Genomic DNA, 57,671 nt, shown 5'->3' on the forward strand with positions numbered 1-57,671 from the left:
AACGACGTGCTTTAATTCGATCAACGCCATTAGTTTGCTACCTCTACCGGGGAGCCAAAATAGGCCTCAACAATGGCAGGGTTTGCGCGAATTTCGCTCATCGGCCCCTCGGCGATCTTTTCGCCCTGTGCCATGACGATCACCGGATTACACATGCGCCCGATGAGGTCCATGTCATGCTCGATGACAAAGAAGGTGTAGCCAAGCTCGCGGTTCATGCGCTCGATATTGTCCGCCAGATCATTGAGCAACGTCTTGTTGACGCCAGCAGCAACCTCGTCCAGCAGGACGACTTTGGCATCCACCATCATCGTACGACCAAGCTCTAGGAGCTTTTTCTGCCCCCCGGAGAGATTGCCAGCCAATTCGTCGCGGACATGTCCGAGCTTGAGGAAGTCGATGACTTCCAACGCCTTTTTGCGCACTTCGGTTTCTCGGCTACGCACCAATCTGGGCCGCAGCCAATTGTCGAGCAAGCTTTCACCCGGCTGGTCGCCCGGAACCATCATCAGGTTCTCTAGAGCGCTCATCTGGCTGAATTCATGCGCAATCTGAAACGTGCGCAACATGCCAATACGGAAAAGGGCATGTGGCTTCATCCCTGTAACGTCCTGATCATCAAATATGACCTGTCCGCTATCAGGAACAATGTTCCCGGCGACTATATTGAAGAGTGTCGATTTCCCGGCACCGTTAGGCCCGATCAGCCCAGTGATAGAGCCGCGCCTGACGGAGAGTGAGCAGTTATTGACGGCCTTGAGGCCGCCAAAACTCTTGCTGACGTTTTGAACGTCAATAACTAAGTCGGAGGACAAGTTCCCGAGAGCCCCGATGTTCCTGAACAAACTATTGCGCCCGGTTATTCCGAGCTGTCTTCAGGCATCTGTTCATACGATTGCGAACCGGTCAACCGGGGCCACTTAGTCAAAGTGCAGCCAATACCGCGTCAGCTGTCGATTTATTATTGGCAAAGGGCACGTCGTATAACGTCGCTAGGCGGTTTAGCGCTTTGATATCAACATCATGAGGTTGCGCTGACAGGGGATCAATAAAGAAGATCAACATGTCCAAGCGCCCTTCGCAGATCATTGCACCAAGCTGTTGATCGCCGCCGAGAGGCCCAGATTTAAGCAGTTTAACGTCTAGACCGGTTGCGGCCATAATACGGCTACCGGTTGTCCCGGTGCCCCAGAGCTCGTGTTGAGCCAGCTTATCCTTATGAACCTCCGCCCACCGGCAGAGGTCATCTTTTTTGTCGTCGTGGGCCACAAGGCCAATATGCGCCATAAGAAGTCTCCGTTGCTCTCTTTTAGCCCTTAAAAGGGGACAGCGAGCAACGGATATTCGTTGAGCAGGGGTTAGAATTCATCCCAGTTATTGGCGAGCGCGGTATTACCACTCGTTTGGAGTGGAGCACCCCCACGTCTGCGGCGCTGTTCGCTCATCGGCGCACGCCCGGCACGATCATTGAGACGGAACACATCCACGATCACGTCAAGCTCGCTCGCCTGAGCTTCTGTCTGCTCAATGGCAGCATTGGTTTCTTCAACCAGTGCTGCATTGTGTTGGGTCATCTCGTCCATCTGGCGGACAGCCGTGGTCACTTCGCGAAGAGCGGTCGATTGCTCACGATTAGCCAGCGCGATCGAGTCAATTAGGCTAGCGCTCTCTTCAGCACCGCCCTGTATCGCCTCAAGGGTTTCGGCCGCCTTAGACACCAGCAAATTGCCGCCGCGAACTTCGTTCGCACTCGCTTCAATAAGCGTCTTCACTTCGGCGGAAGCATTGGCTGTGCTCTGCGCCAAGCGACGAACTTCAACCGCAACCACGGCGAAACCCTTACCCGCTTCACCAGCACGCGCGGCTTCGACAGAGGCGTTCAATGCCAACAAATTGGTTTGGAACGCGATGTCATCGATCATGCCGATGATGTTGGAGATTTTCGCAGACGACTGACGAATTGCGTCCATTGCCTTGGTCGCGTCGGCCATCACATTGCCGCCTTCAATGGCGTCCTGAGCGACAGAACGCGCCTTCCCGCTGGCGTCATTTGCGCGGGTAGCATTTTCCAAGACTGCTGCCGACAACTGCTCAACGGAGGCAGATGTTTGTTCAATCGCAGCTGCCTGGCGTGTCGTGCGATCGGCCAGATCGTTGGTGCCAGCCAAGATTTCACTCGTAGCCGTCTTCAAAGAGCGCGATGTGTGCTGGAGCTGACCAACAATGTCGTCAAGCTTGTCCACCACCGCATTGGTATCCTGCTTGAGTTGATCAAACTGCGGGTCCAGATCTTCAGTAACACGCTGGGTCAAATCGCCGGTTGCAACGCCGCGCAAAACCTTACCCGTAGCGTCCATCGCCTGATGAATTTTCTCACGGGACGCCGCTTCAGCTTCCTGCGCATCCGAGGTGAGCTTATCGAAATAGGCCGTCACACCAATGTCGATGTCGATCAGCATCGACTTCATCATCGCGACAACCTTGTCGGAAACGTCGGCCGCGCCTGCCATGACCTGATCGCAGCTCGGTGGCACCATACGGCCAAAGCGCCCCTTCTTGGGCTGCATGACCTCGGTCATCAAATCCTGGACGACATTCTTGAGCAAGGTTTCAAAAATAACGCCATAACCACCAATGTGCCAGCGCGGCTCCAACCCGATCAGGGCGTGCCGCAAGCCAACCTTGGCGCTGTTTTCCATATATTCGGCGTCAAGCTGACCAGCGGCAATCGCGCTCCAATGGCCAATTTGACGTGACTTGGCGCGATCCATGTGCGGGCGACCACCACCGAAGAAACGGGCCACTTCAGGTTCTTTAGCGACCTTGTCATAAAAATGATCCAGCGCTGGACCGACATGCTTTTCAATGGTTGGCTGAATACTGGCCAGCTGCGCACGCGCATCTTTGTTCAGGTCAATAAAGTCCAGGCGAGTTTGCAGCGCGGCAGGAATGTTCGAAGGCAAGTCAGACACCATAGTTTAGATCCGCTGGATCAGTTCACCATTCCAGATGCGAACATCTTGATCTGGATCAACCAACCCACAGCGCTAAACGACGAGGGTAAACACGGAGTTATTTACCGCTCGTGAAATGGGACAAATCAAAGATTTAGGTGCAGAACCGCGCAGTCGCCGCCCACTGCTGCGACAACACCTGTGCTTTACTCTGCAGCACGCAGGCTTTGCTGAAACGCGTGCTCTGCTGTGCCCGCCCCGTCGCTTTTAAATACGGCAACCAGATCATCCAGGGCTGCCGCTTGTGTTTCAGTTTGCTCAATAGCAGCGTTGGTCTCTTCGACGAGCGCGGCATTGTGCTGGGTCATCTCATCCATCTGCCGCACGGCGACAGATACCTCGACCAAGGAGGCAGATTGCTCCCGGTTCGCAGTGGCAATTTCGTCGATGAGTGTTGCGCTCTCTTCGGCGCCTTTGACAATGTCCGCGAGACGATCAGCCGCCTTTGATACCAATTGCGATCCGCCGCGCACCTCGCCCTCGCTGGCCTCGATCAAAACTTTAACATCTGACGACGCTTGCGCAGCCGACTGAGCGAGCCGCCGCACTTCAATAGCAACAACGGCAAACCCCTTGCCGGCTTCGCCAGCCCGTGCTGCCTCAACCGAGGCGTTGAGTGCCAGAAGGTTGGTCTGGAAAGCAATGTCATCAATGAGACCGATGATTTTCGAGATTTTGGTCGACGATGCCTCGATCGCGGTCATGGCCTCGGTTGCCCGACCCATCACTGTCCCACCATCGATTGCCACAGAGACCACGTGACGCGCTTTTTCGTTGGCACTGGCGGCACGCTTAGCGTTTTCAGTGACAGCTCCTGTGAGTTGCTCCACCGAGGCCGATGTTTCTTCAATGGTGGCCGCTTGCCGGGTCGTGCGTTCTGAGAGGTCGTTGGCCCCCGAGAGGATTTCACCCGTGGCAATTTTTAACGAGCGCGAGGTGGTACGCATTCCCTCAACGATCTCCTGCAACCGCCCAAGCGATGAGTTGAACGCGTGACGCAAGGCCTCATACTGGCCTGTATAAACGTGATCGATATGGCCAGATAAATCGCCCTGCGCCATCATTCGTAGGCTTTTTGTGAGTTCGTTTATGACGCCCTCGGCACGCTTGCGCTCGCTAATGTCGGTGGCAAACTTGACAATTTTCGAGACGCGACCAGCGGCATCGAGCACAGGGTTATAGCTCGCCTGGATCCACACTTCTTTCCCGCCCTTACCGAACCGCTGGAACTCGGCTGCCACATATTCGCCGGACCGCAAGCGCTGCCAGAACTGAGCGTATTCGTTCGTCCTTGTGTAAGCGGGATCACAAAACATGGAATGATGTTTTCCCGCGATCTCGGCCAAACTGTAGCCGAGCGTCGTGAGAAAATTGGCGTTGGCAGTGATGACAGTGCCGTCAAGGTTAAACGATATCACGGCCTGCACGCGTGAGATCGCTTCGATTTGAGCTGCATGGTCAGCCGCCATCTGTCGCTGCTCGGTAATATCGGTGGCGAACTTAATCACCTTTACTGGCCGACCGTTCGCATCGAATACCGGACTGTAGCTGGCTTGTATCCAAACCTCCCGCCCACCCTTACCAAAGCGTTGGAAGGCGTCGGATTTGAACTCACCTTTGCCGAGGTCAGCCCAGAAGTTTTTGTATGCTGGACTTTTTACGTATTCGGGGGCGCAAAACATGGAGTGGTGCTTGCCCCGCACTTCATCGAGCCCATACCCCAAGGCCTTTAGGAAGTTCTCGTTTGCGGTGATGATCGTGCCATCGAGTTCAAACTCGATAACTGCCTGACTTCTCAGCAGAGCCGCAAGTTTGGCTGCGTCGTCCTTGCTACTGTTCTGCCCAAAAGAAAACCGTCTCATGCCCATGCCCCTTTGGACCGGCGGCACACCGGCCGTGCACGAAAAGACTGGAGGAGGATGGTTAACTAAGACTTTTGTGGCGCTGGTCCGCCCAGCGCCACTTCCAGGTGAGTGCGGCGTTAGCCACTCAAGTTCTGTTAGCTAACAGCGATCTTTTTTGTTCAAGGGCAGTCAGTAAGTTCGCCGTTAACTAGGCATTAACCATAAATACAAAAAGAGGGCGCCGTGGCGCCCTCAATGGGAAATCTTGGATTCAACGATGCTTAGAACTCGCTCCAGTCGGCGTTCAGCGCTGTGCCGCCCTGGCTGAGGTAAGAGCGTGCCGCACTCTTAACGCGGTCACGCTGAACCGGAGCCGAACCCGCCGCTTCACGTTTCGCGGGTGCAGCCCGCTTTTGCTCAGACTGTTGGATTGTAAACACATCCACAACACGGTCGAGTTCGCTAGCCTGTGCTTCGGTCTGCTCGATGGCAGCATTCGTCTCTTCCACAAGAGCCGCGTTATGCTGAGTCATTTGATCGAGCGTTCGCACTGCGACACCGACTTCGTCAATTGCAGCGGCCTGGGCCTTGCTGGCCTTGGCAATCGACTGCATCAGGACGGCATTCTCGGTCACCGCGCCCAGCATTGCCTTAAGCTGCTTGGCTGCACTCGACACGAGATCCGAGCCTGATTTGACTTCCTTTGCACTGGTTTCGATCAGTGCCTTCACTTCGGCCGAAGCCTCAGCTGCAGACTGCGCTAGACGACGCACTTCGACAGCGACCACCGCAAAGCCCTTGCCCGCTTCGCCCGCACGCGCCGCTTCAACCGAAGCATTCAGTGCCAGCAAATTGGTCTGGAAGGCAATGTCATCTATCATGCCCACAATGTTGGAAATCTTGGCGGAAGACTGAGCAATGCGATCCATCGCGTCATTTGCCGTTTCCATCATCTTTCCGTTGCGCTCCGCATCGGCGGACACAGCATTGGCCGAAGCGTTGGCGTCGTCAGCCATGCGGGCGTTATCCTGCACGGTGCTTGCCAGCTGTTCCATCGCAGCAGAGGTTTGCTCGATCGTCGCCGCCTGTTTGGTGGTGCGTTCGGACAAATCATTGGTGCCGGAGAGCAGTTCGCCAGTTGCTGTCTTGAGCGTACGCGAGGTTTCGCGCAGCTGCCCGATAACATCCGAGAGGCTCTCTGCCACGGCGTTGGTGTCTTCTTTGAGCTTGGCAAACGAACCCTGGTACTGACCGTTCATACGGCGGGTGAAGTCGGCCTTGGCCATCGCCGCCAGCACATCGCCGGTCTCGCCGATACCACGGTCGACAGTCTCAACCAGCGAGTTGACACTAGCGGCCAGAGCATTGAGCTCACGATCAGGGAATTCGGCATGAACGCGCTTGGTGAAGTCGCCAGCAATAGCGGCGTCCACCACTTCGCCAAAAGCCGCCTGCAACTCGACCATCATGTCGGTGCGCTCGATACGGCGGCGCTCCGAAGCAGCGCGTTCTTCTTCCGTCATAGCGTTCACACGCAGACCATTTTCGCGGAAAACCTCGACCGCACGCGCCATATCACCAACTTCATTGGTGTACTGAACATAGGGTACATCGGTTTCGTACGCGCCCTTGGCGATCGCGTTCATGGTCGTTGCCAGCTTGGGAATGGTCGACATGATCAGCGACGAAACCAGATAGCCGAGCACACCCAGAACAACCAAGGTGACCGCGCCAACAATCAGCAAAATCCACAATGTCTGCTGAATGCCAGCTTCGATTTGATCCTTATCGAGGCCGACAAAGATGACGCCGATGACGTCGTTCTGGTGATTTGTGATCGCCTGATAGCCGATATAGTAGCCAACGTCGCCATAGGAACCCTCGCCCCGATAGGAACCGCTGGTCACAACCGGGTTATAGGCAGGGTCGGCTTCCGCAAATGTCGATCCTAGGCTACGTTCTCCGCTTTCCTCTACAAAGCTCGATGTCAGAACGTTCAGTGGCTGGCCCGCTTGTTCCGCGCCGTAAATCATCGCTGTGCCACCGGTAAGACGGACAACAGAGTCGATGATGTTGTGGTTGATGAAAACACGCGGCATCGAAAATGCTGTCACGCGGCTCACGCTGCCATCTTCATTCCACTCGACCTTGGTCGAGGCCATCTCGCTGCTGATCAGAGAAACAGCGGTGCGCATATGGTTCTCGAGCGTGACCATTGCGTCAGCGCGAGATTGATTGCTCAGCGTAATATATGTGGCCGTACAGACAGCTGCCGTCGATAAAAGAATGCCCGAAATCACCAATGTGGCGATGAGAGCGGTCATGCGGATTTTGCCGAAAATTTGCATAGCTATAGACCAGTCCCCAATATGTTCCCGCCCTCCGACCCCACGTTCCAAAGGCGGTTGAGCTGTTTAACCCCAAACTAGGATAAAGGGGCTTAACCAACTGTTATTACGGAAAAAATAACGCGAGCCATCGCTGACCCGCGTTAAAGATTAAACACTCATAGACACTGACGTTAGAAGTCGTTCCAATCTTGCGAGACCGCAAGATTTCCTTGAGAACTTGGGCCACGAGAGGAATATTGACGCGACGGGCGCTCAGTCGCCGTAGGCCTCATTACGCTCGCTTCACTACGATGATGCGCAGGTGCAACTACAGCATCGACAGCGAAGACTTCGACAATCAAGTCAAGTTCATTCGCCTGCGATTCAGCCTGAGCAATAGCGGCGTTAGTCTCTTCGACCAAGGCAGCGTTATGCTGGGTCATTTCATCGAGCTGACGCACCGCGGAACTGACTTCCTCAATGGAATTTGCCTGCTCCGAACTCTGCTGAGCTATGGTCTCCAGCGCCTTGGTATTTTCGCGGATCGCGTCCAGCACGCTCGCAAGCTTGCTTGCCGCGTCATTGACGAGCTTGGAGCCAGTTGCGACTTCAGAGCTGGACTGATCGATCAATACCTTGACCTCGGACGAGGCTTGCGCCGCCGACTGAGCCAAACGGCGCACTTCTACCGCAACCACGGCAAACCCCTTGCCAGCCTCGCCAGCACGTGCGGCTTCCACCGAAGCGTTCAGCGCCAACAAATTGGTTTGGAAGGCGATATCGTCGATCAAACCGATGATGTTGGAAATCTTGGACGAAGACTGAGTGATCCGGTCCATCGCCTCATTGGCCGATTCCATTACGCGGCCGCCCTCTTCTGCGGTCTTGGTGACCTTGGAGGCATTCTGGCTCGCAATGCTCGCCCGCTCCGCATTTGAAAGCACTGTGGAGGCGAACTGCTCCATAGCCGCGGATGTTTCCTCAATCGTCGCAGCCTGACGTGTGGTGCGCTCCGACAGGTCATTCGCCCCTGAGAGGAGTTCGCCGGTTGCATTCTTGATAGAGCCGGACGTGTGGCGAAGCTGGCTAACGACCTCGCCGAGCTTGTCAGCAACGGCATCTGTATCTTCACGCAGCTTGGCGAAAGCGCCTTCGAATTCACCTTCCATGCGAAGGGTAAAATCAGCCTCGGCCATGGCAGAGAGCACTGTGCCAATTTCACTGACACCGTGATCAAAGGCACCAACGAGCTTGTTTACGCCTCCAGCCAGAGCATTGAGCTCTGCGTCTGGGAACTCTGTCTTAACGCGACGCGAGAAGTCTCCAGCAATAGCGGCATCCACGACCTGCCCGAAGGCATCTTGCAAATTGGCCATCATCGCGCGACGAGCATCCTCATCAGCCACGATACGCGCAGCTTCCGCTTCAGTCATTTGGCTAACGCGCAGACCATTTTCGCGGAAGACTTCGACCGCGCGGGCCATTGCCCCCACTTCGTTCTTGAAGCCGGTATAGGGCACCTCGATGTCGTAATTGCCCTCGGCAATCACATCCATAGTCTTTGCCAAACGCGGTATGGGTCGAGAAATGAGGCGCGATGAGACAAAACCCAACAGAGCAAAGACGATGGTGACGGGAATACCGACCATGCCAATAACGCCGAGAACCTCGCCTGCAGCAGCATTGACGTTTGCCATTGGCGTGCCAACCAAGATAGCACCCATCATGTCACCCTTGGTGCCAACAATAGGCTGAATGGCGACAAGGTAAGGCACGCCCTGCAAAGTCATCTGCGAGCGAATGGTTTCACCTTGCCCGAGCAAGGCAAGAGTTGGATCGCCACTGGTAATCTTCGCATCTATAGCGCGAGACCCATCGGCCGCCAGGAGTGTCGTGGTCTTAGCGACCAGATCGCCGGTCTCCTTTTCCAAAACATAGATAGCGGCGTCTTGCTTGGTGACGCGGCTCACGCTGTCGATGACATCGTTGTCGTAAAAAGGCGGCACAGCCCAGCTTTGGAAAGAAACAATGCTTCCATCCTCTGCCATGGTCAAAATGGAGCCCGATATTCGGCGCTCTAAAATGGTCGCTGCAACAGCAAGATTGGTGTCTTGCTGTATTTCGCTCTCGTCGATCGAGCGCTGATGCATGGTCAGGTAAAGTGTATGAGATATAGCACCAACCGAGCCAATGATTGAGACCATGACGAGGAGCAAAATGCTCGTAGTCATGCGCACACTGCCAAGCAGTTGAGAGATTTTTTTCATTTCTGTCCCCCACGGCCAAGCGCGGACATATCGCTCATTGGCCCATTGCGGCAAACCTTAAGTCAAACACCTTACTGAATAGTTCTAAACTACTCTCATCGGCTATTTTTATCAGATTTGCCTATTTTTGTTATTGCGATCCGGCCCCCGCATCGCAATCAAAACTCCCGCCACTCCTCTTCGAAAGCAGCATTGCTAGGCCGCAGATAGCTCCGAGCCTTGCGAGACAGATTGGCTTGCAATCCGCGCACGCCCGCCGTTGTCGCGAGGCTTGCAGTGGGCTCCTGGCGCTGACGATTGCTGATCGCAAATATATCAACAATACGATCCAGTTCGCTGGCTTGGTTTTCCGTTCTCTCGATCGAAGCATTCATTTGCTCAACCAGTGCAGCGTTACTCTGGGTCATCTCGTCCATCGTGCGGACCGCAGAATTGACCTCCTCAATGGACGAGGCCTGTTCACGGCTTTGCACCGCAATGCCATTCATCAACGCGCTGGATGATCGAGCGGCGGTAAGAATATTCTGAAGATGATGTGCCGCGTCAGCCACCAGGCGCGAGCCACCCTTCACCTCTTGCGCACTCTGTTCGACCAATTGTTTGACGTCGGAAGACGCCTGAGCCGCAGACTGAGCCAAACGGCGAACCTCGACGGCAACGACGGCAAAACCCTTACCAGCCTCGCCCGCGCGGGCCGCCTCGACCGAGGCATTGAGTGCAAGCAGATTGGTTTGGAACGCAATATCGTCGATCAACCCGATGATATTTGAAATCTTGGACGAAGACTGAGTAATGCGCTCCATGGCCTCCGTCGCCTTGCCCATTACCTGACCGCCTTGTTCAGCGGTTTGAGTAACTGAGCTCGCTACATCACTCGCTTCGCTCGCGCGATTGGCATTCATCAACACCGTGGACGCCAACTGATCCATTGTAGCCGACGTTTCTTCGATAGTTGCTGCCTGGCGCGTGGTGCGCTCGGAAAGGTCATTCGCGCCAGAGAGTATCTCGCCTGTTGCCGTTTTCAGCGTGCCAGATGTCGAACGCAACTGCCCAACGATGTCAGTCAGTTTATCAGCGACTGCGTTGGTGTCATTCTGCAGGCGCGCGAACGCTCCTTCGTAGTCGCCCTCCATCCGAAGGGTCAGATCGGTCTGCGCCAGTGCCGAAAGCACTTTCCCAGTTTCAGCTATGCCGCGATCGACGGTTTCGACCAGTTCGTTGACAGCATGTGCGAGTGCATTGAGCTCGTCATCAGGAAATTCTGCCCCGACACGCTGCCCAAAGTCACCTGAAGTTGCTGCCGACACCACTCGTCCAAACGCCCGTTGCAGCTGCTGCATCATTTGTGCACGTTCTGCCTGGCTTGAAATAATACGTGCGGCCTCTGCCTCGGTCATTTCGCTGACACGCATAGCATTGGCTCGGAAAACTTCGACGGAACGCGCCATTGCGCCAATTTCATCGCCGCGATCCGCTCCTTCGACCTCAGAATCGAGACGTCCGCCCGCGAGTTCGTCCATCGTCCTCGTGAGTTTACTGATGGGTTGGCTGATGCTGCGGGCGAACACCAAGCCGAGCACCGCCGCAATGCCCAACAAGGCACCACCGATTAAAAGCGTCGAGTTGCGCATCTCGTCGACCGCTGCGTAGGCTTCCTTCTCGGGCTGCACAGCTACAACAGCCCAATCCACGCCGTTGACGGATATGGCTTGCGCCCGCACGACCATGGCCGCATTGCGGTAACTATTGGAAATGCCTTCGGCGCTACTGCCCGCAAAGGCAGCTGCGATCAGAGGGGTGTCGAGCGCAGTGTTGAGCACATCAAGCTCTTCTGTGTGGACACTTTCGCTGCGCAAAAGTCCGTCCTTGCCAACAACCACAACCTCCCCGCTTTCCCCCAATCCGGAAAGGGCACCAACGCGTGCGCTCATCGCATCGGGAGCGATCGACAAGACCATGACACCGACGTTCTGGTCACGCTCAAACACAGGCATCGCCATAAAACTCTGCGGCGTACCGGTCGGCGAATAGAGCGAAAAATCGACAAAGCTGGCTTGACCATCCTTAAGCTCTCGTGCGCTGGCAAAGGCCTTCCCTAGGCCAGACTCCTGAGAAGCGCGATCTGTCAGCACATTGTTGGCAAAATCGTCGTTCTTGGCGACCGAGTAAACCACATCGCCGGACGCGCTGATCAACAAAACGTCTGAGTAGCCGCGCTCTTGCTGCAGTGTTCGGAAGCCGGGATGATACCGCTTGTGGGGCGCGTCGTAAGTTGCCCCTTTGGGGGTACTGTCGGTCGCCGCGCGATTTTCGGGCGTCGGATTTTCGGTAATATAGGCGACCTTGAGTTGGGCAGCGGCTTTCTCTGCCAAGCCCATCCGCAGCTCATCGAGCGCCCGAGTTAGGTTTTTGGTGGCTGTGACCGTATCGGACCGCTGCACGAACAGGCGCAAATCCACTTCAGCTGCAGTGAAATAGTCGCTGACTTGCGTCGCGGCCGTGCTGAGAGAGGCCTGCATGGACAGGTCCCGCTGCGACTGCACGGTGTTCAAACCAATAAAATAGCTCGCAAAACCAACGCCAGCGCTAACTACCAATGCTGAACCAACGACAGCAAGCGGCAGCTTCTGCGCAACTTTAAGTTGCGGAAACAATCCCATAACGCCCCCCATACCTGCCCGAGCCCAATCGATAAGCGCAAACCTCCAGCGCTTATCTCAGACCCCGCAGTATATTTTGCTCATCATCCCCATGAGCATGGTAACGATATAAGTCTCACCTTAAGCACTTCTTACAATCGCGACGAAAGTGTGAATTTTTGTCGCAGCAAGCTCATGACAGTCAAAGAAAAACACCCGACCTTGGTAAGGCCGGGTGTGTACAAATCTTTGATTTAAAACCGCGTTTACGTCAGCGCGCCAATTACGGCTTCGATGCGCTTTTTCATCGTCGAAGCATCGAATGGCTTGATGATGTAATTGTTTACACCAAACGAAATGGCTTCCTTGACCTGTTCTTTGTCAGAACGGCCGGTTGCCATAATGAACGGCATAGCCGCTGTACGCGGATGCTTGCGAATGACCTTCAACAAGGTCAACCCGTCGATATCTTCCATGTTCCAGTCGGAAATGATCAGATCGACATTGGCCTTTTCGAGCTTGGTCAGAGCGTCGCGACCTGACTTGGCTTCAATAATGTCTTTGAAGCCAAGCTGAGTAAGAATGTACTTACAGATGCCGCGCATGGACTGCTGGTCATCGACGATCAGAACACTGACAGCGCTTGCCTTGGGCATGGACTTTAAACCTTCTACACGCCTTGGGGTGGAGCCCCAGAGTTTCCTTGGACCTTAGAGAACAAGGGTTACAATTATCTCAATCTTGACCGAAGCTACGCTGCTGATTTGAGCTTTGCCAGAGCGTTGGCGAGCTTTGTCGCGATCAGGTTAATACTAGCCTGCTCAACCACAGCGCCCTCTTCAAAGGCAACACGTGGCATGCCGTAGACCAGCGACGACGCCTGGTTTTGCCCAACAGTATAGGCACCCGCGTCACGCATCATTTTCAGGCCGCGAGCCCCATCGCGTCCCATGCCGGTCAGAATTGCCCCAACCGCCATATGACCGACGCTCTTCGCTACAGATTCAAACAGCACGTCCACACTTGGACGGTGTCCACTCGTCTGTGCTTCCTGCCCAAGGCGGCATTTCAGCTGCCCAGATGTCCGCTCGACACGCAGGTGATAGTCCCCTTTGGCAACGTAAGCGTGGCCCGGCTCAAGAACCATTCGGTCTTCAGCCTCCAGAACTTTTAACGCACAAAGCTCATCCAGTCGGGCGGCGAAACGTCCGGTAAAACCGGGCGGCATGTGTTGGGCAATGACAACCGGTGGACAATCAATTGGCAGATCAGACAAAACCGTCCGGATCGCCTCAACCCCACCCGTCGACGCGCCGATAGCGATCAACGCCCCCTTAGGGGCCGCAGCGGTGCGTAGGGCTTCTTTGCGCACCGGTTCTCCACGCGCAGCAGTTCGCCCACGAACGTCGGACTTGGCAGCTGCGCGGATTTTTTCGCGCAGACCGGCGCCGAAGGCCTCGAGCCCACCCGAGAACTCAGCGCTCGGCTTGGCGACGAAATCCACCGCGCCGAGTTCAAGCGCGAGAAGCGTTTCACTCGCCCCTTTTTTGGTCAAGGTTGAGACCATGACCACAGGCGTGGGGCGCAAGCGCATGAGTTTTTCGAGAAATGCCAACCCGTTCATGTTTGGCATTTCAATATCAAGCGTGACCACGTCGGGATTGAGTTGCTTGATCTTATCGCGCGCTTCCAGAGGATCCACTGCTGTGCCAACGACTTCGATATCACCCTCGCGGGTTAGCATCCGGCCGAGCACTTCGCGGATGAGCGCCGAGTCGTCGACGACCAAAACCTTGATGCTCATTTATGCAGCTCTTCTATTCAGTTTCTCGCGGGACTGGTAAATCGTCTTACCAACCAGCCGGAAAGCCTCACCACTCGTTCCCAGATTTTCTGAGTGCCCGATGTAGAGAAATCCCTCTGGCGCCAGCATTTTACCTAAGCGCGAGAACACCTCGCCTTGCGTCGGCTTGTCAAAGTAAATCGCGACGTTTCGGCAAAAAATCGCATCAAACGGGCCCTTCATCGGCCACTGGCCAATGAGGTTCAACTGCTTGAAGGAAATGAGTTCGCGGACCGCTTGCGGAACGCGGATCATGCCGTTGGATTTTTCGAAATGACGTGAGCGTTCGGCGCTCAACCCGGCCAATTCACTCTCTGGGTAGACACCCATCGACGCCTTCTGAATCACGGACGTGTCGATGTCTGTTGCCAGAATTTTAAAATCCCAACGCTTCAACTCAGGAAACGCCACCAAGAGGTCGAGGCCGATCGTGTAAGGCTCTTGACCTGTTGAGCAACCCGCCGACCATATGCGCAGACGCTGGCCGCGTGGACGCTCATTGATCAGATTGCCCACAAATTGGCGCAGATGATCAAAGTGATGGTCTTCGCGATAAAAGCGCGTCAAATTGGTCGTCAACGCATTGACGAACTCCTGACTATCCTCGGCCGAGCCCCCTTTTTCAAGGAAATCGACATAGGCGTCAAAACTGGGCAAACCATGAGCACGCAGGATCTTGGACAGGCGGGAAATAACCAGCGTCCGCTTCGCATCACTTAGAGAAATGCCAGCGACGGTGTAGACCCGCGCCTTGATCCGCGCGAACTCGCGTTCGCTCAGGGAATATTCTCCCTGCTCCATTTTTACCCTCTCCAGCCGGACTTCTATCCGGCGGCCCGCATCGGGGTGATCCCAAGGCGGCCATTAGCGGTCGTCCGGGCCAATTCTGCCCGGGTGGGCATGTCTGTGACGCTACCCTCTGTGTGCATAGTCGCCGACTCATTGCTTAGATTGCGTAAATTATCTTGCAGTGCCTTGGTGATATTTTGCAGCGCATCAGCCTCCTCAAGGCCCGCACGTGCCTGCGTCCGGCCCTGATCCGCGACAACACGTATGTCTTTGGCTGAACGATTGGTAAGCTTACTAAGCTGACGGACCTCGTCTGCCACAACGGCAAAACCCGCGCCTTTTTCACCGGCTCGCGCCGCTTCTACGGCCGCGTTGAGTGCGAGAAGATTGGTACGGAAAGAAACATCCTCAATCCCTGCCGTCATGCGATCAATCTCGGCAGTTAGACGGTCCAGCTCGGCGACAAATTCATGTGTCCGCTGTGCAGATTTGTCGGCTTGGCTGGCAAGGGAGCGCGCATCTCCTGCCTTGCGCGCGGCGTCTTGAACCCGCGCTTCCATTGCCTTGAGCTTTGTTACCCCCTCAGCCAAAGCTTGGCGTCCCAGATCAGCTTTCGCCTCAAACTCTCGCGCGCGCTCTTCAAACTGGCCAAGCAGTTGCTTGACTGTCGACAGCTTGGTCTCGAGCGCTTCGCGCGTGTTGATCTGATCATCATGGAAGTCGTCAAAGGCGGAAAGTAGATCTAGAACCTGTTGGCTCTGCTCGGCAAAAGGCAGATTTGGATTGCGGAGCTTTTCGCTCTTACCAGCTATGGTGCTTTGGAGCTGAGCTAAGCCTTCGCCCATCATGCCCAACGCCTCATTAATTGCCGACAGCCCGGGAGCGTGTTTGATAGACGAGACATCAAACCGGAAGCCGGTCTGCCCACTCGCCAAAGCGCCAGCTAACGCGTCCAAATCATCATGCTGGACCAACTGCCCGGTCGGTTTTATTTCGAGGGCGTAGCCACCACCTGGCAAGGAATAACGATTGGTATTCATACGAATACCACCGAGCATGAGGAAATCCCGTGTCGATGCGCCGGGCCCCAATACGGTCTCGATACTGTCTCCAACCTTAGCCGCGGGCACCAGCTCCCGTAGTCCGCGACTAAGGGCGGTCACCTTGCCGAAACTATCAACGATCGAAATCGCACTGTCCAAATGCACGAGTGCTTGCTGATAGCTGTGCGCAACCTCAACGCGCTGCGCTAGTCGCGCGCTCATCGCGGCGATTGTGTCGAGCTCATCAGCACGTTCGCTCAGACCAACGGTTTGTCCCAGTCTTGCGAGATCTCGTCGGCTGGTTTGCGCTAATCTATTGGCCAGAAACACGGACCCGGCGACACAAAAAGCGGCAGTTCCACCAACCGTGCTCAGCCAGAGAGAACCGGGTCCCATTGCAACATAAAGACCTGCGCTAAGCGCTCCACCGACCAACCACATTGCAGATGTAGAGACGGCCAGTCGCTGGAAGCAACCGGGTGATAATGAAGCGGGGGGCTGCACACTCTTGACCGTCATAGCGTTAACCATACGTCAAAAATGGTTAACCAATCCTATAGCCCCATGGTGGGCCGTAATTTCTGGGTAACAGCGGTTAAAAAAGTTCGATATCCACCGCTGGCGCAGGAACAACCACCCGACGACGTGCAATCGCCAATTCTTCTCTTGCAACGTTCGCACCGACATCGGCGTCAAGACGCTTTACAAAAGCTCTCCCAGAATGGGGCTTGAACAACACGCGGCGGGCATAGGACCCGCCCAGATCTTCACTCGTCGTTATATAACCTTCGTCATGGAGAAACGAACGGATGAACTCGATGTTCTTGGCGCCAACATCGTCCAATGTCGTCGCAATTTTGCCACCGCCGAAGACCTTGATCTCGAGGTTTGGCTTATACCCCGTGCCAGCAGACAAAACCTTGTTGATAAGCTGCTCCATGGCGAAGGCGCCATAGCGGGCAGAAGCACCAAACCGGTCTCGCGAAGACCCTGACTGCTCGGCGAGCAAAAAGTGGTTCATACCGCCAATATTAGCTACGCGATCCCGAACACAGGCGGAAATGCACGATCCCAACACGGTCGAAAAGGTCACATTCGGATCAGATGAGACATGGCAATCTCCCTGATGCACGGAGGTTACCACGCCACGATCAAATTCTGGCGGCAAGGAACTGGGGAGGACCATGAAAGTGGTATTACTCTTGAGGCTATTCCGTCATGATGATAGCGGACTAATGTTAGCCAAACGCTAACCACCCCTTACGAGCCTCCCCAAGTGTGCATCGGTGAAACGTGAGATTCAGAATTTCACGTTAGGGTGTGCTATCGGTGCCAGGAAGACTTTCAATGTCGCTGCAAAAACTCGCTAGAGAACTCGACGAGACCGGACGCCAGACGTCCGAAATGCTCGAAGGTATTTCGCAGGCGTTGACCCTACTCGCACAAAAGCCGCTTGGAGATGACCCTAAGGTGAAACAAGCCGTTCACCTGATCATCACCGCGCTGCAAGGACAGGACCGGATCGAGCAGCGGTGCCGCAATATCGCTCTTGCCGCTCGCCAGTTTGCTTTGCTGCCGCCCACTGCACCAGAAAGTGTCTATGTGGAGATATGGGAAAGCCTCACCCTGGATGAACTGCGCGTTCCAGAGCTTTCCGGAGTCGCTAGAAACCATTCGAGCGGCGACGCCGATTTGTTTTAAGGCTTTTCGGACGGCGCCCAACGGCGCCTTTCGCTCGCCTGACATCGACAACAAAAAAGGCGCCGGTCAGGGCGCCTAATTTTCCACAAAACTATATGTCGACGCTATTTATGCGTCTAGACGCGCACCGCTAACCACGGCGTGTAGATCGATGAGCCCAACCATACGGCTATCGTGGGTCACAATCCCATTGAGCAGCTCGGTATCGATCGCATTGCCTTCTGGCACATTGTGAATGTCGGCACGGTTGACGGTGAGAATATCACTCACAGCGTCAACGAGAATTCCGACCCACTTATCGCCAACACTCATCACCACCACGACATGGTTTTTGGTCGGCGAAGTTTGACCATCGCCAAAGCGTGCGCGCAGGTCAAAAATTGGAACAATGGTGCCACGCAGGTTGATCACGCCACGTACGAATTCACGGGTGTTTGGCAGCGGGGTTGCACCGTTCCAGGCGCGAATTTCGCGCACCGTGGTAATCTCCACACCATAGGTCTGATCGCCAATAGAAAATGCGATCAGCTGAAGGGTGTTTTGACCGGCAACAGCGGTGTTGTCGCCCATATCATCTCGAAGGCTCAATGATTCCATTGTTCTGGCCCTTTGCTGCCCTTCTGGGCACCTAACTGAGGTTGAATTCTACACCCGAAGGTGACGACAATTTCTTAACGTGCTGACTACGCGGCATTCTGATGAAGTTGCGTCGTGCGCAGACCTTGCACATCAACAATCAAAGCGACATTGCCGTCACCCAGAATAGTGCCACCAGCGATGCCTTCGACGCGCTCGAAGTTCTCTTCAAGCGATTTGATAACAACTTGCTGCTGACCGATAATGTCGTCCACAACCAGCGCCAGCTTTTGACTGCCTTCGGTCTCGCACAAGACAACAAACTGATCGTCCGGCTTTACTTCAGACGGAAGTCCAAAACGCTGGCAAAGATCGGCCACCTGCACATATTCGCCACGCACCTGCAGCACGCGACCACCAGAAGGAACGCGGTCAAAACTTGCACGCGAGCACTGGATTGTTTCAACAATCGAAGAGAGTGGGACCACGTAAGGGCTACCGCCCAGTCGAACCAACATCACATCGAGTACCGCCAGTGTCAGCGGCAGACGCAAGGTCATACGCGTGCCCTTGCCAGTGCGGCTGCGGACGTGGACCGAACCACCAATCTTTTTGATGTTGGAGAGCACCACGTCCATGCCCACACCGCGACCAGAAATGTCGCTCACCGCATCCGCTGTCGAGAACCCAGGGGCAAAGATCAATTGATCAATCTGCTCATCAGTCGGCGTGAAGTCTGGCGCAACAATGCCCTTGTCGCGAGCCAGCTGCAACACGCGGTCACGGTTGATGCCAGCACCATCATCTTCGACGATAATCAGAATATTGCCGCCTGCCTGTTCGGCCGAGAGACGAACGGTACCAAATTCGTTCTTACCAACGGCAAGACGCTTTTCTGGCGACTCGATACCATGGTCCGCAGAATTTCGGATCATGTGGGTCAGCGGGTCCGAAAGCTGCTCAATAACCGTCTTATCGATTTCGGTGTTTTCACCGATGGTTTCGAGCTTGATCTTCTTACCGGTTTTGATCGCCAGCTCGCGTACGAGCCGCGGCATACGAGAAAAGACCGATTTGACGGGTTGCGCACGGATCGCCATGACCGAGTCCTGAAGACCACGAGTGGTCTGCGCCAGAACTTCAAGACCACGGACCAGCTCGGTATAGCGGGCGCGCAGGGTCTCATCCATTTGCTGGGTCAGCATGGATTGCGTTATCACCAGCTCGCCCACCATGTTCACAACACGATCAACCTTATCAAGGTCGACGCGGATCGACTGAACACCAGAAGGTCGGTGGCTCTCTTCTTGTTCATTTGCCGCTGTCGGCGCTGCAGCCGCAGGAGGCTTCGGCGCAGTTGGAGCAACGGGCCGCGCTGCAACCACAGGCGCTGCCGGCTTAATTTCAGCAGCGAGATCAAGGAAGCTTAGGCCCGCGTCTTCAGCGGCAGCAGGAACTTCAGCCTTCGCAGCGGATGGAACAACCACAGCCTTCTTGCTGGCCATTTCTTCTTCGGTCAGCGCCAAAAGACTGGCAAAGTCTGCGTCTTCTTCTTCGTCGGCCACGATGGCTTTGACCGGAGCCGCAGGTGCAGCACCGCCACGCGAGATGATAATTTCACAATCACCGTCGACGAATTCGAACACTTCGCGAATGGAGATTTCGCTGACGTCAGGCCCGCTCAGCGTAATCGTCCACGAGCAGTAGACAGCAAAAGGATCGAAATCCGCTAATTGCGAGATCTCAGCCAGATGCGCAGTGACGCTTATCTCGCCTAGTGCAGCAAGTTCGCGGAAGAGCAACAGCGGATCATTGGCACGCGCGTAGAGGGCGCGATGCGGCGTAAAGCGGATAGACCAACTTCCGTCGACGTCCTCCATCGGTGGGGCGTCAAACGTATCGTCGCTGGCGTCGTCTGTGCCGATGGAGACCATGACTGGCACAAACTCAAGGTCGAATTCTTCGACAATCTCGCCGCTGAGATCGTCTTCATCGTCGCTGGTAGAGGTGTCACCGCGCGCCAAAGCGTCAAAGCGGGACTTTTCTTCTGACCCGTAATCGAGAGGAAGTTCTTCCCCCAATTGCGCCGCCTTCACATAATCCGCGACGATATCATTGGCACGGATACAGAGGGCTGCAACTTCGTCGGTGAGCTCTACTCTGCCATCACGAACGTAATCGAGCAGGGTTTCATAGGCGTGCGCGAAGCCCACCAATGCAGAGAAGCCGAAAGCTCCTGCCCCGCCCTTGATCGAGTGAATTGCCCGGAAGACAGCATTGAGGCGATCGGAACCACGCTCGCCTTCTTCAATGGCAGCAAACTGTTCTTCAAGCTCGGTTAGAAGCTCGGAACATTCGTCAAAATAGGTTGCCTTGAAATCGTCGAGATCACTCATACGCGCTCTTCGCCCCTTCTGGGCTCATCTGGCATTTGGTAGTCAAATGCCCGCTGAACGGCGTGTTCGGCGGACATATAGGGTGTTAGTGGACAACGCGGTTGATAACGGAGATCAGTTTTTCCGGGTCGAAAGGCTTAACGATCCAGCCGGTACCGCCGGCCGCCTTACCCTGATCGCGCTTATCCTGGCTCGTCTCAGTGGTAAGAATGAGAATTGGAAGGCTATTGTGCTGGCCTGTGGCGCGCACGTTCTTGATAAACTCAATGCCGTCCATGACGGGCATATTGATGTCGGTGATGACAACATCGACGCTCTCATTCTTGAGAACATCAAGTCCCTGCTGGCCGTCTTCGGCTTGCAAGACCTCAAAGCCCGCATTGCTCAACGTGTGATGCAACATGGCCAAAATCGTTCGCGAGTCGTCGACGGTGAGTACACGCAGCGTCATTGTTCTATCATCCCCGAAAACCGGGCATTCAATCCCAGTCTCTCAATCGCAACACTCATGGCTGCGCTTACATTTTGAATGGCAAACCCAGTCTGCTGGACCTGTGCAGTCTCAGCTGCGCTCACCAAGAGAAACAGTGCATTGGTGGAGACACGTTCCACCGCTGATGCATCGACAACAACAGCGCCCAGACCAATCGCGTCGATGAGGCGATCGCGTATGGTATCTAGCGCATCGAGGTCGATAATGGGTGGTAAGGCGACCGAAATGCTATTTGAAATGGCCATAGGCGAGACAAGCCCCCGAAGTCTTCACTTGCCATAATCGCCCGCACAGGTTGAGGAATTGCTAATCGTGTCAGTCAGTCAGCCCTATCCACAGCATAGAACGCCACTTATGGCCCGCCCGGCCTGCCAAATTGGTCGAAAAGGTTTCGAGCGAAAACCTTGCTCCGCTCCCATCTGCGCGCTATCGGCATAGGGAACGTAGATTGGAATAGTCATATGGCCCCCAAAATAGCGCTCACCGGCATTGCCCGTGATCTCGCGGCTCGCGCTGAGCAAGGTAAAACCATCCGGGTGGGGGTTATTGGCTCGGGTGAAATGGGCACCGACCTCGTTACCCAGATGAGCCTGATGCAGGGCGTCGAGATGGCCGCCATTGCCACGCGTCGTCCGCACACCGCGCTCGACGCCATGAAAATCGCCTATGGCGATGATAGTCGCGGCAAGGAAGCTGAAACGCCAGCTCAGGCCACAGCCGCCATTGAGCAGGGCAAGATCGCCATCACCAACGCCGAGACGCTGGTTACGACCCCCAACATCGACGTGATTATTGATGCGACGGGCAAGCCGGGCGTCGCGGCCGACTATGACCTTATGGCCATGGAGCACGGCAAGCATGTAGTGATGATGAACGTCGAAGCCGACGTCACCATTGGACCTTACTTAAAGGCTCAGGCCGATCGCCTTGGCGTTGTTTATTCGGTGGGCGCGGGCGATGAACCAAGCTCATGCATGGAGTTGATCGAGTTCGTTTCAGCACTTGGCCTCGACATTGTTGCTGCTGGTAAGGGCAAGAACAATCCTCTTAAGCACGATGCTGTCCCCGACGATTATCGCGAAGAAGCCCTGCGCCGGAACATGAACCCGCGCATGTTGGTGGAATTTGTCGACGGTTCAAAAACCGCCGTGGAAATGACCGCTATCGCCAACGCCACCGGCCTAGTACCTGACGTTCCGGGCATGCATGGCCCCGCAACGCACCGTGATGACATGGCCAAGGTTCTGATCCCCAAAGAAGACGGGGGCATCCTCAACAAGATGGGCGTGGTTGATTTCACCATCGGCAAGGGCGTCGCACCCGGCGTATTTGTGATCGTGAAAGCAGACCACCCGCGCATTATCGAGCGCATGGATGATCTGCATATCGGGCACGGGCCATACTATGCCTTCTTCCGCCCATATCATCTGACCAGCTTAGAAGTGCCGCTCACCTGTGCACGAATTATGATGTACGGCAGGCCAGACATGGTGCCTCTGCCACGACCAGTGGCTGAAGTCTGTGCCGTCGCCAAGCGCGATCTCCTGCCCGGCGAGAGCCTCGATGCGATTGGTGAGACCTGCTACCGCTCTTATGCAATGACCGTTACTGACGCGCAGGCGGCCAAGGCCATCCCTGTTGGTCTTTTGGAAGGCGGACGAGTGACCGCTCCTATCGCTAAGGGCAGCCTGATCACCACCGCCAACGCGCAACCCGACACCTCGACGCGACTATTTTCGCTGCGCCAAGAGCAGGACCGCATGCTGGGCTACCTTTAAGGCGATCACCAGAAGCTCCCTCGCGGGAGCTTCTTTCATTTTCAGTCGATGTTTTGCGATAGAGGCAAAGGATAGCGCTTCCGGTGGGGTGGCAGGCGGTGCATGACCATGCCAACCACTACCAAAACAATGCAGGACGCGAGCAACGCCCCAAACAAGTTTAAGGCTGGTACAGGGCCAGTATACACCATCAACGGAACGGCCGCCGCCGGGGGATGGGACACCCGAAAGACCAGCATGGTCAACATTGTTAGTCCCACCGCCAGCCCAACGAGCCACCAAGGCTCGGGGACAACCACCATGCTCAGCGCCGCAAAAACAGCCCCAATGAAATAGCCCGCAAAAATGTTAATCGGCTGAGCCCCAGGCGCTTGCGGCTGGCCAAATATGAGCAGTGCGGTTGGAGCCAATGGCGCGAGCAGCAAAGGCAGTCCGCTGGCGACGCCCAATCCGGCAATTAACGTGACGCTGAGCGCTGTTCCGATCGTGGATTTGAGATGGATACGCCAGTCCGCTTTCGGTTCATGGCGTGCAACCCAGCGGGCAAGGAGGGGATTTAATTGGCGCATTCGTGGACAATTTTCCATTTTTCAATCGCCAGATAAAGTTTCATCTGCACTTTGCCTATGCCCCTTGCGTGCTTGCGCCCAGACGCCGCACGGGATAATTGCTGACACGCTAACTCAGAAATAAAGTAAACATGATGGACGCCATTGACCCACGCGCTCCGCAGCGCGTTCGCCACGAGACCAGGCTTCGTCTGCTCACGGTCAAAACCGTGACTGACATCACCCCCCGCATGCGCCGCATACGTCTTGAAGGCGATATGGCAGGTTTCGCTTCACTTGGACACGCCGACCACATCAAAACCTTCCTTTTTGCCGAAGGTGTGGCACCGGAGCTTCCGCCCGTTGGCCCACGTGGTGCTGAATTTGCGCTTGGCACTCGGCCTGAAATGCGTGACTACACCCCACGCTATTGGAATGTGGAAGAAGGCTGGATCGAACTCGACTTCGTCCTCCACGGCGACGGCCCTGCCTCCACTTGGGCAAACTCTGCTGTCCCCGGCAGCAAACTGGTTATCGGCGGGCCCCGCGGCTCGATGATCGTGCCCTTCGCATTCGACTGGTACTTGCTCGTCGGCGACGAAACAGCGCTGCCCGCGATTGGCCGCCGCATTGAAGAAATGCCTGAAGGCGCCAAGGTTATTGCCATTCTCGAGGTCGACAACCCTGCAGAAGTGCAGAGCTTTGAAACCAAGGCGGACCTCGCATTGCACTATGTCTACCGCAATGGCGCGACCGCAGGTACGACGGCAGTTCTCGCGGACGCGGTAACTGCTGCTGCACTGCCAGACGGCGTAGCCTATGCCTATATCGCGGGTGAAGTGACCATGGCCCACGCGGTGCGCGACCACCTAACCTCAGAGCGCGGTTTCAACCCTGAATACATCAAAGCTGCAGGCTACTGGCGCTATGGCGTCGCTGACGCTCACGAAGACCACTAATTGTGTGGGCCAGCCTTACTGAGGCTGGCCTCCAACAAATTGCACCGCTTTGGCACCGCCAGCTATCCCAGCACCGAGGCACGAAGCAGCATCCGCACCGGCCAAAAGCGCGCAAACAAACCCGGCCGCGAAAGCATCCCCTGCCCCGGTTGTATCAACCACCGGTACGACAGGCGCCGGAAGGCTCAGCACAATCCCCTCTGTCGCACCCAACACCGCCCCGAACCGACCGCGTTTAATAACGACATTTCGGAAGGTTTTAGCGAGTATCGCGACTTGCCGCTCAAAATCAGCATGCCCTGTCAAAACCTCTGCCTCGCTGTCATTGGCAAATATCCAATCACATGAGCCGACCCAAGCCATAAACTGACTGGGGCCAATCTCGGCCAGAAATCCAACCGAGGCTGGGTCGACAGCAATTGGAATTTGGCGCGCGCGTGCTTGGTCGAGCAGAAGCCGCACGGCTTGCCTCGGCCCCGGCGAAAACAGACTATAGCCCGAGATCAAGACGAGCCCGACCTCGTCCAAAACGGTTTCGGACATATCATCTGAGCATAGGTTGAGGTTGGCCCCACGGTCGGTGAGAAAGCTACGCTCGCCGTTCTGATCCAGCAGCGTCACGAGGATGCCTGAATCAAACTCAGCATCGCCAGCCAAATGGGCATCAACACCAAAGCGCGCAAAATAGCGCTCGTGCGTGGCCAAGTCGTCCTGCCCGACCCGCGCAACAAACTTGACGGGCACGCCGGCGGCACCAAGCCACACAGCCTGATTGGCTCCGGAACCGCCGGGGCGATTACGAATTTTCGCGCGTCGATCAGAGCCCCACACTATGGGGCCCTCAGGTTTGACAATTATGTCGGTCATCACGTCGCCGACGACGAGGACCTTCAAGCTCATGGGCGATGCACGCTCGCCTTATTGGCTTCGATCGCCGCTAGTTCGACCGCAATTTCTGCTGCAACTCGGGCATTGTTTTTGACGAGGGCAATGTTTGAGGCCAACGACCGTCCCTCGGTCAGCTCAAAGATCCGCGTCAACAGAAAGGGCGTGGTCGCCTTGCCAGCAACGCCCTGCGTTTCCGCGTCAGCCAAAGCCTGCGTGATGAAGGCTTCAATTGCCTCTGGCTCCCATGCGTCCGCTTCGGGGATAGGATTGGCAATCAGCACCCCACCCATTTCCAGATCAGATTGAATGGACAGCATTTTCGCAACTGCTGCGGCAGTATCAAATCGATGGTCGACCTTGAACCCACTGGTCCGGGCCCAAAATGCCGGAAAATCATCGGTTCCAAAGCCAAGCACGGGCACACCATTGGTTTCCAAAACCTCGAGTGTCTTGGCGATATCCAGAATGGATTTCGCGCCTGCACAGATGACCGTCACAGGGGTGTTGCCGAGCTCTTCTAGGTCTGCCGAAATATCAAAACTGTCCTCGGCACCGCGATGCACCCCACCGATGCCGCCAGTCGCGAAAATGGCAATTCCGGCAAGCGCTGCAATCTGCATGGTGGTGGCAACAGTTGTGCCCGCCATCTCCCCACTCGCCAATAGTGCGGCAACGTCACGACGGCTGGCTTTGGCTGCCCTGTGACCTTCTACCGCTAAGCGTTCCAAGTCATCGCCAGAAACACCAACGCATAGTCGGCCGTCCATAATGGCGATCGTCGCTGGGACGGCGCCTGCTTTACGCACGACATCTTCGACATCCCGCGCCATGGCCAGGTTCTGCGGATAGGGCATGCCATGGGTGATGATTGTCGATTCGAGAGCAACAACTGGCAGACCCTTCGCCAGCGCCGATTTCACCTCGCCCGAGACCGATAGATAGGCTTTCCCGTCCATGGATATTCCCTATTCCCAACCCTGTGGGTGCCGCAAAAGGCCAGCACTGCCATACTAGCTTTTGCGCTTGGGCAACAAATGGGTCAAGAGGTGCAAAAACTTCGCTTACACCGCCTTGCCGGCGGGCCCAATTCTGCTAATTTCGCGATGATCCTGAGGGAAAGGTTACTTCGCTGAACACGTCTATTGTTGATGGCGCGCACTTTGCGCCTCGATATACGCCCGGCTCCGGGACAATGGCAGCGTTGACCAACCGCTCTGACGAGCGGACGACTTCTCGATTCACATTTCCAATTTCACATTTTCCGAGCTCTCAAAGATGAGGTGCCGGGGCAAGTCGCGGGGCTTTTCCGCGACCCAAGCGTTACGCCGCTAAACCAGCTGTCGCGTCAGACAGACCATCGCCTCAAAAGGTCCCAATAGGAGACTGATCCATGAACAAGCCACTCGCCATTGCCCTGGGTGCTCTCTTGGCTGCTAGCCCTGTCTTTGCGCAGGAAGAGCCAGTGCTCAACGTCTACAACTGGTCCGATTATATCGCCGAAGACACCATCGCCAATTTCGAAAAGGAAACTGGCATCAAGGTGAACTACGACGTTTATGACAGCAACGAAATCGTCGACGCCAAGCTCCTTGCTGGCAATTCGGGCTATGACATCGTCGTGCCGTCGGGCAATTTCGTTGAACGTCAGATTAAGTTCGGCCTGATCGCCCCACTCGATAAATCCAAGCTGACCAATCTGGGCAATCTTGATCCGGTCGTTATGGAACAGGCCGCACGCCACGATCCAGACAATGCCCACGCGGTTCCCTACATGATCAACACGATCGGTCTGGGTTACAACAGCGCCAAGCTGGCGGAAGCTCTGGGTGCCGACGCGCCAATCGACAGCTGGGATCTGTTGTTCAAGCCTGACGTGGTATCAAAGCTGGCCTCTTGCGGTGTTGCCGTTCTCGACAGCCCGTCTGAAGTCATGGGTATTGCGCTGAACTACCTCGGCATCGACGCCAATTCGGAATCTGAGGAAGACCTCGCCAAGGCCGAAGCTCTGCTCAACTCGGTGAAGCCGCACATCCGTTACTTCCACTCGTCGCAGTATATCGACGATCTGGGCAACGGCGAAATCTGCTTGGCCCTCGGCTACTCGGGCGACATCTTCATTGCCTCGGACGCGGCAGCCGAAGCCAATCGTGGCGTTGAAGTCAACTACCTGATCCCCAAGGAAGGTGCAGCAACGCTGTTCGACTTCATGGAGATTCCTGCGGACGCACCGCACAAGGAAAATGCCCACAAGTTTATCGACTACATCCTGCGCCCAGAAGTTGTGGCTGAGATCACCAATTATGTGTTCTACGCCAACCCAAACCTGCCGGCTCTTGAGTTTGTAGACGATGAAGTGAAGAACAATCCGGGCATTTATCCGCCTGCAGAAGTGCTGGCCGAAGCTTTTGTGATGTCTGCGCACTCTCCAGAGTACGAAGAGGTCTTGACCCGCACTTGGACCCGCATCAAAACGGGTCAGTAACAAGTTTTGCGAAGGGGCGGTTTCGACCGCCCCTTCAACCATTGCCAGCCCGGTTTTCGAATGTCTTCGAACACCCTCCCCTGGCGTTGTTTTCGAGTACCGATTTTTGCCTTAAACGGAGAAGTCGGCAGCGCTGAAGATGACGGCAGGTGGCCGTCAGTAGAGTTGCAGAGCGTCAATGGCCAAGAAGCCGCAGCTTGCAGTCGATACGCGCCCATGGCGCGATACTGGTAATAATAAGCCCTTCGTTCGCATTAAAAATGTGACCAAGAAGTTTGGCGACGTCACTGCTGTCAATGACGTGTCGCTCGACATCTATCGTTCTGAACTCTTCTGCCTTCTGGGCGGTTCAGGCTCGGGCAAGTCGACGCTTTTGCGCATGCTCGCAGGCTTTGAAATGCCAACCTCGGGCACCATCGAGATCGACGGCCAGGACATGACCAATGTCCCGCCCTATAACCGTCCCATCAATATGATGTTCCAGAGCTATGCTCTGTTCCCGCACATGACGGTCGAACAGAATATAGCCTACGGCCTCAAGCGCGATCACCTGCCCAAGGATGAGATCACTGCCCGTGTCGCTGAACTTCTCGCATTGGTGAAGTTGCAGGACTATGGCAAGCGCAAGCCGCACCAGCTTTCCGGTGGTCAGCGCCAGCGCGTTGCCCTCGCGCGTGCTCTGGCTAAGCGGCCAAAACTCTTGCTCCTCGACGAACCTCTTGGCGCGCTCGACAAGAAGCTGCGCGAGGAAACCCAGTTCGAGTTGGTCAAAATCCAGGAATCGCTTGGCGTTACCTTCATCGTCGTGACCCACGACCAGGAAGAAGCCATGACCTTGGCCACCCGCATAGGGGTGATGAACCAAGGCGAAATCGCCATGATCGGCGAACCAACTGACATCTACGAATATCCAAACTCCCGTTTTGTCGCGAGTTTCATTGGCTCTGCCAATATGGTCGAAGGCACTGTCACCGAAGACGAGCCAGACCACGTGCGTATCCGCTCCAAGGAATTGGGCTGCGATATTTACGTCGGCCACGGGGTCGACTGCGCACCAGATCAGATTTTGTGGTGGGCCATCCGCCCAGAAAAAATGTCGCTGAGCCGTGAAAAGCCCGAAGGCCATTTCGGCGCCAACGTCACCACTGGCGTAGTCGAAGAAATCGCTTATTTGGGCGACATCTCGGTTTATCAGGTGGAGCTGGAAAGCGGCAAACGCGTCCGTGTGAGCCAGACCAATTCCGTGCGCGGCAATCCAGACGCGATTACATGGGAAGAGAAGGTCTACATCACCTGGGATGACAACGCCGGTTCGGTGCTAACAGTATGATCACCCCTTTTGTTGTTTTCCAGCGAGGGGTCCGAGCATGACTTCAGCTCACGAACCAACCATCCCTCCGCCCCGACGGCTAAAACCCTGGAACGCGGTTGAGCGCTCATTGCGTAAAGTGGGCATCACCGGCCGCATGCTGGTGTTGGCCGCTCCTGCGCTTTGGCTGTTCATCTTCTTTCTGGTGCCACTCGCGGTTGTTTTCGGCATCTCGCTGGCGACCAAGCAATTCGGCCGTCCGCCCTATTCAGCACTCCTGAGCACCGAAGACGGCACCGTGCAGCTCACCCTGCATTTGAGCAACTACATCCGGCTTTTCACCGATAATCTTTATATCGCAGCTTACCTGAGCTCGATCCGGATTGCCGCGATCGCAACGGTGATCACGCTGTTCGTTGGCTACCCAATGGCCTATGCCATTGCGCGTGCGCCCGACCGGTGGCGCAACATCTTGCTGATGTTGGTGGTTCTGCCGTTCTTCACATCCTTCCTGCTGCGTGTTTATGCCCTCTCGGGCTTTATGCGTGGCAATGGCGTCATCAACCAGTTCTTGGGCATGTTCGGCATTCCGCCTCTGGTGATGATGCAGACCGACTTTGCCGTCTATGTCGGCATTGTTTACACCTACCTGCCCTTTATGATCCTGCCGCTCTATACGACGCTGGTGAAGCTCGACAGCTCACTGTTCGAGGCCGCAGCAGACCTTGGCGCGCGCCCTGTGCTGACTTTCCTCACGGTTACCCTGCCGCTCTCGCTGCCGGGCATTATCGCGGGGTCGATGCTGGTGTTCATTCCAGCCATTGGCGAGTTCGTCATTCCCTCGCTCTTGGGCGGTCCTGAAACACTCATGATCGGCCGCGTGTTGTGGGACGAGTTCTTCACCGCCGCCAACTGGCCGCGAGCTGCAGCTGTCGCCTGCGCCATGCTGCTTGTCGTCGTCGTTCCCATCATGCTCCTCCAAAAGGTGCAAAGCTCAATGGTGGAGAAGTAAGATGTTCTCACGTGGATGGTTTTTGCCCATCGCCGCAGCACTTGGCTTCTCCTTCCTCTATGCGCCAATCGTGTCGCTGGTCATCTTCTCGTTCAACGAAAGCAGCCTCGTCACGGTTTGGTCGGGCTTTTCGACCAAGTGGTACTCCGCGCTCTTTAACGACCCGCAGCTCTTGGGTGCTGCCTGGCTGAGCCTACAGATCGCAGCACTTGCAGCAACAATAGCGCTTGTGCTCGGCACGCTTGCGGCAGTGGCGCTCGTGCGCTTCCGCCGCTTTAAGGGCCGTACACTGTTCTCAGGAATGGTGTCGGCCCCGCTGGTCATGCCTGACGTGATCACGGGCCTGTCGCTGCTTTTGCTCTTCGTGGCCATGGAATCCATGCTGGGTTGGCCGCGCGGTCGCGGGATGATGACCATCGTCATCGCCCACGCCACGTTCTGTACGGCCTATGTCTGCGTTGTGGTTCAGTCGCGCCTTGCTGATTTCGACCGGAGCCTTGAAGAAGCAGCGATGGATCTGGGCGCGAGCCCTGTTCGCACCTTCTTTGACGTAACCTTGCCGATCATTGCGCCGGCCCTCGTATCGGGTTGGCTCTTGGGCTTCACCCTCTCGCTCGACGATCTTGTGATCGCCAGCTTTGTCTCGGGCCCAGGCTCGTCGACCCTGCCAATGGTGATTTTCTCCAAGGTCCGCCTTGGCGTGTCGCCTGACGTAAATGCGCTTGCGACCATAATAATTGGCATTGTTGCGGCGGGTGTACTGCTGGCAACCTTGTTGCAATTGCGCGGACGACCCAAGAAAAAGGCTCGTGCGTAACCTTGTTAAAACCCGCTTCCGAGCGGGTTTTTTCTTGGCCCAACCGCCCATTACTCGCCGGACTAGACAGATCAGAACTTTGAGGGCACACTCCTATTATGTTCAACCTGTTATAAGGAGGTGATCCAGTGTCTTTTGAGGTTTTAGTTCTCTCGAGCTCCGGTTTTCGTGCTTTGACTGGGAGTGATCTCGGCTAGCACACCTCCGCAGTCCCAGAGACTGATTAACTCGGGAAGGGCCACTCTTAGGGGTGGCCCTTTTTGTTGGGCTTGACGTGGGGGCTTTAGGCATTGATACCCCAATGCAAATATTTTGGAGGCTTGCCGTGTCCTCGGCTAATTTTGTTCTGACCCTATCCTGCATCGACCGTCCGGGTATTGTGGCTGCCGTCACAACAGAACTGGCGGGCCTGAATGCCAATATCGCTGAGAGCAATCAGTTCTGGGATAAGGAAACCGGTCGCTTCTTTATGCGCATCGCCTTTACCGCACCGGATGGGCTGAGCCGCGAAGCTATTGAAAATGCGCTGAAATCGCCAATCGCTCGCTTCGATATGCAAACCGCGTTGAGCGACGAGAGCATTCGCAAGCGTATCGTGATCATGGTTTCAAAGTTCGACCACACGCTCTTGCACCTGCTCTACCAGATCCGTGTGGGCTGGCTAAATGCCGACGTTGCAGCGATCGTTTCGAACCATGAAGATGCGCGCAAGATCGCAGAAGATGCAGGGATTCCATACCATTACCTGCCTGTGACCAAAGACACCAAGGCCGATCAAGAAGCCAAGGTACTTGAGATTGTGCGCGACAGTGGCGCTGATCTTGTCGTGCTCGCCCGCTATATGCAAGTGCTGTCGGACAAGCTCTCGACCCGTCTGTTCGGTCAGGTCATCAACATCCACCACTCGTTCCTGCCGAGCTTTAAGGGCGCCAAGCCCTACCATCAGGCGCATGAGCGTGGCGTGAAAATCATTGGCGCTACAGCGCATTACGTCACGCCAGACCTCGATGAAGGTCCGATTATCGAGCAGGAAACTGCCCGCGTGACTCATGCCCTGAGCGCTGATGATCTGGTGGCCGCTGGCCGCGATATCGAAAGCCGCGTTCTGGCGCGTGCGGTGAAATTCCATTTGGAAAACCGCGTGATGCTCAATGGCCGTAAAACGGTTGTATTTGGCTGATTGGTTCGGCCTTTAGCCGGAGCGTCACGCCATAACTACCGATACAACCACACTAATTATCCTGGCCGCAGCGGGCATCGCTGCGGCTTGGCTCATTTTCTCAGTGTTCAAGCATCTCTTGGGCATTCTGGCGATCGCGGCTTTGGCCGCCATTGCTTTCGTCGTGGTGACACGACCTGAACTCCTTGATTTCGCAAAGAGTTTTCTCGCGGACCGTTAGGCTACAGCGTCGATTTCGATATCAGCCAGATTGAGCGAGTCCGCGAGGCTGGTGCGATCCAGAACTTCACGCGTTGCGAGTGTAACCCGTTCAAAAACATGTCGAATTTCGCAGGACGCTTCATCCTGGCAATCAACGCACTTGCGATAAGCGATCTTTGAAAGGCAGGGGAGCGGGGCGATTGGACCATCGATTAGCCTAAGTACTTCTCCGTAGGTAATCTCCGATGGCGCACGCACAAGCCCGTATCCGCCCATGCGTCCGCGGCGGCTGGTGACGATGCCAGCCCGTTTTAATTCCAAGAGAATTTGCTCCAGGAACTTTTTTGGGATGGCCTGATCGCGGGAGATTTCGCCGATCATACGGGTCTCGCCCGGAGCGGTGCGGGCGAGAGCAACCAGAGCGCGCAAGGCGTATTTGGCCTTTTGAGAAATCATAATGCGCGCCGGGCCTTATCAGTCTTTGGTCTCTGGTTTAACCACCGGCACGTCATCATTCGTCGAGGTCTCCTCGGAACCTTCAGATGCAGTTGCATCCTCTGGTGAAGCCTCCTCCGTCGCGACGGGTTCGTCAACCGTTTCGATCACGGTTATTTCAGCAGGCGGTAAACGAGGGGCCTCTGATGGGCCTATTTGTGGCACTGTGCCGGCACTTATGGGCTCCACAATGGTCAAAACTTCGATTTCGATGGGCGCCGGACGATTTTGTGCCACTGGCTCTGACGCCTCGACTTCGACGGCCTCCTCGGCTGCCGATACGGGCACCGTTTCAGCTGTGGTTTCGGCATCGACAAGCGGCTCAATTCTATCGGCATCGCGATGCGGCTCTTGAGCGTCCAGTAATGCCAGAGCCACAGTTGGCAGCTCGTCCTCACCGAGGGCGGCGTATTTGAGCACGGCGGAATGCGCTTCCTTCATCGGTGCCTTAGTAATGGCGCCTGCGGCACGCAGCACATCCAAAAAGCCCCGACCAATTTCGCGCTCGCCGCGAATGATCGTACTGGCCCCCAACCCGCGCAGAAAACTCTCTTCCTCGTCGGAATAAGCGCGAGCGATGATCTGGATACTTGGGTTGAGCTTGGCTGAGCTCTCGCACACACTGCCCGCTTCAAAGGCATTGGAGATGGCAACGAGAAGTGTCTTGGCTTGCGCGAGATTGGCGAGCTTCAACACGTCTTGGTGCGCCGCATTCCCGACCACCACTTCAAAGCCTTCGCTACGCGCGGCAGCGACGTCGTGATCAGAATCCTCGATGACAACCACGCCACCGCCCTCAGCCTTGATGCCTTGGGCGATCACGCGCCCCACTTCGCCGTAGCCAACCAGAACTGTGTGCTCGGTTTGAGTGGATGGCTCTGCAGTATCGTCGTCAGCGCCAAGCGCTCCGCGATCAAGGCCTGCGGCGGTTGGGATGTCGGTTGTCGCAGGGCCTGTTGCAGCCAAGGAGGGCTCGTGACGTCCGGAGGCTGGGACACTGGACTTGTCTTCGCCCAGCGGCTTGCCAAAGCGCGCTTCAAGCTTGGGACGAATAAGATCGTTAGCCCAGAAAGCCACCGGGTTGAGCAAAATGGAGATCAGCGCGCCCGCAAGAATAAGGTCTTTCGCCTCGGTGGGGAGAATGGCCAGAGCCACGCCCATGCTGGCAAGAATGAAGGAGAACTCACCAATTTGCGCCAGCGAGGCCGAAATGGTGAGGGCAGTGCCGACGGGGCGACGGAACAGCAGCACGATCCCGAAGGCGGCAAGAGACTTGCCCACCATAATGATGAAAACGGTGGCGAGAACTTGGAACGGCTGCGCCAAAAGGATGGCCGGGTCGAACAGCATGCCGACCGAGACAAAGAAGAGCACCGAGAACGCGTCGCGTAGCGGCAAGGTTTCGTTGGCAGCGCGGTGAGAAAGCTCGCTCTCAGCCAAGATCATGCCCGCGAAGAAGGCCCCAAGCGCCAGTGACACGCCAAAGAGCATGGCCGAGCCGAGGGCAACACCCAAGGCAATTGCCAACACGGCGAGACGGAACAACTCGCGGCTGCCGGTGTGGGCCGTGGTGTGCAGCGCCCAAGGGATAATGCGTCGCCCCACGACAAGCATGAAGCCAACGAAAGCGGCCACCTTGATAAAGGTCAGGACGAGCACGCCCCAGATGCCGATATCAACGCCCAGAATACGGGTAACGAAGGAGACGAACGGATCGTGCACGCCCGTTGTCGTGCCGCTGACACTGGCGATAGCGGGAACCAACACCAGGGCGAGAACCATGGCCAGATCTTCGACAATCAACCAGCCAACAGCAATCCGCCCGCGTTCGCTCTCCAGCAAGCGCCGATCTTGCAGCGCCTTAAGCAGCACGACGGTGGACGCCACGGACAGCGCCAAGCCAAAGAGCAGGGCCGCGCCAAGGCTCCAGCCCAAGAGAAGGCCCAAGCCCGCACCCAGAATCGTGGCCGAGGCGATCTGCACCACAGCGCCGGGAATGGCGATATTGCGGACACTCATCAGGTCTTTGAGAGAGAAATGGAGGCCCACCCCGAACATGAGGAGGATAACGCCCATTTCAGCCAGTTCGGCCCCGATTTTCTGATCGGCAACAAAGCCGGGCGTGAAGGGACCGACGAGAATACCGGCAAACAAGTAGCCCACCAAAGGGGGCATTTTGAACCGATTGGCGATCATGCCGAAGATATAGGCTAGCACCAAACCCGCTACGATCGTCGTGATCAATGGGGACTCGTGGTGCATCTGCGCCTCCGGCTTTTCGCGATTTCAAAGTTCACAATGAGGGATCAAAACCTCAAGTTCAAGCGAGCATCGGCCCAAGGCGATACGCGCGGGCAAGCTTAGGCCCTGCCCCCATAGATGCGGAAAACATGACTGAACTTTGACTCTGGCGCGGCCGAATGGCGACCTTAGCCGCTGACGATGGTTATCTTTTCAGCGGCCCGGGTAATCGCCGTATAAAGCCAGCGCGCGCGCTCCTCGCGGAAGACATGGCTTTCATCGAAGAGATAGACATTGTCCCACTGGCTGCCCTGCGCCTTATGGACGGTGAGGCAATAGCCAAAGGTGAACTCGTCAAACTGGCGGCGCTCGGTCCACGCCATAGCGTCTTCCTCACCCGCAAAGAACGCCTTGTGCGTGAGGACCTTGGCTTCGCCCTTGCCTTCATCATCAACGAGGAGAAGCGTCCACTTGCCAGCGTTGCGCTTCCAAGCTTCCGAGACGATCCAGATTTGACCGTTGAGGAGGCGTTTACGCGGATTGTTGCGCAGGCACACCATTCGGTCGCCAAGGACGGGCTCATGGAAGGGCAGGCCCTTTAGCTCGCGGATACGATCATTATAGGTCAGACGCGTTTTATTGCGCCCAACCAGAACCTGATCGGCCTCCATCACCGCGTCACGATCAACCTGAGCACGGGTGACAACGCAGCTCTCACCATAGGTGCCGTGTTCCAGATAGCCCCCTTCACGCACTGCCATCGAAAGGCGGATGATCGGATTATCGGCGGCCTGGCGGTGAATTTCGGTGAGCATGATGTCGGGTTCGACATCGGTAAAAAAGCCTGCGCCCTGCACTGGCGGCAGCTGAAAGGGGTCGCCGAGAACCAAAACCTTGGTACCGAAGGACAAGAGGTCGATTGCAAGCTGCTGATCGACCATCGAAACCTCGTCGATGACGATGAGGTCGGCGTCGGCTGCCCCGCTTTCGGGATCGAGCGCAAAGCGCGGCTCGCCATTATCGTCCGAGACCAGCGTATAGATCAGCGAATGGATGGTTTGCGCGCCCTTGCAGCCGCGCTTGCGCATGACCATCGCAGCCTTGCCGGTGAAAGCTGCATAGCGCACCGAGCGCACGTCTTGCGCTAAGTGCACGGCCAGCGTTGACTTGCCCGTGCCGGCCCAACCAAACAGGCGAAAGACTTGCGGAGCGTTTTTGTCCTTAAGCCAATTTGAAACAGCGATAAGTGCTGCGTCCTGCTGAGCAGACCAGACGGGTGGCATTAAATGATCTCCGCTTTGATGGTCCCAAGGCCTGCAATAGCACCTTCGAGAACATCGCCTTTCACCACCGCTCCAACGCCTGCCGGTGTTCCGGTCATAATCAGATCGCCTGCTTTGAGGGCAATGAATTGGCTGAGATAGGAAATGGTCTCGGGAACGGACCAAATCTGTTCAGACAAATCACCCGATTGGCGCAGCGCGCCATTGACCTTGAGCGTAATGGCACCGGCTTGGAGATGGCCGATTTGCGCAGCGGGCACAACCCGCCCAATTGGCGCAGACTGATCAAAGCCTTTGGCCATTGTCCACGGCCGCCCCTGCTTTTTCGCTTGGGCTTGGAGGTCGCGGCGCGTCATGTCGAGACCCACCGCATAGCCAAACACATGGGCTAGCGCATCGGCCTCAGCAATGTTCTCGCCGTCTTTGCCAATGGCAACAACCAGCTCGACCTCATGATGGAAATCAACGGTTTGCGGCGGATAGGCGATTGGGGCGTCGTCAATGACCACCGCGTCCGCTGGCTTTTCAAAGAAGAAGGGCGGATCGCGCAGATCATTGCCCATCTCTTTGACGTGCTCAGCGTAGTTTCGGCCCACGCAATAAACGCGGCGCACCGGAAAAAAGCGCCCATCGGCGACAGGCACAAGCACCGGCTGCGGCGCGGCAAAAACCAGATCAACCACGCTTGAGCTCCTCAGCATAGGGACGAATAAGACCCCAATCGGCGGGGCCCAGTCGATCCTGCGCTGTAAAGCTTTGATGCCAATAAGGATAGAGCAGCGGCGGTTGGCTGGCCTTGTCGAGCCGCGCTCGTTCTTCGCTCGAGAGGGTGAGCCTTGCGGCGGCAATATTGTCGGCAAATTGGGCTTCGTTGCGACCGCCAATGATCACCGAGGTGACGCCGGGACGGCCCAGCAGCCAAGCCAACGCCACTTGCGCCCCGGAGACGCCGCGCTGTTCGGCGATTTCAATGAGCACATCGATGATGGAATAGAGCTTTTCCCAATCGTAAACCGGAGGCTCGCGGAAACCGCCGACATGGCGACCACTTTCCGGGCCTCCATCGCGACGATATTTGCCCGAGAGCAGGCCGCCCGCCAGCGGGGACCACACGAGAATGCCAAGGCCCTGATCGTGCGAAACAGGGACCAGTTCATATTCGGCATCGCGCGAATGCAGCGAGTAGTGAATTTGCTGGGACACAAAGCGTTCGCTGCCGCGCTTTTCGCTGGCCATGAGCGCTTTCATGATGTGCCAGCCGGAATAGTTCGAACAGCCGATGTAGCGAACATGACCGTGGCGCACGAGCGTATCCAGTGCCTCCATGGTTTCCTCGATGGGGGTCAGCCCGTCCCACTCATGGACCTGATAAAGGTCAATGTAATCGGTCTTGAGCCGTTTCAGGCTCGCCTTGCATTGCTCGATAATGTGGTGGCGCGACAGCCCAGCCTGATTGGGCCCATCGCCCATTCTGAAGCGCACCTTGGTGGCGACAAGCGCCTTGTCGCGCCGACCATTTTGCGCGAGCACTTCGCCCAAGATTTCTTCGGAGACGCCAGCATTGTAGACATTGGCTGTGTCGTAGAGATTGATCCCAGCGTCGAGGCACATGTCCACTTGCCGCGCGGCGGCATTGACGTCGGCATGGCCAATCTTTTCGCTGCCGCCGAAAGTCATTGTGCCCATGGTCATAACCGAGACCTTGAGGCCTGATCGGCCCAGTTGACGATATTCCATGAGCATTCCTCCTTTGTTCTCCTCTTAACAGGGCTAAAGACTGGAGCGGCTGCGGTCAATCGGCTGGGTGGCGTTTCTCGCAAGGGTAAGCGCGAGGGCAGACCATGACGCGGCACAGTTTCAATGCTAGAGCTGTTCGTCACCTCGTCTTAGGCAGTGTTGTGCGGCCCAATTCCATCGCTCTCCCGGTACTTCTCGTCGCGCTCGGCATGGCCTTTACCCAAACCGGGGCCAGCTTTGCCAAAATGCTGTTTCCGCTGGTGGGCGCGCCGGGGGCAACGGCGCTGCGGCTGACCATTGCCGCCGTTGTTCTCATCGCCATTTTCCGCCCCTGGCGGTTTAAGCTCGATGGGAAACAGTGGCGGGCGGTTCTGCTTTATGGCGTTTCCATGGGCGCGATGAACCTCTTCTTCTACGCGGCGCTAGAACACATTCCGCTGGGGTTGGCGGTTGCCCTCGAGTTCACCGGGCCACTGGCGGTCGCGCTTTTTGGCGCGCGAAAGCCACTCGATTTCTTCTGGATCGTTTTGGCGCTGATCGGTTTTGGTTCGCTAATCCCCTGGGGCGGAAGCGGTGACGATATTTCGATTATCGGGGTGTTGCTCGCTCTGGCAGCAGGCGCGTGTTGGGCGGGCTATATTGTCTTTGGGCAGCGGGCGGGGACCGGCGGCGGGCCCCATATTGCAGCACTCGGTGTTGGCACGGCCGCTATCATCGCCCTGCCCTTTGGACTTATGACGGCGGGGCCGGCGCTGTTTGATGTCTCGATCCTGCCGCTCGCTATCACTGTGGCGCTGATGTCGAGCGCTATTCCCTATGCGCTTGATATGGTGGCCCTGCCCCATATTCCAGCGCGGCTCTTTGGGATTTTGATGAGCGGGCAACCCGCTTTGGCGGCAATCTCGGGGCTGGTTATCTTGGGCGAGCGATTGAGCGTATTGCAGACCATCGGCATGGTGGCGATTATGGCGGCGTCAATTGGGGCGACGCTGACCATTGCCCGCGCGAAAAACCGCGAAAACATTTGATCCCAATCAAATGGCGACGGGCGATGGAGCGCTAAAAACGGGTCAATGACATTGGCCCGGAGCCTTCCCATGGCGCTGACGACCGCACAATTGGTGGATCGCTATTCCGCCCCTGTTCCGCGTTACACAAGCTATCCCACCGCGCCGCATTTTCATGACGGCATCACAGGCGAAACCTATGCGCAATGGCTCAAGGCATTGCCAGAGGACGCAACGCTCTCGCTCTACTTCCATATCCCCTATTGTGATCGGCTCTGTTGGTTCTGCGGCTGCCACACCAAGCACACGCTGCGCTATGAGCCGGTGGCGGACTATCTCCTTGCGCTTTACGCGGAGATGGATTGGGTTTCGCGCCAGCTTGCGGGGCGTGGAACTGTTACGGCGATCCACCTCGGGGGCGGTTCGCCAACCTTGCTCAAGCCCGCCGATCTCCTCGCGCTAAAACGCAAGATTGCGGACGGCTTTACACTCAGCCCCGAGGCAGAGATTAGCATTGAGATTGACCCCAATGATCTCGATGAGGGGCGGTTTGACGCTTTTGCAGAGTTTGGGCTGACGCGGGCCAGCATTGGCGTGCAGGATTTTGACATCACCGTGCAAAAGGCGATCAATCGGCTGCAAAGCTATGAGCAGACCGCGGCTGTGGTGCAGGCGGTACGCAGCCGGGGCGTGCGCTCGGTCAATCTCGATCTCGTTTATGGGCTGCCTCACCAGACGCTTTCGGCGCTGGAAAAGACCGTCGCCAAGGCGCTGCTGATGGAGCCAGATCGCTGCGCGCTCTTTGGCTATGCGCATGTGCCTTGGATGAAGCCGCATCAGAAGATGATCGACGAAGCCACATTGCCCGGCCGGCATAGCCGGTTTCAGCAGGCACAGCGCGCGGCAGAAATGTTCACCTGGGCGGGCTATCGCCCGATTGGCTTTGATCACTTTGCCCGGCCCGGCGATAGCCTCGCCATTGCTGCCGAGAACGGCACGCTCAAGCGCAATTTTCAGGGCTATACCGATGATGCGGCCGATGCGCTTATCGGCTTCGGGGCTTCGGCGATCGGGCAGTTTCCGCAGGGCTATGTGCAAAACATTGTGGCGACCGCGGACTACAAACGCCGGGTGCATGAGGGCAAGCCGGCCACTGGCAAAGGCGTGGCGCTAACACAAGAGGATCGCCTCCATCGCCACGCGATTGAGCGTCTGCTTTGTGCCTTTGCCTTGCGGCCGGAGGATTTTCACGAGTTTGGACGGGCGGGGGCAAATCTCTTTGAGAGCGCCGTGCTGATGGCCGAAAGCGACAGCGACGGGCTGCTGACGCTTTCCGGCAATTCAGTGGTCGTCACCGATACGGGCCGACCGTTCGTGCGGGCCATAGCGGCGCGGTTTGACCAATATCTGACCCTCGGCGCGGCCCGACATTCGCTGTCGGTCTAGGCAAGGGATAGCTTAGAAGAAGATGTCGTCGAGATCGTCGGCATCTTTTTTCTTGGGCTCAGGGTCCGTCACACTGACTTCGGGCGCTTCGCTCAAGAGCTCAAAGCCGTCAATGTCGCTGGTTGGGCTGGCCACAATTGGCTCCGGCTCGGTGCCGAAATCATCAAAGAAGACATCCTCTTCCGCAGGCGCTTCGATAGCGGCAGGGGGGGCGGCTTCAAAGAGATCGAAATCGCCTAGGTCAGAGCTTTCAGAAGCCGGGGCATCGGGTTCATCAAAGCCGAAGAAAATGTCGTCATCGGCTGCGGCGGGGGCAGCTGAGGCTGCAGCGGTGGCCGCAACGACAGGGGCGCCGACCAGACGATCATGGATCTGGCGCTCGGCCTCCATGGTGTAGAGTTTGCGCAGCTTGGCAAAGATCGGCTTGAGGGCGTCCGGCAGTTGCTCTGGCGTGTCTTCGCCGCGCAAAGCCTCTATTTCTGCCTTGATGGCGTCGAGCCGTTCAACGAGACGGGTCTGCCCTTCGAGCCCGCGCTCGGCCGCTTCGAGCAGGCGAATGACGCGCGGTGCGTCGGAGTTAAGCTGTTTGAGCGCGACCGAGATGCGCTGATCAAGCTCAAGCAGGATCGCCAATGCCGCCTTGGCCCGCCGCTCCAATTCCCCCACGGGGCCATCCGCGCTTTGCGCTTCAGCATCGTGGAGCTTGCTAGCAAATGCTGTCGCCTTCGTCAGTTGCTCCATCGCAGCTTGCGCAGCGGTGACTGTTTCAGCAGTCAGCTCGCGCAACTGCATGGCGATAATGGTAAGCGGCGCGCCGCGCGGCCCCATCTGGGCGCAGCGCACGGCGGTGTTGAGGCTGACAAGATGCATGCTGGCTTCGATTTCCTGAACCGCTTCCACATGCTCGAGCAGCTTGCGCACCAATTCCTGAACGGAAATGGAGGTCGCCTCAAGCTTACCGCGCTCGCCTTCGAAATCATTGACCGTGGTCACAGCGGTGCCCACCTGCACGTTCAGAGTCGAGATGGCCGAACCGCTGCCTTTGCCATCGCCCTGAAACTCCTTGCTCAAGGAGATGATGATGCTGGCGTCCGAGACCAACTCGCGCAGAGCGTTTTGGGCCGCGCTGACCTCATCGGCGAAGGTGTCGATGCAATCGCCAAACAATTCGTCCTGCAAGGCGGCGAGTGCCGCAAGGCAGAGCGGCAGATGCTCTGGCGCAATCGCTTCGCCTTCAAAACTGCCATTTTCGGCTAGGGTTGAGAGCGCGCTCAGCAGTGCCTCGACATGCTCAAGCCGCTGACGCGTGGCGTCGCCCACCTGCAGCGCCATGACAGTGCTGCCAATACGTCCCGTGATCTGCCGACCGACGCGTCCGGTTTCAATACTGGACTCGGCGGCGAGGAACTGATGCTGATTGAGCCCGGTAATGGCCGTGCTGAGGTTTTGCGCCAGTGTGCTCAGCGTGTTGGAATGGGTGCTTTCAAAGGCAGAGCGCTGCAGCGACGCCCGGCTCACCTCATCGGCAAGCTGGCGATAGACCTGCGCAAATTCCTGAATGGTTTTGCCCGCCGTATCGGACAGGGTTTTGATGTCGGCGGTGAACACCTCGAAATCATCGTCATTGCCGACAATGCCTGCGGCGGTGACGCGCGCATTGATCGAGACAATGCCCATCATTTTGATGGTGCGGCGCAGGGCATCGATGGGCGAGGAGGCTGCCGTCACGACGCCGACGAGGCTATCAAGGTCAGTCTTTTCAAAATCAAAGCGCTCGGACAGCGTCAGAGCGCGACCCGAAACTGCATCGAGATGCTGAACCGCTGCGCCGACTTCCTCGCCCTGCAAGGCGCTGGGCATGGCTTCGAACAATCGGGTGAGCGTATTGAGCAAGCTTGCCCCTTCGCTCAGGCGATCGCCAGCGTCGACAAAGGCCGCTTCAATGGCTTCACGTGGTTTGCGCACGTCCTCTACGAGGGCGCGAAGCTGTGCTGGATCAAGCTGAATGGTCATGCGCTGTCTCCAGAGCTGTTGTGAGCATGGGCAAAGGCGGCGATCTCGGCGGCCATGCGATCGAGCGGGCGAATTTTTACCGCCGCGCCGCGCTGCACCGCTTCCTTGGGCATGCCATAGACCACCGAAGTCGCCTCGTCTTGCGCGATGGTGGTGCTGCCCATTCCGCGCATTTCGAGAAGGCCGTTTGCGCCGTCGTCGCCCATGCCGGTGAGCAACATGCCCAAGGCATTTTTACCAGCGGACTGCGCGACCGAGCGGAACAGAACATCGACAGAAGGACGATGGCGCGCGACATGAGGGCCATCATCCAGACGCACGGTGTAGCGTGCGCCATTGCGCACCAAAACCATATGCTGATTGCCTGGAGCGATGAGCACCTGACCGGGCAGAACCACATCGCCATCTTCAGCTTCTTTGACCGTGACGGCGCAGGTGGTGTTGAGGCGGCGCGCAAAGGCGGCGGTGAATTTTGCCGGCATATGCTGGACGATCAGAATGGCCGGGCTGGTTTCGGGCAAGGCCTCAAGCACTTCGCGCAAGGCTTCCGTGCCCCCGGTCGAGGCACCAATGGCAATTAGCGGCTCTGTTTGCGGCAAGCGCGCGATAAGATTGGTGCGGCGCAGATCGGTGAGCGGCGGCAAAATCGCGTCTGCCGTCAGCTTGCCTTCGACCTTGATCTGGGCGACCGGGGCCGCAACGCGGCGCTTGGCCGTGCCGGGCATACGGGCATGGGCCGCGGCCTTGGCCGCATCGCAAATGCGCATGCTCGATTCATGTAGGAACTGCGCCGTGTCCATCTGCGGCTTGGCCACAATATCGACGGCGCCCGCTTCCATCGCCTGCAAAAACATGTCGCTGCCGTCTTGCGTCAGGCTGGAGCAAATCACCACCGGAATGGGGCGCTGGGACATGAGTTTGCGCAGGAAGGTCAGCCCATCCATGCGCGGCAATTCGATATCGAGGAAGATGACATCGGGCACTTCATGGCGAATGCGTTCCACCGCCACATAAGGATCGGTTGCCGTCGCCATAACCTCAAGCTCGGGGTCCGAGTTGATGATATCAGAGAGCGCCGTGCGCACCGAGGCGCTGTCGTCGACAACCAGCACGCGAATTTTGGAGGTGGTCAGCTCAGTCATGCAGCTACCGTTGTTTTCTGGAACACCGCAGGGGCGATTTGGTGGAAACCGGCCGAGGTCCCAATCATGGATTCAGAATGGCCCAGAACCAGATACCCACCCGGACGAAGGTGGCTCATCAGCCGTTCTATGACCGCCTGCTGATCGTTTTTCTCAAAATAAATCAGAACGTTGCGCAGGAAGATGATGTCCACGTCACGGTCAACCGGATAGCTGGTTTCCATCAGATTGAGATAGTTGAAGCGCACACGCTGGCGCAGTTCAGGGACGATGCGCACGTCATTGCGGATGCCGTTGCGACGCGAAAACATCAGATATCGGCTTTGCATCGCCTTTGGCACGGGAGCAATTTGCTCTTCTGGATAAATCGCCATCTGGCCAATTTTGAGCACCGAGCGCGACACATCCGTCGCCAAGATCGCATAGCGGAAGTCTTTGCTTTGGGCTTGCAACTCGGCGAGCACCATAGCGGCTGTGTAAGCCTCGGCTCCAGTTGAGCTGGCTGCGCTCCACACTTTGAGCAGCGGCGAAGCTTCACCCAGTCGCGCCTTGAGGAGTTGCGGGACCATGAGGCTGCGCATCAGCTCAAAATGGTCGCTTTCGCGGAAAAAATCGGTTTTGTTGGTCGTTACCGCATCGATGAGATAGGGCAGCTCATTGTCGAGCCCGCCCTGCCGAAACAGGTAATCGCCATAGGTTCGGAAACTCTTGAGCGAGAGCGCGCGGACGCGCTTGCGCAGCCGCCCTTCCACCATGGACTGTTTGGCCGGAGGCAAACGAATGCCGATCTGCGACGAGATAATGTTCGCGATACGGTCATAGTCGACGCTGGAGAGGTGATCCAAATCACCCACAAGCGGTGTGGTGGCGGAGGCGTGCAAATTGATGTCCAAACGATAGAAGGCACGACCGGCAAGACTGCCGATCGTGAATTGGGTCAAAGAGCGGAAGTCGCAGCGGTGACTTCTTTTTTCAAAAGCCGATCAAGATCGAGCACGACGACGAACTCGCCTTTGCGTCGACCGACGCCAGCAATGCCGTGATCGCTCCAACCGCTGTTGACGGTCGGCGCAGGATCAAGCGTGTCATCGTCGAGAACGGTGACTTCAAACACCCGGTCGGTTTTGAGACCCACGGTCATGCCGCCATTGGGGCCCTCGACCGACAGCACCAGAATGCGACTGGTTTCGGTGTCGGCCGCAGCGGGCATGTCGAGCGTCAGACGCAAATCGAGAACGGGGACAGATGCGCCCCGCACATCAATCATGCCCAGAAGATAGTGAGGCGCACGCGGCAAGCGTGCGATTGGCCGAAGATCCAGAATTTCCTGCACCTTGCCAACCGGCACGGCGAACACTTCGTCAGCGACGCCTAGGGTAACGTATTGAGATAATTCAGCCATTCGACAATCCAAAGCGCCGCAAAGCAGCAGCAATCAATGTTTGGCTCCGGCCGCTCAAGACGAGCGACCGGACCTGCTTATGGTTGAACGTTCAAACGTTCGGGCGACGGGCGAATTCGCTGTCGATTTCGTCCTGACCATCATCGCTGAGGTCGAGGTCGAAACCACCGCCCTGCGCAGATTTGGAGGCAGAACCTTCGGACTTGCGCGCTGCCGCGCGGACAGGCTTGGCCTTCTCAACCAGCGCTGGATCGACGCGCTTTGGTTCACGCGCTTCTTCTTCCAGACGGAAGTAGCTAATCGCCTGTTCGAGCTGTTCGGCCTGGGCCGCCAGCTGATCCGAGGTCGAGGCCATTTCTTCAGCCGCGGAGGTGTTCTGCTGGGTGACCTTGTCGAGCTGCTGGATGGCAGCGTTCACCTGCATAGCGCCAGCGCTCTGCTCACGGCTACCAGCCGAGATTTCCTCGACCAGTTCAGCGGTGCGCTGAATATCGGGAACCAGCTTGGCCAGCATATCGCCTGCCGACTGCGCAGCCTTAACCGTTGTGCCCGAGAGGGTCGAGATTTCAGCCGCGGCACTCTGGCTGCGTTCAGCCAGCTTGCGCACTTCGGAAGCCACAACCGCAAAGCCACGGCCATGTTCACCGGCACGCGCCGCTTCCACCGCTGCGTTCAGCGCCAGAAGGTCGGTCTGACGGGCGATTTCCTGCACAACCATGATCTTTTCAGCAATGGTCTGCATGGCGTTGACGGCATTGGTCACCGCTTCGCCGGACGCCTTAGCGTCGGCAGCAGACTGACGCGCAATCTTTTCGGTCTGGGTGGCGTTTTCAGCCGACTGCTTAATGGTGGCAGCCATCTGTTCCATCGAGGCGGATGCCTCTTCGGTGGACGAGGCCTGCTCGGTTGCACCCTGGCTCAGCTGTTCGGCGGTTGCCGACATTTCCTGGCTGCCAGCAGCAACATTGCGGGTGGCGCTGACGACTTCGGACACGACTTCACCGAGCTTGCCGGTCATCATGTTGAGCGCAGTGATCAGATCGCCCACTTCGTCATTGCTCTTAATCTCGGCCTTGGCATTGAGATCACCAGAAGCGACGGCTTCAGCCAGTTTCACCGCACGACCGAGCGAGCGAGTGATTGTCGTGGTGATGAAAATTGCTGCGATTAGCGCAATCAGCGCCGACACGAGCATCAGGCCAATGAGGAAGTTCCGGTCGGTTTCAAAGGTGTGGCCGGCTTCAGCAACCGACTTCATCAAATACTGGGCATTGCGATCAATAATCTGATCGACCAATGCCATGGCTTCGAGACGGAATGGCGCAGCCTGCTGGGTCGAGATCGTGTAGCCGACATAGGCCGAGCGCTGCATTGCCAAATCGACGGCTTCGTCCATCGCGCCAGCAAGCTCTGTCAGCTGTGTCATTGCCGAGGCAAAGACCGCAACCTCATCACCAACGGCCAAACGCTCAAGGCGGGTTACGCCAGAGAGCATACGGTCCAATACTACGCGATAGTCGTCATACATGGCCTGTTGGGTGGCCGGTTCGTCAGACAACAGCATGATATTGCGATGCATGGCAAAAACATCTGCCGTGTCGGTGAACATGCGCGTGTAGCCGATATAGGCTTCAAAGGCGGCGTCTGCACCAGCAGGGTTTACCTGCTTTAGGGCTTCGTAGCGCGCTGTTGCAGCATCGCGCAGCGACAAGGCCGTCTGCTCGAACGCCATTTCATGCACCGCCGCATGCTCTAGGCTCAGCGCCATGGCCTCTCGATCGGTATCGCGCAGGGCCAGATCGGCCACCTGCACCGCGTAATCCCAGTAGACGTCAACATTTTTGACGAATTGCTCAAAGGCAACCAGATCGGCTTCGTCGGTCAGGCGACCGGCAACGTTCTCGATTGCAGCACGCAGGACTTGGTAATTGGCTTCGAGATCCGAGCGGATCGCGACCCGCTCATTCGGTTCCTTGATAATCAGCAGAGAATTGGCTTGCTGAGACACGTTCAAGAAGCTGGTTTTGAGATTGGCCAGATTTACCGAGCGTGCAGCAATATTGCTGATCAAATAGGAGGACTGAGCGTTTTGCGTCGAAAGGCTGTTGATGGCGAGCAGATTGCCCGCGCCCGCCAAAATAACGACAAGGCCAAAAACTGCTGCCAGTTTGAGTTTAATGGATAGGCGCACTAAGCGAGCCTTTCTTCTGATGCTGCATTAGGCGCTGTTCTGGCGCCCTGGCTTTGAAATATGCGTCCCAGATCGGGAATGATGATGAAGCCGCCGTCGCGCTTGCCGATGGCTTTGACCAGTTCGGCAGGCCAGCGCATGCCGACCTTGGGGGCGTCTTCGATGTACTTGCCCTCAATGTCGGTGACGTCGCTGACCTTGTCGGCCAAAACCCCGAGAACGGTCGGCTCGCCATCGATTTCGAGTTCCATCACGACGACACGGGTGTCGTGATCGGCGGGCGGACGCGGCATGTTGAACACGACCCGAAGATCGGTCAGCGGCACGACGCGGCCACGGAAGTTGATGAGATGGGCGGCGAACTCAGGCGCATTGGGCACGAGGGTCGTCGGCACCGGCTCGAGAATTTCGCGGACACGCTCAGCTTCGAGGGCGAAGATTTCGTCGCCTAAGCGAATGGTGAGCGCTTTCATATCGGATTGGGTCATGATGCGGCCCTCTCAGAGCGACCAACGTAGCTTTGTCCTGCCGAAACCAGATGGGCCGTATCCAAGATGAGCGCGACCGAGCCGTCGCCCAAAATGGTCGCGCCCGAGAAGGTGCGGATGCCGCTGTGCAAACGCGACAGCTGTTTAATGACGGTCTGGTTGTTGCCGATGATCTGATCGACCACGAGCCCAACGCGCCCTTCGCCAGACGAGACGATGACCACCTTTTGGTGCTCACCGGTGACGCCAGGCGTCTGGAACACTTCACGCAAGCGCAAATAGGGCACGAGGCTTCCACGGATATCGAGGAAATTGCGGCCCGAACGCGTCGCTTCTGCCTCGGCGGTCAGCTCAACACATTCTTCGACGGCGGCCAGAGGGATGGTGTAGAGCCCATCGCCAACGCGCACCAACATGCCTTCGATAATCGCCAAGGTCAGCGGCAAGCGCAGGCTTGCAGTGGTCCCGGCACCGGGATTGGTGTTGAGCTCGATGGTGCCGCGCAGACCATCAATGGTGCGCTTAACAACATCCATGCCCACCCCGCGTCCGGAGAGCGAAGTGACCTGCTGGGCGGTCGAGAAACCGGGCGCGAAAATCAGCTGATAGAGCTCTTGGTCGCTCAGCTTGGCATCGGCAGAGATCAGCCCGTTTTCTTCGGCCTTGGCGCGAATGCGCTGAGCGTCGAGCCCGGCACCATCGTCGGTCACCGAAATGGCAACTTCCGCACCGGAATAGGTCGCCGAAAGGCGCACGATGCCGGTTTCCGATTTGCCGCTCGCGCGGCGACGATCTGGAGATTCCAGACCATGATCCACGGCATTGCGGATCAGGTGCACCAGAGGATCGGCCAAACGTTCGATGACATTTTTGTCGAGCTCGGTGTCTTCACCGGCGGTAACAAACTCAATCGGTTTGCCCAGCTCGCTTGAAAGGTCATAGACTAGGCGGCGGAAGCGGCTGAACAGCGTCCCAATCGGCACCATGCGAATGCCCATGGTCGTATCGCGCAGACCAGAGGACAGGCGTTCCAAATCTTCCGCGACCGATTTCAGCGTCGCATCGTCCGAATGCGCAGCGAGCTGGCTCAGGCGCGCTTGCGCAATCACCAATTCGCCAACCCGATCCATCAGCTCGTCAAGACGCTCCGCTGGCACCCGCAGTGAGGTTGAGGCAGCTTTGTCGCCTGTCGCATCGGCCTTGGCCGAGGCAGCAACCTTCGACACCGAGCTCGGTGCAGGTTCGGAGGGCCCCGAAACGGGCGCAGGAGCGGCTTCTGGTGCCACCTCGACCAGCGTTAATTCCATGGCATCGCGCAGGAACATGAAGACGTCGTCGATCGCACCGCTTGGATCGACTGCGTCTATATCAACGCGCCAGCCGATGTGTGGCACTTCAGGATCAAGCGTATCGAGGGCCGGAACGCGCTCGGTCAGTGCCATGACTTTGGTTGGGCCAATGTCGGCGAGTTCGGCAAGCAAAAGCTGCGGATTAGTGCCAAAAACCAAAGCGTCCGACGGCAGATAAAACTCAAGCCGCCAGGATTTAATCCCATCCGGCGCCACGCTAGGCGCCGCAGGAGCGACATCAGCCGCTGGCGCAGTTGCACTGGAGCCGACGATAACGCGCAGACGCGAGAGAATAGCGTCGCCGTCGACGTAGGTCTCCTCGTCCTCAATCAGCGCGCTAATGTAATCTTTGGCTTCGAGCGCAATATCGATCAGGCGCGAGCTGGCGTCGCTCTGGCCCTTGCGGACGCGATCGAAAGCCGTCTCGAACTCATGGACGAAATTGGCCACCGCGGTGAAGCCGAACATCGCCCCGGAGCCCTTGATGGTGTGCAGGGCGCGAAAGCTGGAGTCGATCAACGCACGATTTTGCGGATCTTGCCCAAGGTCAAGCAGCCCGCTTTCGAGCTCTTCCAAAAGATCACGTGCTTCCTGACGGAACGTTTCCGCAGGATCTATCCCGATCATGCGCCCGTGACTTTCTTAATAACCGCAAGCAATTGGTCTTGCTTAAAGGGTTTTACGATCCAACCCGTCGCACCGGCCTCTTTGGCCTGGCGCTTGAGCTCGTCTTCGGACTCGGTGGTCAGCAAAATGATCGGCACGCCCTTGCTGGAGGGGTGCTCACGGAATTTACAGACAAACTCAATGCCGTTCATGACGGGCATGTTGAGATCGGTCAGCACGGCATCGATCGGCTGCGCGATCGCCTTTTCGTAGCCTTCGGCGCCATCGGCAGCCTCAACCACGTCATAACCGGCAGTCATGAGCGTCATCGACACCATCTGCCGAATGGAAGCAGAGTCATCGATGGTCAAAATGGTTTTAGCCATAGTTCAAGCCTTCACTTCTGTTCAGGATTAAGGGGCCAGAACGACAAGTCGGCTTGACCAGCTGACAACAGCCCCAAGCTTGTAAGCGCGTCCACGAGGGCGGGAGCAAGCGGCTCTGCCATGCGCACTGTGGTCTCGTTTTGATCCGCCAAACGCTTGGCAGCCAGCAGGGTCTGAACGCTGGTGAGATCAGCATGAGTGACCGCCTGCGTGTCGACGAGGACACTTGCGTGATCTTGAAGGGACTGACGCAAAACGTCCGCCACACTGGTAGCGGCTTTGACGCCAATGTCGCCGTCAAGACGAAGAATATGCTCGAGCGTACTGGTCATACAGAACCTCGAGACGAGCGGTTGGCGGTGGAAGGCATTCTGTCTTTCTGTCGTTCTTCTGCCGACAGGCGTGAGCGCTCCGTCCCTTGCAATTCATCAATTACAAGAAGGAATTCGCACCCATGCTGTGAGCGGCACGCAGTAACTAGCTGCCACTCATGAATCAGACGTTACTTTTGTTGTGCGCTTACAAAGGGTTATGAAGTCACCGCGCTTGGTTAACAATCAACTTCGACAAGTGAATCCAAGAAATTAGATTCTACTGGCGAGTTAATTCAGCGCCATTTCTCACTGGCCGAGCCACTACCGCTTCGGGGACCCAACTAAACACTAAAGCAAAGCTTGTTTTTCACCGCGCAAGACAGCACGCGGTGACTCTGGGCTCAACGCCCGGCAAGAGATACAACTGTCGCGCGGACCACAGCACCTGCGCAGAACGACGCAAAAATGCTGTTTTTGTCCTCTAACGCTCACCCAAGTGTGAAGGCACTGAGGCGACTGCGACAAGATAGCCCGCCTCAAGAAATCCCTTAAATTTCGAGCGCTCCGAACGCGTAAGCACACGTTACAAAAACGGTGCACCTGAGGTACGCCGTTCCAAAAGAGCTCTAAAGTCCGCGTCAACCCAGACGGGCTAGAAACGCTATTTTACGATCTGCTCTGCATCGGCACGCCAGACGCGGAAACGCAGCTCAACATCCTCGGGCGTATAGACAACGACAGGCAGCTTGCTGTTGTAGGGCACCAGCTCTTCATCGACGCTGCGCACGAAGGCTTCACGCTTGGAATCATCAGGGCAGCCCATCATCGTCGAAGCGCCGTTATCGAGTTCATCGAGCAAATAATAATTGTAGCCCCAACCTTCGGCAGTTTCCTCATCAAGCTCACCGCCAAACATGTGATGGTTACAGTCGATCTCCATGGTCTTGCCAACGATCAACTCCAGCTTGAGTTGGTCTTCGTTTTCGTGAGGGGGCAGGACGATGACATGTTGCTTCTGACCGGGTTTAGCCGCTGGATAGGGCGACAAATCAGGACCGGAATGAGCAAATCCCGCACCAGTGGCAGCACTCATGACAATACCGGCGAGGAACAAAGGCACGAATTTCATAAACAAGTCCAAGGTTGAGGCAGATGCTGAACCAAAACCCTAACCTGGAAAAAGTTTAGTCACGAAGAGGCGACTAACTTTTGAAACCCCAAATCCCCAGCGCTGAGGATAAAGGTCCTGCTCTGAAAAGAGAGAAGGCTCCCGGGCGTCAAGCACCGGAAGCCTTCTCTCAAAAAATTAGCGGGTTACTGGACGAAGAGTGTCCTTGTCCACGAAGATCAGCTTCGTCGAACCATCGGCGTCAGCGGCTTCAACGCGGATCACTTCACCCCATCCTTCAACGCTGGTGGCATTGATGCCCTGCTCAGCCAGAAGAACGGTGGTGGCATAGGTCGAGCGGCCGAACACTTCGTCCTTGGAGAAGTGGCTTTCTGCGAAAGCTGCGGTCGAAGTGAAAGCGACGGTCGCGACGGTTGCGATTGCGAGGGCCTTGAGTGACATAGGTTAAATCCTTTTTGTATGTCGTTCGTGGCCAAGATATGGGGCCGTACGCGACACAAAAAAGAAGGCGTTTTCACAACGGACTGTGCATTATTGCAGAACAATCACATTATATTGATAATGATTGCAAAGCCAATCTCGAGTCAACAGCGTCGTTCGCTGCCGCCGTTTCTAATCCGCTAATGCCGCGATAACGGCATCTCGATGGGGCGACCCAAGGCGTCCACCAAAGGTTTTACATTTTAGAGCCGCAGCGACATTGGCGAATGCAATCGCTTCGCGGATGCTTTGACCTTCTGCAATGGCGAGCGTGAAGGCGCCGTGGAAAACATCGCCCGCCGCAAGCGTATCGATAGCGTCTACTCTTGGAGGGCGCAGGTGGCAGCGCGCGCCGTTTTCCTGCCAATAACAGCCGTCTGCACCGTCGGTGATCGCGATAAAACCCGCGTATCGCGCAGTGAGAACAGCGAGTGCCTCCACCACGCTGTCTCGTTCTGCAACTTTCAAGGCCGCGGGCGCAGAAAAGACGGTATGTGTCGCCAGTTTTGCGAGCCGATCAATAACGTCCACCGGTCCAACATCGGCATCAAGGACTGCGATTTTTCCGGCTTCACATGCGAGCGATAGCACGCGCTCTGCCCCCTCGGGCCATCGCACATCAACCTGGACCGCGTCTGCCCCTTGAACCAAAGCCTCTGGTATCCAGGACGGATCTGCGCCTAAGCCCTTATCATAATAGGGCAGGACAAGGCGCTCCCCTGCAGCGTCGACAACGACCGCGCTGAGCGGAGTGGCCACTCCATCAAACCGACGTACAAAAGCGCAATCGACACCCTCGCCCATAACCTCGCGCAAGAACTGATCGCCCATGAGGTCATTGCCAATTCGGGCGATCAGCGACACGTCACCACCCAGTCGGCGGGCTGCAATAGCGGCACTGGTCGCCATGCCATGCGCAGCCAGAACCATGGCCTTTGGCATGATCTTGCCCGGTCCCGTCGGCAGGCTATCGACAGAAAAGATCATGTCGATGGTCGCAGCACCTGAGAAAACGAGTTTGGGCGATGGAGACATTACGCGCTCGCAGAAATGAGCAACGGGCACAAGCCCGCGGCCAAGGGTCGTCATTGGTGTGCGATAAGGTGCGGGCCCATAACCTGAGCCGCCCCTTTTTGGGGGCCGATTGAAACTCGCCCTCGCGCGTCAATCATAGACAAGCGCTAGACCAAGGCAATCAGTCGTGCTGGAGGTGGAGGGGCTCAACGCACTCGCCTCTTCAGAGTTCACAATGTGAGCCTTTTGGAGGTAAAGCTGGAAGAGACTGCGTGCTGCGTTAAAAACCGCGCGTGAAGGGCCGGAACTATCCATCAAGCTGAGATTTTTGGGCACATTCGTGACTACAACCACAACATTTAGACGACGCATCAGCGCCTCCACCGGCGAGGATTTTCAGAGCGGCATATAACAGTAGCGGAGATGGGAATTTGCTGCATCATGAACGTCGCATGTCGAAAGCAAAAAGGGGGTCATGAACAGCCGGTAAGAGACGTCCTAACTTCATACAACGCGAACCCATCCGCCGCCTCCTCGATTCAGCCGGGGGCGTATCAAGAATGTATGGTGCGTCCTATGAGGGATGATGGTATCGCCCCGCCAAACTGAGAGCAACAAAGCCGCCAGCTAATGGCCAAGGCAAAATACACCTATCGGGACCGCGAAATCATCGTACTCTTGGCCTTGTTAGACCTATTCGGCTCTATGTCCCACTACGGTCATTTCACGAAGGGCACCATAGCGAGGAAGCCACGCTGATTTTTAAGCCCTGCGGTTTCAGCACCCGCAGGCGTATCCTTCGCCATCATCAAAAAGCGTGAAAATAACAAGCGCAAAACAATCCGCCATCAACGCTAGATGCACCATAGGCCTGCCGCACAACTTCAATGGAACACGAGCAGCGCTGTCCGAAAATCTGAGCCAAAGCATCTGACGACGGACACCTCTAATTCGGAAACCTACTTCCGACGCAGAGGTGGTGATGTTGGACAGCTTTCGCGAGGGCGACTGACGGTCAAAACTCTGACACCCACAGGAACTCTACCAATGAAGACCAGATCGCCCCGTCAGACATTCTTCGACGGTACTAGATTTGGTTGTCGGTGCTGCCACCGCCAAGATGGCGTCTAGGACGCGAAATAGCGCGCTAATGGCCCGTCGAACCAAATAGGAACTGCTTCTGCACTTTTTCGTTAGCTCCTCATAAAGGCGTGTGAGGAGAAATGTTTATGGCAACGAGGAACCGAGGCTTTGGTTACTGGGCAGTGATGGCCCTCGCCGCCATAATGGTGCTGTTCGGCACGCCAATTATGCTCGGAGGAGCATGGCTTCTCAGCTTAGGGGGCTCATTCTATTATCTAATAGCGGGCGCAGGCCTTCTGGCCTCTGCGACGTTCTTATTCAGACAGTCACTTGCTGGCGTCTGGATCTATATGTCAACATTCGCTTTTACTCTGATCTGGGCGCTTTGGGAGTCTGGCCTCAACGGATGGGCGCAAGTCCCGCGTCTGCTTGCACCAAGTGTGATTTTAATTCTGGTGTTGCTGACTATCCCTGCGCTCCGTGGCAGATTGGCTGTGCCACGCGGTAGATTTGCGGCGGCGGCAACTGGTGTGATGGCGCTCATTGCATCTGTCATGGTTCTCATGTCGAACGGGGGGCCGCATCTCGTTGCGCAAGAGACCGTGTCGCCGCCAGCATTCGAAACGCCAGATGCACCGGCCGCCACCGCCCCACCAAGAGGCGAACTGACTACACAAACCCCGGCCAGCGCAGCTCAAGTGAAATACGTTGCCCTAGAAACGGGTGTCGACTGGCCAGCCTATGGAGGCGATCACAAGGCAACGCGCTATTCGCCCCTCGGACAGATTACGCCAGAGAACGTGGAAATGCTTGAGCAAATCTGGGAATTTCGCACCGGAGACCTGCCGAAAGACGACGAACCATTTGGCAATCAGAACACCCCTGTAAAAGTGGGGGATCGGCTCTTTCTGTGTTCAGCGCTGAACAAGATATCGGCGCTCGATGCAGCATCAGGCGAGGCTCTTTGGACCCACGATCCAGTCGTCTCAGCAGATGCTGTTGGCTATAATGCCTCTTGTCGGGGCCTAGTGTATTTTGAAGACACTACGGTTGTGGCCGATACGATGTGTGCGACCCGCGTGGTCAATCTGACTCACGACGCGCGCATGATTGCGCTCGACACAGTCACCGGCCAGCCGTGCCCGGACTTCGGCGCCCTTGGCACCGTCGACCTCATGGAAGGAATGGGAAACCATGCGCCGGGATTCTACGCCCCAACGTCACCTCCAACACTCGTTCGCGATGTGCTCGTAGTTGGAAGCCAAGTGAGCGACGGACAAACCCGTGCAGCTCCGTCTGGCGTCATCCGTGGGTATAATGTTGTAACCGGTGCACTTGAATGGGCTTGGGATATGGGGCGCCCCGGCGAGACAGATCTGCCGCCTGAAGGTGAGATCTACACCCCCGGCACACCCAATGTTTGGACGATTGCCTCAGGCGATAATGAGCTTGGATTGGTTTATTTGCCGATGGGTAACTCAGCTGTCGACTATTGGGGCGGCGATCGCTCCGAGGCAGAAAATACTTACTCAACCGCCATCGTTGCGCTGGATGTCGAAACCGGCGAGGTCGCTTGGCACTATCAAACCGTTCACTATGATATTTGGGACTATGACCTTGGAGGACAAGGCACCTTGGTTGATTTCCCAACACCCGAGGGTCCAGTTCCTGCAATCGTTATGCCGTCCAAACAGGCACAGTTCTACATCCTGAACCGCAAAACCGGTGAACCGCTGGTTAGCATTGAAGAGCGCACTGCTCCCACTGGCGGCGTGGAGCCAGAACGCCTTTCTCCGACACAACCTTTCGTCACCGACTTCCCAAATCTGCTGAAAGCCGACCTGACCGAACGGGATATGTGGGGCACAACCCCGCTTGACCAACTCTGGTGCCGTATCCAGTTCCGCCAAGCCGCTTACGATGGTGTTTACACACCACCGACAGTTGATCAACCATGGATCCAATACCCCGGCTATAACGGCGGCGTGGATTGGGGCGGCGTCGCGATCGATCCCGTCAAAGGACTAATGATCACTAATTACAATGACATGCCGAACTACAACCAGCTTGTTCCGCGTGAAGAGGTTGATGCCCTCGGCATTCTGCCAATTACCGATCCAAACTACGATCCAGATGTTGGTGGCGGCTCCCATGGCAACCTTAGCCCTCAAGCGATGTCGCCCTATGGCATCCGCGTTAACGCGGGGTGGCGCGTTCCGTTCACAGGGATGCTGTGCAAACAGCCTCCTTATGGCGGCATCGCTGCTATTGACCTCAACACCCGTGAAATTCTTTGGGATCGTCCATTTGGCTCAGCCCGTAATAACGGCCCCTTCGGCATCCCAAGCATGTTGCCGATAGACATCGGTACACCAAACAATGGGGGCGGCTTCATAACAGCAACAGGTCTTTTCTTTATCGGTGCCACTACCGACGACATGTTCCGAGCCATCAAGGTCGATACCGGCGAAGAGGTTTGGCAAACCGCTCTTCCCGCAGGCGGGCAAGCTACTCCAATCACTTACGAGGCCGGTGGTCGCCAGATAGTAGTGATCAACGCGGGGGGCCATGATTTTATGGAGACACCCATCGGCGACTATTTTATCGCCTACGCCCTGCCAGCTGGCGAACTCCAATAGCGAACAGGATAGGCCGGGAAGCACATCGCTTTCCGGCCTCGTCCAGAACGAGCAGAGCGCTCACTGCGCCAGCGAGAAAACTGCTGTCCACGGACCGATAACCGTCTCGTTAAAGTGTCCTTCGATCCAGAGGACATCCCCGCCCACAGCGCCACAACTCAGAGCTTGGTCAGAGAAGTTCGCTAGCAGATAGAGGCGCATACCGTCGCCCAGTTGCCATGCAACAGTCAAAATCGAACCGTCGAGTTCATACCGCCCGCTGTTTCCATCCATCTCATAAAGACGAGGGATGATTTCCGACCTCCGCAGCGCGATGAGTTGCCGATAATGCGCCAATGCTTCCCTGTGTGAAAGCTCTTCACGCTGGCTCCAGTCGAGCTTGGAAGTTTTGAATGTATCTTCGCTCAACGGGTCTGGCGGATGCCCCTTCTCCGGTTGCGGCAGGAAAGATTTGATCTCGTCTCGCCTGCCTTCTCGGACTTTATCGGCAAGTTCGGCACCGACGTCCGAGAAGAATATGAATGGTTGTTTTGCGTGCCATTCCTCACCCATGAATAACAAGGGAATCTGTGGCGACAACAAGTTTATCGCGGTCCAGAACCGCGCTTTTTCTGACGAAACAATATCGGTTATCCGTTCGCCATAAGGGCGATTGCCGATCTGGTCATGGTTTTGTGCGTAAGCGACAAAAGCTGTCGCCGGCAGGAAAGCGCTCGGCTCACCTTTAAAACGCTTTTCATGCTCCAAGTATTCACCTTGGAAACCGAACCCCTCGGCCAAGCTTCGCCCAACCAAATCCAACTTCTTGTCAAAATCCGCATAGTACCAAGAATTTTCTTCGGTTAAGGCGTTGTGCAGACTGTGATGAAGGTCATCATTCCACTGTGCGTTGTAGAGCCAAGGCTCACCATCGAGCCCCCGTTTCAGCCAGCCCGCCTCATTGTCAGAATTCTCGACAATGAGGTGAATGTGCCGACCATCGGTCACCCTGCGCAACTGCTCTGCAAGCTCGACCAGCATGTGCCGAGGGCCGATGTCCTGGATCTCCTGTACTGCATCGAGACGTAGACCGTCGAAATGATATTCCATCAGCCAGTGGCGGGCGTTGGCGAATATA

At 56.7% G+C, this 57,671-nt stretch carries 49 protein-coding genes and 1 pseudogene (2 of these 50 running past the window's edge); 11 read left to right on the forward strand and 39 right to left on the reverse strand.

Annotated elements, in window-relative coordinates; genetic code table 11:
* The 13 genes from H4N61_RS15915 to H4N61_RS15975 form a co-directional block, all read right to left on the reverse strand.
* Nucleotides 1-30, reverse strand: the beginning of a protein-coding gene (locus H4N61_RS15915) for an ABC transporter ATP-binding protein (RefSeq protein WP_169195566.1). 675 nt of this gene lie to the left of the window's left edge; the window shows 30 of its 705 coding nt (coding positions 1-30); its start codon is at nt 28-30; its stop codon lies off the left edge, out of view.
* The gene (locus H4N61_RS15920) at nt 30-845 is read right to left on the reverse strand and encodes an ABC transporter ATP-binding protein (protein WP_349236466.1); all 816 of its coding nucleotides are present in this window, start codon (nt 843-845) and stop codon (nt 30-32) included. The genes H4N61_RS15915 and H4N61_RS15920 overlap by 1 nt, the downstream gene beginning before the upstream one ends.
* A gap of 79 nt (nt 846-924) precedes the next feature.
* Nucleotides 925-1,287: a methylglyoxal synthase gene (locus tag H4N61_RS15925; protein WP_169195568.1), complete on the reverse strand. Its 363-nt coding sequence runs from the start codon at nt 1,285-1,287 to the stop codon at nt 925-927.
* 71 nt (nt 1,288-1,358) lie between these two features.
* Nucleotides 1,359-2,975: a globin-coupled sensor protein gene (locus H4N61_RS15930; protein ID WP_248306530.1), complete on the reverse strand. Its 1,617-nt coding sequence runs from the start codon at nt 2,973-2,975 to the stop codon at nt 1,359-1,361.
* 185 nt (nt 2,976-3,160) lie between these two features.
* Nucleotides 3,161-4,876 carry a methyl-accepting chemotaxis protein gene (locus H4N61_RS15935; protein ID WP_248305998.1) on the reverse strand — a complete coding sequence of 572 codons (1,716 nt, stop codon included), beginning with the start codon at nt 4,874-4,876 and terminating at the stop codon, nt 3,161-3,163.
* Nucleotides 4,877-5,139: 263 nt separating this feature from the next.
* Complete coding sequence (locus H4N61_RS15940; RefSeq protein WP_182394457.1) at nt 5,140-7,182, reverse strand: methyl-accepting chemotaxis protein; 2,043 nt, start codon at nt 7,180-7,182, stop codon at nt 5,140-5,142.
* A 197-nt stretch (nt 7,183-7,379) separates the two neighbouring features.
* Nucleotides 7,380-9,419 (reverse strand): methyl-accepting chemotaxis protein, encoded by a 2,040-nt coding sequence (locus H4N61_RS15945; RefSeq protein ID WP_169195620.1) that lies wholly within the window; start codon nt 9,417-9,419, stop codon nt 7,380-7,382.
* A 194-nt stretch (nt 9,420-9,613) separates the two neighbouring features.
* The gene (locus H4N61_RS18395; RefSeq protein WP_248306531.1) at nt 9,614-12,115 is read right to left on the reverse strand and encodes a methyl-accepting chemotaxis protein; all 2,502 of its coding nucleotides are present in this window, start codon (nt 12,113-12,115) and stop codon (nt 9,614-9,616) included.
* Between the two features lie 245 nt (nt 12,116-12,360).
* Entirely contained in the window at nt 12,361-12,750 is a 390-nt protein-coding gene (locus H4N61_RS15955) for a response regulator (RefSeq protein WP_169195573.1), read from the reverse strand.
* Between the two features lie 95 nt (nt 12,751-12,845).
* Complete coding sequence (locus tag H4N61_RS15960; protein ID WP_169195574.1) at nt 12,846-13,898, reverse strand: chemotaxis response regulator protein-glutamate methylesterase; 1,053 nt, start codon at nt 13,896-13,898, stop codon at nt 12,846-12,848.
* A complete protein-coding gene (locus H4N61_RS15965) occupies nt 13,899-14,738 on the reverse strand; it encodes a protein-glutamate O-methyltransferase CheR (protein ID WP_169195575.1) in 840 nt (279 codons plus the stop codon). It lies immediately after the preceding gene.
* Between the two features lie 23 nt (nt 14,739-14,761).
* Nucleotides 14,762-16,165: a methyl-accepting chemotaxis protein gene (locus H4N61_RS18400; RefSeq protein WP_248306532.1), complete on the reverse strand. Its 1,404-nt coding sequence runs from the start codon at nt 16,163-16,165 to the stop codon at nt 14,762-14,764.
* Nucleotides 16,166-16,364: 199 nt separating this feature from the next.
* Nucleotides 16,365-16,862, reverse strand: a complete 498-nt coding sequence (locus H4N61_RS15975) for a chemotaxis protein CheD (protein WP_210271236.1) — start codon at nt 16,860-16,862, stop codon at nt 16,365-16,367.
* A 254-nt stretch (nt 16,863-17,116) separates the two neighbouring features.
* Here H4N61_RS15975 and H4N61_RS15980 point away from each other — a divergent pair, with 254 nt between their 5' ends.
* Nucleotides 17,117-17,470, forward strand: a complete 354-nt coding sequence (locus tag H4N61_RS15980; protein WP_169195578.1) for a hypothetical protein — start codon at nt 17,117-17,119, stop codon at nt 17,468-17,470.
* Nucleotides 17,471-17,578: 108 nt separating this feature from the next.
* On the opposite strand, the gene H4N61_RS15985 is transcribed toward H4N61_RS15980, so the two are convergent.
* The 4 genes from H4N61_RS15985 to H4N61_RS16000 form a co-directional block, all read right to left on the reverse strand.
* Nucleotides 17,579-18,067, reverse strand: coding sequence for a chemotaxis protein CheW (locus H4N61_RS15985; RefSeq protein ID WP_169195580.1), 489 nt, complete (start codon nt 18,065-18,067; stop codon nt 17,579-17,581).
* Between the two features lie 86 nt (nt 18,068-18,153).
* A complete protein-coding gene (locus H4N61_RS15990) occupies nt 18,154-20,442 on the reverse strand; it encodes a chemotaxis protein CheA (protein ID WP_182394458.1) in 2,289 nt (762 codons plus the stop codon).
* A gap of 85 nt (nt 20,443-20,527) precedes the next feature.
* Entirely contained in the window at nt 20,528-20,893 is a 366-nt protein-coding gene (locus H4N61_RS15995; protein WP_169195583.1) for a response regulator, read from the reverse strand.
* A complete protein-coding gene (locus H4N61_RS16000) occupies nt 20,890-21,180 on the reverse strand; it encodes an STAS domain-containing protein (protein ID WP_182394459.1) in 291 nt (96 codons plus the stop codon). Before H4N61_RS16000 ends, H4N61_RS15995 begins: the two co-directional genes overlap by 4 nt.
* A 216-nt stretch (nt 21,181-21,396) precedes the next feature.
* On the opposite strand from H4N61_RS16000, the gene H4N61_RS16005 reads away from it, so the two are divergent.
* On the forward strand, nt 21,397-22,713 hold the full coding sequence (locus tag H4N61_RS16005; protein ID WP_182394460.1) for an NAD(P)H-dependent oxidoreductase: 1,317 nt from the start codon (nt 21,397-21,399) through the stop codon (nt 22,711-22,713).
* Nucleotides 22,714-22,754: 41 nt separating this feature from the next.
* On the opposite strand, the gene H4N61_RS16010 is transcribed toward H4N61_RS16005, so the two are convergent.
* On the reverse strand, nt 22,755-23,282 hold the full coding sequence (locus H4N61_RS16010; protein WP_182394461.1) for an HPP family protein: 528 nt from the start codon (nt 23,280-23,282) through the stop codon (nt 22,755-22,757).
* A gap of 131 nt (nt 23,283-23,413) precedes the next feature.
* On the opposite strand from H4N61_RS16010, the gene H4N61_RS16015 reads away from it, so the two are divergent.
* Entirely contained in the window at nt 23,414-24,220 is an 807-nt protein-coding gene (locus H4N61_RS16015; protein WP_248306533.1) for a siderophore-interacting protein, read from the forward strand.
* 15 nt (nt 24,221-24,235) lie between these two features.
* On the opposite strand, the gene H4N61_RS16020 is transcribed toward H4N61_RS16015, so the two are convergent.
* Nucleotides 24,236-25,120: a sugar kinase gene (locus tag H4N61_RS16020; RefSeq protein WP_182394462.1), complete on the reverse strand. Its 885-nt coding sequence runs from the start codon at nt 25,118-25,120 to the stop codon at nt 24,236-24,238.
* Nucleotides 25,117-26,064: a pseudouridine-5'-phosphate glycosidase gene (locus H4N61_RS16025; protein WP_182394463.1), complete on the reverse strand. Its 948-nt coding sequence runs from the start codon at nt 26,062-26,064 to the stop codon at nt 25,117-25,119. Before H4N61_RS16025 ends, H4N61_RS16020 begins: the two co-directional genes overlap by 4 nt.
* A 434-nt stretch (nt 26,065-26,498) precedes the next feature.
* On the opposite strand from H4N61_RS16025, the gene H4N61_RS16030 reads away from it, so the two are divergent.
* The 5 genes from H4N61_RS16030 to purU all read left to right on the forward strand — a co-directional run bounded on the left by H4N61_RS16030 (nt 26,499) and on the right by purU (nt 31,908).
* Nucleotides 26,499-27,590 (forward strand): polyamine ABC transporter substrate-binding protein, encoded by a 1,092-nt coding sequence (locus tag H4N61_RS16030; protein WP_182394464.1) that lies wholly within the window; start codon nt 26,499-26,501, stop codon nt 27,588-27,590.
* Between the two features lie 178 nt (nt 27,591-27,768).
* Nucleotides 27,769-28,920 (forward strand): polyamine ABC transporter ATP-binding protein, encoded by a 1,152-nt coding sequence (gene potA / locus H4N61_RS16035; RefSeq protein ID WP_169195591.1) that lies wholly within the window; start codon nt 27,769-27,771, stop codon nt 28,918-28,920.
* A 37-nt stretch (nt 28,921-28,957) separates the two neighbouring features.
* Nucleotides 28,958-29,911: an ABC transporter permease subunit gene (locus tag H4N61_RS16040; RefSeq protein WP_169195592.1), complete on the forward strand. Its 954-nt coding sequence runs from the start codon at nt 28,958-28,960 to the stop codon at nt 29,909-29,911.
* Nucleotide 29,912: 1 nt separating this feature from the next.
* Nucleotides 29,913-30,728 carry an ABC transporter permease subunit gene (locus H4N61_RS16045; protein ID WP_169195593.1) on the forward strand — a complete coding sequence of 272 codons (816 nt, stop codon included), beginning with the start codon at nt 29,913-29,915 and terminating at the stop codon, nt 30,726-30,728.
* A 325-nt stretch (nt 30,729-31,053) separates the two neighbouring features.
* Nucleotides 31,054-31,908: a formyltetrahydrofolate deformylase gene (purU, locus tag H4N61_RS16050; RefSeq protein WP_248306534.1), complete on the forward strand. Its 855-nt coding sequence runs from the start codon at nt 31,054-31,056 to the stop codon at nt 31,906-31,908.
* A gap of 216 nt (nt 31,909-32,124) precedes the next feature.
* Here the strand turns inward: purU and H4N61_RS16055 are convergent, their stop codons facing one another.
* From H4N61_RS16055 to H4N61_RS16075, 5 genes and pseudogenes are all read right to left on the reverse strand, one after another.
* Complete coding sequence (locus H4N61_RS16055; RefSeq protein ID WP_169195595.1) at nt 32,125-32,565, reverse strand: Rrf2 family transcriptional regulator; 441 nt, start codon at nt 32,563-32,565, stop codon at nt 32,125-32,127.
* A gap of 510 nt (nt 32,566-33,075) precedes the next feature.
* Nucleotides 33,076-34,866: pseudogene (locus H4N61_RS16060) on the reverse strand (cation:proton antiporter); the annotation flags it as partial.
* A gap of 167 nt (nt 34,867-35,033) precedes the next feature.
* Entirely contained in the window at nt 35,034-36,128 is a 1,095-nt protein-coding gene (locus H4N61_RS16065) for an AAA family ATPase (protein ID WP_182394466.1), read from the reverse strand.
* Nucleotides 36,128-36,811, reverse strand: a complete 684-nt coding sequence (locus tag H4N61_RS16070; protein ID WP_248306535.1) for a fumarylacetoacetate hydrolase family protein — start codon at nt 36,809-36,811, stop codon at nt 36,128-36,130. The genes H4N61_RS16065 and H4N61_RS16070 overlap by 1 nt, the downstream gene beginning before the upstream one ends.
* Nucleotides 36,804-37,865 carry an aldo/keto reductase gene (locus H4N61_RS16075; RefSeq protein WP_169195599.1) on the reverse strand — a complete coding sequence of 354 codons (1,062 nt, stop codon included), beginning with the start codon at nt 37,863-37,865 and terminating at the stop codon, nt 36,804-36,806. Before H4N61_RS16075 ends, H4N61_RS16070 begins: the two co-directional genes overlap by 8 nt.
* Nucleotides 37,866-37,969: 104 nt before the next feature.
* Here H4N61_RS16075 and H4N61_RS16080 point away from each other — a divergent pair, with 104 nt between their 5' ends.
* On the forward strand, nt 37,970-38,893 hold the full coding sequence (locus H4N61_RS16080) for an EamA family transporter (protein ID WP_169195600.1): 924 nt from the start codon (nt 37,970-37,972) through the stop codon (nt 38,891-38,893).
* A gap of 69 nt (nt 38,894-38,962) precedes the next feature.
* Complete coding sequence (hemN, locus tag H4N61_RS16085) at nt 38,963-40,318, forward strand: oxygen-independent coproporphyrinogen III oxidase (RefSeq protein ID WP_169195601.1); 1,356 nt, start codon at nt 38,963-38,965, stop codon at nt 40,316-40,318.
* Nucleotides 40,319-40,330: 12 nt separating this feature from the next.
* Here the strand turns inward: hemN and H4N61_RS16090 are convergent, their stop codons facing one another.
* The 13 genes from H4N61_RS16090 to H4N61_RS16150 form a co-directional block, all read right to left on the reverse strand.
* Entirely contained in the window at nt 40,331-42,331 is a 2,001-nt protein-coding gene (locus tag H4N61_RS16090) for a hypothetical protein (RefSeq protein WP_169195602.1), read from the reverse strand.
* Nucleotides 42,328-43,473 (reverse strand): chemotaxis response regulator protein-glutamate methylesterase, encoded by a 1,146-nt coding sequence (locus tag H4N61_RS16095; RefSeq protein WP_169195603.1) that lies wholly within the window; start codon nt 43,471-43,473, stop codon nt 42,328-42,330. The genes H4N61_RS16090 and H4N61_RS16095 overlap by 4 nt, the downstream gene beginning before the upstream one ends.
* Nucleotides 43,470-44,327: a protein-glutamate O-methyltransferase gene (locus tag H4N61_RS16100; RefSeq protein WP_169195624.1), complete on the reverse strand. Its 858-nt coding sequence runs from the start codon at nt 44,325-44,327 to the stop codon at nt 43,470-43,472. Before H4N61_RS16100 ends, H4N61_RS16095 begins: the two co-directional genes overlap by 4 nt.
* Before the next feature lie 83 nt (nt 44,328-44,410).
* Entirely contained in the window at nt 44,411-44,875 is a 465-nt protein-coding gene (locus H4N61_RS16105) for a chemotaxis protein CheW (RefSeq protein WP_169195604.1), read from the reverse strand.
* Nucleotides 44,876-44,966: 91 nt separating this feature from the next.
* Complete coding sequence (locus tag H4N61_RS16110; RefSeq protein ID WP_182394468.1) at nt 44,967-47,066, reverse strand: methyl-accepting chemotaxis protein; 2,100 nt, start codon at nt 47,064-47,066, stop codon at nt 44,967-44,969.
* Nucleotides 47,066-47,554, reverse strand: a complete 489-nt coding sequence (locus H4N61_RS16115) for a chemotaxis protein CheW (RefSeq protein WP_248306003.1) — start codon at nt 47,552-47,554, stop codon at nt 47,066-47,068. The genes H4N61_RS16110 and H4N61_RS16115 overlap by 1 nt, the downstream gene beginning before the upstream one ends.
* Nucleotides 47,551-49,530 (reverse strand): chemotaxis protein CheA, encoded by a 1,980-nt coding sequence (locus tag H4N61_RS16120; protein ID WP_182394469.1) that lies wholly within the window; start codon nt 49,528-49,530, stop codon nt 47,551-47,553. The genes H4N61_RS16115 and H4N61_RS16120 overlap by 4 nt, the downstream gene beginning before the upstream one ends.
* Nucleotides 49,527-49,895: a response regulator gene (locus H4N61_RS16125; RefSeq protein ID WP_182394470.1), complete on the reverse strand. Its 369-nt coding sequence runs from the start codon at nt 49,893-49,895 to the stop codon at nt 49,527-49,529. Before H4N61_RS16125 ends, H4N61_RS16120 begins: the two co-directional genes overlap by 4 nt.
* Before the next feature lie 11 nt (nt 49,896-49,906).
* Nucleotides 49,907-50,227, reverse strand: a complete 321-nt coding sequence (locus tag H4N61_RS16130; protein WP_182394471.1) for an STAS domain-containing protein — start codon at nt 50,225-50,227, stop codon at nt 49,907-49,909.
* Between the two features lie 643 nt (nt 50,228-50,870).
* Nucleotides 50,871-51,338 carry a serine protease inhibitor ecotin gene (gene eco / locus H4N61_RS16135; protein ID WP_182394472.1) on the reverse strand — a complete coding sequence of 156 codons (468 nt, stop codon included), beginning with the start codon at nt 51,336-51,338 and terminating at the stop codon, nt 50,871-50,873.
* Nucleotides 51,339-51,515: 177 nt separating this feature from the next.
* Nucleotides 51,516-51,779, reverse strand: coding sequence for a PepSY domain-containing protein (locus H4N61_RS16140; protein WP_182394473.1), 264 nt, complete (start codon nt 51,777-51,779; stop codon nt 51,516-51,518).
* Between the two features lie 171 nt (nt 51,780-51,950).
* On the reverse strand, nt 51,951-52,853 hold the full coding sequence (locus H4N61_RS16145) for a PfkB family carbohydrate kinase (protein WP_169196892.1): 903 nt from the start codon (nt 52,851-52,853) through the stop codon (nt 51,951-51,953).
* 129 nt (nt 52,854-52,982) lie between these two features.
* Nucleotides 52,983-53,204, reverse strand: coding sequence for a hypothetical protein (locus H4N61_RS16150; RefSeq protein ID WP_169196893.1), 222 nt, complete (start codon nt 53,202-53,204; stop codon nt 52,983-52,985).
* 857 nt (nt 53,205-54,061) lie between these two features.
* Here H4N61_RS16150 and H4N61_RS16155 point away from each other — a divergent pair.
* Nucleotides 54,062-56,554, forward strand: a complete 2,493-nt coding sequence (locus H4N61_RS16155) for a membrane-bound PQQ-dependent dehydrogenase, glucose/quinate/shikimate family (protein ID WP_182394474.1) — start codon at nt 54,062-54,064, stop codon at nt 56,552-56,554.
* A gap of 60 nt (nt 56,555-56,614) precedes the next feature.
* On the opposite strand, the gene treZ is transcribed toward H4N61_RS16155, so the two are convergent.
* Nucleotides 56,615-57,671: the 3' portion of a malto-oligosyltrehalose trehalohydrolase gene (treZ, locus tag H4N61_RS16160; protein ID WP_182394475.1), read on the reverse strand. The gene runs 692 nt beyond the window's last position; only the last 1,057 of its 1,749 coding nucleotides appear in the window; its start codon lies off the right edge, out of view; it ends in the stop codon at nt 56,615-56,617.

The sequence above is a fragment of the Devosia sp. MC521 genome (assembly GCF_014127105.1).
In the GTDB taxonomy this organism is placed as follows: Bacteria; Pseudomonadota; Alphaproteobacteria; order Rhizobiales; family Devosiaceae; genus Devosia.

Excerpts from the sequence above, each read along its gene's own strand:
- H4N61_RS15925 (WP_169195568.1), bottom strand. The coding sequence starts at position 1,287 with ATGGCGCATATTGGCCTTGTGGCCCACGACGACAAAAAAGATGACCTC.
- H4N61_RS15930 (WP_248306530.1), bottom strand. The coding sequence starts at position 2,975 with ATGGTGTCTGACTTGCCTTCGAACATTCCTGCCGCGCTGCAAACTCGC.
- H4N61_RS15935 (WP_248305998.1), bottom strand. The coding sequence starts at position 4,876 with ATGAGACGGTTTTCTTTTGGGCAGAACAGTAGCAAGGACGACGCAGCC.
- H4N61_RS15940 (WP_182394457.1), bottom strand. The coding sequence starts at position 7,182 with ATGACCGCTCTCATCGCCACATTGGTGATTTCGGGCATTCTTTTATCG.
- H4N61_RS15945 (WP_169195620.1), bottom strand. The coding sequence starts at position 9,419 with ATGACTACGAGCATTTTGCTCCTCGTCATGGTCTCAATCATTGGCTCG.
- H4N61_RS18395 (WP_248306531.1), bottom strand. The coding sequence starts at position 12,115 with ATGGGATTGTTTCCGCAACTTAAAGTTGCGCAGAAGCTGCCGCTTGCT.
- H4N61_RS15955 (WP_169195573.1), bottom strand. The coding sequence starts at position 12,750 with ATGCCCAAGGCAAGCGCTGTCAGTGTTCTGATCGTCGATGACCAGCAG.
- H4N61_RS15960 (WP_169195574.1), bottom strand. The coding sequence starts at position 13,898 with ATGAGCATCAAGGTTTTGGTCGTCGACGACTCGGCGCTCATCCGCGAA.
- H4N61_RS15965 (WP_169195575.1), bottom strand. The coding sequence starts at position 14,738 with ATGGAGCAGGGAGAATATTCCCTGAGCGAACGCGAGTTCGCGCGGATC.
- H4N61_RS18400 (WP_248306532.1), bottom strand. The coding sequence starts at position 16,165 with ATGGGACCCGGTTCTCTCTGGCTGAGCACGGTTGGTGGAACTGCCGCT.
- H4N61_RS15980 (WP_169195578.1), top strand. The coding sequence starts at position 17,117 with ATGTCGCTGCAAAAACTCGCTAGAGAACTCGACGAGACCGGACGCCAG.
- H4N61_RS15985 (WP_169195580.1), bottom strand. The coding sequence starts at position 18,067 with ATGGAATCATTGAGCCTTCGAGATGATATGGGCGACAACACCGCTGTT.
- H4N61_RS15990 (WP_182394458.1), bottom strand. The coding sequence starts at position 20,442 with ATGAGTGATCTCGACGATTTCAAGGCAACCTATTTTGACGAATGTTCC.
- H4N61_RS15995 (WP_169195583.1), bottom strand. The coding sequence starts at position 20,893 with ATGACGCTGCGTGTACTCACCGTCGACGACTCGCGAACGATTTTGGCC.
- H4N61_RS16000 (WP_182394459.1), bottom strand. The coding sequence starts at position 21,180 with ATGGCCATTTCAAATAGCATTTCGGTCGCCTTACCACCCATTATCGAC.
- H4N61_RS16005 (WP_182394460.1), top strand. The coding sequence starts at position 21,397 with ATGGCCCCCAAAATAGCGCTCACCGGCATTGCCCGTGATCTCGCGGCT.
- H4N61_RS16010 (WP_182394461.1), bottom strand. The coding sequence starts at position 23,282 with ATGCGCCAATTAAATCCCCTCCTTGCCCGCTGGGTTGCACGCCATGAA.
- H4N61_RS16015 (WP_248306533.1), top strand. The coding sequence starts at position 23,414 with ATGATGGACGCCATTGACCCACGCGCTCCGCAGCGCGTTCGCCACGAG.
- H4N61_RS16020 (WP_182394462.1), bottom strand. The coding sequence starts at position 25,120 with ATGAGCTTGAAGGTCCTCGTCGTCGGCGACGTGATGACCGACATAATT.
- H4N61_RS16025 (WP_182394463.1), bottom strand. The coding sequence starts at position 26,064 with ATGGACGGGAAAGCCTATCTATCGGTCTCGGGCGAGGTGAAATCGGCG.
- H4N61_RS16030 (WP_182394464.1), top strand. The coding sequence starts at position 26,499 with ATGAACAAGCCACTCGCCATTGCCCTGGGTGCTCTCTTGGCTGCTAGC.
- potA (WP_169195591.1), top strand. The coding sequence starts at position 27,769 with ATGGCCAAGAAGCCGCAGCTTGCAGTCGATACGCGCCCATGGCGCGAT.
- H4N61_RS16040 (WP_169195592.1), top strand. The coding sequence starts at position 28,958 with ATGACTTCAGCTCACGAACCAACCATCCCTCCGCCCCGACGGCTAAAA.
- H4N61_RS16045 (WP_169195593.1), top strand. The coding sequence starts at position 29,913 with ATGTTCTCACGTGGATGGTTTTTGCCCATCGCCGCAGCACTTGGCTTC.
- H4N61_RS16055 (WP_169195595.1), bottom strand. The coding sequence starts at position 32,565 with ATGATTTCTCAAAAGGCCAAATACGCCTTGCGCGCTCTGGTTGCTCTC.
- H4N61_RS16065 (WP_182394466.1), bottom strand. The coding sequence starts at position 36,128 with ATGCCACCCGTCTGGTCTGCTCAGCAGGACGCAGCACTTATCGCTGTT.
- H4N61_RS16075 (WP_169195599.1), bottom strand. The coding sequence starts at position 37,865 with ATGGAATATCGTCAACTGGGCCGATCAGGCCTCAAGGTCTCGGTTATG.
- H4N61_RS16080 (WP_169195600.1), top strand. The coding sequence starts at position 37,970 with ATGACGCGGCACAGTTTCAATGCTAGAGCTGTTCGTCACCTCGTCTTA.
- hemN (WP_169195601.1), top strand. The coding sequence starts at position 38,963 with ATGGCGCTGACGACCGCACAATTGGTGGATCGCTATTCCGCCCCTGTT.
- H4N61_RS16090 (WP_169195602.1), bottom strand. The coding sequence starts at position 42,331 with ATGACCATTCAGCTTGATCCAGCACAGCTTCGCGCCCTCGTAGAGGAC.
- H4N61_RS16095 (WP_169195603.1), bottom strand. The coding sequence starts at position 43,473 with ATGACTGAGCTGACCACCTCCAAAATTCGCGTGCTGGTTGTCGACGAC.
- H4N61_RS16105 (WP_169195604.1), bottom strand. The coding sequence starts at position 44,875 with ATGGCTGAATTATCTCAATACGTTACCCTAGGCGTCGCTGACGAAGTG.
- H4N61_RS16115 (WP_248306003.1), bottom strand. The coding sequence starts at position 47,554 with ATGACCCAATCCGATATGAAAGCGCTCACCATTCGCTTAGGCGACGAA.
- H4N61_RS16120 (WP_182394469.1), bottom strand. The coding sequence starts at position 49,530 with ATGATCGGGATAGATCCTGCGGAAACGTTCCGTCAGGAAGCACGTGAT.
- H4N61_RS16125 (WP_182394470.1), bottom strand. The coding sequence starts at position 49,895 with ATGGCTAAAACCATTTTGACCATCGATGACTCTGCTTCCATTCGGCAG.
- H4N61_RS16130 (WP_182394471.1), bottom strand. The coding sequence starts at position 50,227 with ATGACCAGTACGCTCGAGCATATTCTTCGTCTTGACGGCGACATTGGC.
- eco (WP_182394472.1), bottom strand. The coding sequence starts at position 51,338 with ATGAAATTCGTGCCTTTGTTCCTCGCCGGTATTGTCATGAGTGCTGCC.
- H4N61_RS16140 (WP_182394473.1), bottom strand. The coding sequence starts at position 51,779 with ATGTCACTCAAGGCCCTCGCAATCGCAACCGTCGCGACCGTCGCTTTC.
- H4N61_RS16145 (WP_169196892.1), bottom strand. The coding sequence starts at position 52,853 with ATGTCTCCATCGCCCAAACTCGTTTTCTCAGGTGCTGCGACCATCGAC.
- H4N61_RS16150 (WP_169196893.1), bottom strand. The coding sequence starts at position 53,204 with ATGCGTCGTCTAAATGTTGTGGTTGTAGTCACGAATGTGCCCAAAAAT.
- H4N61_RS16155 (WP_182394474.1), top strand. The coding sequence starts at position 54,062 with ATGGCAACGAGGAACCGAGGCTTTGGTTACTGGGCAGTGATGGCCCTC.